54 protein-coding genes, 1 tRNA gene, 2 rRNA genes and 1 pseudogene (2 of these 58 cut by a window edge) are annotated in these 51,863 nt (G+C 68.4%); 18 read left to right on the top strand and 40 right to left on the bottom strand.

What is annotated here, in order from left to right; genetic code table 11:
* From BrevBR_RS03615 to BrevBR_RS03605, 3 genes are all read left to right on the top strand, one after another.
* A 23S ribosomal RNA gene (locus BrevBR_RS03615) occupies positions 1–1,782 on the top strand (it extends 1,007 nt beyond the left edge of the window).
* 81 nt (positions 1,783–1,863) lie between these two features.
* A 5S ribosomal RNA gene (gene rrf, locus BrevBR_RS03610) occupies positions 1,864–1,978 on the top strand.
* Positions 1,979–2,069: 91 nt separating this feature from the next.
* Positions 2,070–2,146 (top strand) — tRNA-Met (locus tag BrevBR_RS03605).
* Positions 2,147–2,387: 241 nt separating this feature from the next.
* Here the strand turns inward: BrevBR_RS03605 and BrevBR_RS03600 are convergent.
* The 9 genes and pseudogenes from BrevBR_RS03600 to BrevBR_RS03560 all read right to left on the bottom strand — a co-directional run bounded on the left by BrevBR_RS03600 (position 2,388) and on the right by BrevBR_RS03560 (position 13,197).
* A complete protein-coding gene (locus tag BrevBR_RS03600) occupies positions 2,388–3,077 on the bottom strand; it encodes a response regulator transcription factor (RefSeq protein WP_339999962.1) in 690 nt (229 codons plus the stop codon).
* Positions 3,078–3,083: 6 nt separating this feature from the next.
* Positions 3,084–5,762 carry a sensor histidine kinase KdpD gene (locus BrevBR_RS03595; RefSeq protein WP_339999961.1) on the bottom strand — a complete coding sequence of 893 codons (2,679 nt, stop codon included), beginning with the start codon at positions 5,760–5,762 and terminating at the stop codon, positions 3,084–3,086.
* 1 nt (position 5,763) lies between these two features.
* Positions 5,764–6,342, bottom strand: coding sequence for a potassium-transporting ATPase subunit KdpC (gene kdpC, locus BrevBR_RS03590; protein ID WP_339999960.1), 579 nt, complete (start codon positions 6,340–6,342; stop codon positions 5,764–5,766).
* 12 nt (positions 6,343–6,354) lie between these two features.
* On the bottom strand, positions 6,355–7,104 hold the full coding sequence (locus BrevBR_RS03585; RefSeq protein ID WP_339999959.1) for a TorF family putative porin: 750 nt from the start codon (positions 7,102–7,104) through the stop codon (positions 6,355–6,357).
* Between the two features lie 26 nt (positions 7,105–7,130).
* Positions 7,131–9,200 (bottom strand): potassium-transporting ATPase subunit KdpB, encoded by a 2,070-nt coding sequence (kdpB, locus tag BrevBR_RS03580; RefSeq protein WP_339999958.1) that lies wholly within the window; start codon positions 9,198–9,200, stop codon positions 7,131–7,133.
* Between the two features lie 15 nt (positions 9,201–9,215).
* Entirely contained in the window at positions 9,216–10,925 is a 1,710-nt protein-coding gene (gene kdpA / locus BrevBR_RS03575) for a potassium-transporting ATPase subunit KdpA (RefSeq protein ID WP_339999957.1), read from the bottom strand.
* A gap of 12 nt (positions 10,926–10,937) precedes the next feature.
* Entirely contained in the window at positions 10,938–11,024 is an 87-nt protein-coding gene (locus BrevBR_RS03570) for a potassium-transporting ATPase subunit F (protein ID WP_340000753.1), read from the bottom strand.
* Positions 11,025–11,243: 219 nt separating this feature from the next.
* The gene (locus tag BrevBR_RS03565) at positions 11,244–11,915 is read right to left on the bottom strand and encodes a potassium channel family protein (protein WP_339999956.1); all 672 of its coding nucleotides are present in this window, start codon (positions 11,913–11,915) and stop codon (positions 11,244–11,246) included.
* A pseudogene (locus tag BrevBR_RS03560) lies at positions 11,908–13,197 on the bottom strand (TrkH family potassium uptake protein). Before BrevBR_RS03560 ends, BrevBR_RS03565 begins: the two are co-directional and overlap by 8 nt.
* 181 nt (positions 13,198–13,378) lie before the next feature.
* On the opposite strand from BrevBR_RS03560, the gene BrevBR_RS03555 reads away from it, so the two are divergent.
* From BrevBR_RS03555 to BrevBR_RS03545, 3 genes are read left to right on the top strand one after another with little or no spacing between them, the layout of a single operon-like run.
* Positions 13,379–13,768, top strand: a complete 390-nt coding sequence (locus tag BrevBR_RS03555) for a DUF2589 domain-containing protein (RefSeq protein ID WP_339999955.1) — start codon at positions 13,379–13,381, stop codon at positions 13,766–13,768.
* A 23-nt stretch (positions 13,769–13,791) separates the two neighbouring features.
* Positions 13,792–14,058, top strand: coding sequence for a hypothetical protein (locus tag BrevBR_RS03550; RefSeq protein ID WP_339999954.1), 267 nt, complete (start codon positions 13,792–13,794; stop codon positions 14,056–14,058).
* Positions 14,046–14,363: a hypothetical protein gene (locus tag BrevBR_RS03545; protein WP_339999953.1), complete on the top strand. Its 318-nt coding sequence runs from the start codon at positions 14,046–14,048 to the stop codon at positions 14,361–14,363. Before BrevBR_RS03550 ends, BrevBR_RS03545 begins: the two co-directional genes overlap by 13 nt.
* Positions 14,364–14,645: 282 nt before the next feature.
* Here the strand turns inward: BrevBR_RS03545 and ileS are convergent, their stop codons facing one another.
* Positions 14,646–17,594 carry an isoleucine--tRNA ligase gene (gene ileS, locus BrevBR_RS03540; RefSeq protein ID WP_339999952.1) on the bottom strand — a complete coding sequence of 983 codons (2,949 nt, stop codon included), beginning with the start codon at positions 17,592–17,594 and terminating at the stop codon, positions 14,646–14,648.
* Between the two features lie 262 nt (positions 17,595–17,856).
* On the opposite strand from ileS, the gene BrevBR_RS03535 reads away from it, so the two are divergent.
* Complete coding sequence (locus BrevBR_RS03535) at positions 17,857–18,405, top strand: DUF3828 domain-containing protein (protein ID WP_339999951.1); 549 nt, start codon at positions 17,857–17,859, stop codon at positions 18,403–18,405.
* Between the two features lie 2 nt (positions 18,406–18,407).
* Positions 18,408–18,944, top strand: a complete 537-nt coding sequence (locus tag BrevBR_RS03530; protein WP_332639888.1) for a DUF3828 domain-containing protein — start codon at positions 18,408–18,410, stop codon at positions 18,942–18,944.
* On the opposite strand, the gene BrevBR_RS03525 is transcribed toward BrevBR_RS03530, so the two are convergent.
* From BrevBR_RS03525 to BrevBR_RS03515, 3 genes are read right to left on the bottom strand one after another with little or no spacing between them, the layout of a single operon-like run.
* Positions 18,937–19,866 carry a bifunctional riboflavin kinase/FAD synthetase gene (locus BrevBR_RS03525; RefSeq protein WP_339999950.1) on the bottom strand — a complete coding sequence of 310 codons (930 nt, stop codon included), beginning with the start codon at positions 19,864–19,866 and terminating at the stop codon, positions 18,937–18,939. The two genes, BrevBR_RS03530 and BrevBR_RS03525, sit on opposite strands and share 8 nt — an antisense overlap.
* A gap of 1 nt (position 19,867) precedes the next feature.
* Entirely contained in the window at positions 19,868–20,329 is a 462-nt protein-coding gene (locus BrevBR_RS03520; RefSeq protein WP_332639886.1) for a MaoC family dehydratase, read from the bottom strand.
* A 29-nt stretch (positions 20,330–20,358) separates the two neighbouring features.
* Positions 20,359–21,228, bottom strand: a complete 870-nt coding sequence (locus BrevBR_RS03515; RefSeq protein ID WP_339999949.1) for a TIGR01459 family HAD-type hydrolase — start codon at positions 21,226–21,228, stop codon at positions 20,359–20,361.
* Positions 21,229–21,466: 238 nt separating this feature from the next.
* Between BrevBR_RS03515 and BrevBR_RS03510 the strand changes: the two genes are divergently transcribed.
* Positions 21,467–21,820 (top strand): YMGG-like glycine zipper-containing protein, encoded by a 354-nt coding sequence (locus BrevBR_RS03510; RefSeq protein ID WP_339999948.1) that lies wholly within the window; start codon positions 21,467–21,469, stop codon positions 21,818–21,820.
* On the opposite strand, the gene BrevBR_RS03505 is transcribed toward BrevBR_RS03510, so the two are convergent.
* From BrevBR_RS03505 to tipF, 3 genes are all read right to left on the bottom strand, one after another.
* A complete protein-coding gene (locus BrevBR_RS03505; RefSeq protein WP_332639880.1) occupies positions 21,817–22,509 on the bottom strand; it encodes a 2OG-Fe(II) oxygenase in 693 nt (230 codons plus the stop codon). The genes BrevBR_RS03510 and BrevBR_RS03505 overlap by 4 nt on opposite strands.
* Before the next feature lie 58 nt (positions 22,510–22,567).
* A complete protein-coding gene (locus BrevBR_RS03500) occupies positions 22,568–22,834 on the bottom strand; it encodes a hypothetical protein (RefSeq protein WP_332639879.1) in 267 nt (88 codons plus the stop codon).
* A 62-nt stretch (positions 22,835–22,896) separates the two neighbouring features.
* Entirely contained in the window at positions 22,897–24,165 is a 1,269-nt protein-coding gene (tipF, locus tag BrevBR_RS03495) for a flagella assembly cyclic-di-GMP phosphodiesterase TipF (RefSeq protein ID WP_332639878.1), read from the bottom strand.
* 108 nt (positions 24,166–24,273) lie between these two features.
* On the opposite strand from tipF, the gene BrevBR_RS03490 reads away from it, so the two are divergent.
* Together BrevBR_RS03490 and BrevBR_RS03485 are read left to right on the top strand one after the other, a co-directional pair.
* Positions 24,274–25,044 (top strand): SDR family NAD(P)-dependent oxidoreductase, encoded by a 771-nt coding sequence (locus tag BrevBR_RS03490; RefSeq protein ID WP_339999947.1) that lies wholly within the window; start codon positions 24,274–24,276, stop codon positions 25,042–25,044.
* A 70-nt stretch (positions 25,045–25,114) separates the two neighbouring features.
* Complete coding sequence (locus BrevBR_RS03485; protein WP_332639905.1) at positions 25,115–26,008, top strand: lysophospholipid acyltransferase family protein; 894 nt, start codon at positions 25,115–25,117, stop codon at positions 26,006–26,008.
* Here BrevBR_RS03485 and BrevBR_RS03480 read toward each other — a convergent pair.
* The 4 genes from BrevBR_RS03480 to xseA all read right to left on the bottom strand — a co-directional run bounded on the left by BrevBR_RS03480 (position 25,975) and on the right by xseA (position 29,291).
* Entirely contained in the window at positions 25,975–26,490 is a 516-nt protein-coding gene (locus BrevBR_RS03480; RefSeq protein ID WP_339999946.1) for a response regulator, read from the bottom strand. The genes BrevBR_RS03485 and BrevBR_RS03480 overlap by 34 nt on opposite strands.
* A 102-nt stretch (positions 26,491–26,592) precedes the next feature.
* Positions 26,593–27,435, bottom strand: coding sequence for a M23 family metallopeptidase (locus BrevBR_RS03475; RefSeq protein WP_339999945.1), 843 nt, complete (start codon positions 27,433–27,435; stop codon positions 26,593–26,595).
* Complete coding sequence (locus BrevBR_RS03470) at positions 27,432–27,635, bottom strand: DUF2093 domain-containing protein (protein WP_332639874.1); 204 nt, start codon at positions 27,633–27,635, stop codon at positions 27,432–27,434. Before BrevBR_RS03470 ends, BrevBR_RS03475 begins: the two co-directional genes overlap by 4 nt.
* Positions 27,636–27,683: 48 nt before the next feature.
* Positions 27,684–29,291 (bottom strand): exodeoxyribonuclease VII large subunit, encoded by a 1,608-nt coding sequence (gene xseA, locus BrevBR_RS03465; protein WP_339999944.1) that lies wholly within the window; start codon positions 29,289–29,291, stop codon positions 27,684–27,686.
* A 120-nt stretch (positions 29,292–29,411) separates the two neighbouring features.
* On the opposite strand from xseA, the gene BrevBR_RS03460 reads away from it, so the two are divergent.
* Positions 29,412–30,371, top strand: a complete 960-nt coding sequence (locus BrevBR_RS03460; RefSeq protein ID WP_339999943.1) for a dihydrodipicolinate synthase family protein — start codon at positions 29,412–29,414, stop codon at positions 30,369–30,371.
* Here the strand turns inward: BrevBR_RS03460 and BrevBR_RS03455 are convergent.
* The gene (locus tag BrevBR_RS03455) at positions 30,319–30,711 is read right to left on the bottom strand and encodes a GFA family protein (protein ID WP_339999942.1); all 393 of its coding nucleotides are present in this window, start codon (positions 30,709–30,711) and stop codon (positions 30,319–30,321) included. The two genes, BrevBR_RS03460 and BrevBR_RS03455, sit on opposite strands and share 53 nt — an antisense overlap.
* Before the next feature lie 84 nt (positions 30,712–30,795).
* On the opposite strand from BrevBR_RS03455, the gene BrevBR_RS03450 reads away from it, so the two are divergent.
* The 3 genes from BrevBR_RS03450 to trhA are packed head-to-tail and all read left to right on the top strand — an operon-like array spanning position 30,796 to position 32,960.
* A complete protein-coding gene (locus BrevBR_RS03450; RefSeq protein ID WP_339999941.1) occupies positions 30,796–30,984 on the top strand; it encodes a hypothetical protein in 189 nt (62 codons plus the stop codon).
* Between the two features lie 46 nt (positions 30,985–31,030).
* A complete protein-coding gene (gene purD, locus BrevBR_RS03445) occupies positions 31,031–32,308 on the top strand; it encodes a phosphoribosylamine--glycine ligase (protein ID WP_339999940.1) in 1,278 nt (425 codons plus the stop codon).
* Positions 32,301–32,960 carry a PAQR family membrane homeostasis protein TrhA gene (gene trhA / locus BrevBR_RS03440; protein ID WP_339999939.1) on the top strand — a complete coding sequence of 220 codons (660 nt, stop codon included), beginning with the start codon at positions 32,301–32,303 and terminating at the stop codon, positions 32,958–32,960. The genes purD and trhA overlap by 8 nt, the downstream gene beginning before the upstream one ends.
* Before the next feature lies 1 nt (position 32,961).
* Here the strand turns inward: trhA and BrevBR_RS03435 are convergent, their stop codons facing one another.
* Positions 32,962–33,675, bottom strand: coding sequence for a murein L,D-transpeptidase catalytic domain-containing protein (locus tag BrevBR_RS03435; protein WP_332639924.1), 714 nt, complete (start codon positions 33,673–33,675; stop codon positions 32,962–32,964).
* A 130-nt stretch (positions 33,676–33,805) separates the two neighbouring features.
* Between BrevBR_RS03435 and BrevBR_RS03430 the strand changes: the two genes are divergently transcribed.
* Positions 33,806–35,113, top strand: coding sequence for an amidohydrolase family protein (locus BrevBR_RS03430; protein ID WP_442881316.1), 1,308 nt, complete (start codon positions 33,806–33,808; stop codon positions 35,111–35,113).
* Here the strand turns inward: BrevBR_RS03430 and lpxK are convergent.
* From lpxK to BrevBR_RS03410, 4 genes are read right to left on the bottom strand one after another with little or no spacing between them, the layout of a single operon-like run.
* Positions 35,098–36,120 carry a tetraacyldisaccharide 4'-kinase gene (gene lpxK / locus BrevBR_RS03425; RefSeq protein WP_339999938.1) on the bottom strand — a complete coding sequence of 341 codons (1,023 nt, stop codon included), beginning with the start codon at positions 36,118–36,120 and terminating at the stop codon, positions 35,098–35,100. The genes BrevBR_RS03430 and lpxK overlap by 16 nt on opposite strands.
* Positions 36,117–37,412 (bottom strand): 3-deoxy-D-manno-octulosonic acid transferase, encoded by a 1,296-nt coding sequence (locus BrevBR_RS03420; RefSeq protein WP_339999937.1) that lies wholly within the window; start codon positions 37,410–37,412, stop codon positions 36,117–36,119. The genes lpxK and BrevBR_RS03420 overlap by 4 nt, the downstream gene beginning before the upstream one ends.
* 1 nt (position 37,413) lies before the next feature.
* Complete coding sequence (locus tag BrevBR_RS03415) at positions 37,414–38,100, bottom strand: lysophospholipid acyltransferase family protein (protein WP_339999936.1); 687 nt, start codon at positions 38,098–38,100, stop codon at positions 37,414–37,416.
* Positions 38,097–39,944, bottom strand: coding sequence for an ABC transporter ATP-binding protein (locus BrevBR_RS03410; protein ID WP_339999935.1), 1,848 nt, complete (start codon positions 39,942–39,944; stop codon positions 38,097–38,099). Before BrevBR_RS03410 ends, BrevBR_RS03415 begins: the two co-directional genes overlap by 4 nt.
* 157 nt (positions 39,945–40,101) lie before the next feature.
* Between BrevBR_RS03410 and BrevBR_RS03405 the strand changes: the two genes are divergently transcribed.
* Positions 40,102–40,767 (top strand): fused DSP-PTPase phosphatase/NAD kinase-like protein, encoded by a 666-nt coding sequence (locus BrevBR_RS03405; protein WP_340000752.1) that lies wholly within the window; start codon positions 40,102–40,104, stop codon positions 40,765–40,767.
* Positions 40,768–40,771: 4 nt separating this feature from the next.
* Here the strand turns inward: BrevBR_RS03405 and BrevBR_RS03400 are convergent, their stop codons facing one another.
* The 11 genes from BrevBR_RS03400 to BrevBR_RS03350 form a co-directional block, all read right to left on the bottom strand.
* Complete coding sequence (locus tag BrevBR_RS03400) at positions 40,772–41,002, bottom strand: hypothetical protein (RefSeq protein WP_332639918.1); 231 nt, start codon at positions 41,000–41,002, stop codon at positions 40,772–40,774.
* On the bottom strand, positions 40,999–41,178 hold the full coding sequence (locus BrevBR_RS03395; protein WP_339999934.1) for a hypothetical protein: 180 nt from the start codon (positions 41,176–41,178) through the stop codon (positions 40,999–41,001). Before BrevBR_RS03395 ends, BrevBR_RS03400 begins: the two co-directional genes overlap by 4 nt.
* A 70-nt stretch (positions 41,179–41,248) precedes the next feature.
* Positions 41,249–41,509, bottom strand: coding sequence for a DUF4170 domain-containing protein (locus BrevBR_RS03390; protein ID WP_332639916.1), 261 nt, complete (start codon positions 41,507–41,509; stop codon positions 41,249–41,251).
* Positions 41,509–42,336, bottom strand: coding sequence for an inositol monophosphatase family protein (locus tag BrevBR_RS03385; protein WP_339999933.1), 828 nt, complete (start codon positions 42,334–42,336; stop codon positions 41,509–41,511). The genes BrevBR_RS03390 and BrevBR_RS03385 overlap by 1 nt, the downstream gene beginning before the upstream one ends.
* Positions 42,333–43,685 (bottom strand): TldD/PmbA family protein, encoded by a 1,353-nt coding sequence (locus tag BrevBR_RS03380; protein ID WP_339999932.1) that lies wholly within the window; start codon positions 43,683–43,685, stop codon positions 42,333–42,335. The genes BrevBR_RS03385 and BrevBR_RS03380 overlap by 4 nt, the downstream gene beginning before the upstream one ends.
* Before the next feature lie 68 nt (positions 43,686–43,753).
* Complete coding sequence (locus tag BrevBR_RS03375; RefSeq protein ID WP_339999931.1) at positions 43,754–44,176, bottom strand: MAPEG family protein; 423 nt, start codon at positions 44,174–44,176, stop codon at positions 43,754–43,756.
* A 3-nt stretch (positions 44,177–44,179) separates the two neighbouring features.
* The gene (locus tag BrevBR_RS03370) at positions 44,180–46,015 is read right to left on the bottom strand and encodes a M14 family metallopeptidase (protein ID WP_339999930.1); all 1,836 of its coding nucleotides are present in this window, start codon (positions 46,013–46,015) and stop codon (positions 44,180–44,182) included.
* Positions 46,016–46,060: 45 nt separating this feature from the next.
* On the bottom strand, positions 46,061–46,678 hold the full coding sequence (locus BrevBR_RS03365) for a hypothetical protein (RefSeq protein ID WP_339999929.1): 618 nt from the start codon (positions 46,676–46,678) through the stop codon (positions 46,061–46,063).
* A complete protein-coding gene (locus BrevBR_RS03360) occupies positions 46,675–47,298 on the bottom strand; it encodes a hypothetical protein (protein ID WP_339999928.1) in 624 nt (207 codons plus the stop codon). The genes BrevBR_RS03365 and BrevBR_RS03360 overlap by 4 nt, the downstream gene beginning before the upstream one ends.
* Positions 47,299–47,366: 68 nt before the next feature.
* Positions 47,367–48,074, bottom strand: a complete 708-nt coding sequence (locus tag BrevBR_RS03355) for an NIPSNAP family protein (protein WP_339999927.1) — start codon at positions 48,072–48,074, stop codon at positions 47,367–47,369.
* Entirely contained in the window at positions 48,071–48,559 is a 489-nt protein-coding gene (locus tag BrevBR_RS03350; protein ID WP_339999926.1) for a DUF1579 domain-containing protein, read from the bottom strand. Before BrevBR_RS03350 ends, BrevBR_RS03355 begins: the two co-directional genes overlap by 4 nt.
* Positions 48,560–48,644: 85 nt before the next feature.
* Here BrevBR_RS03350 and BrevBR_RS03345 point away from each other — a divergent pair, with 85 nt between their 5' ends.
* Complete coding sequence (locus BrevBR_RS03345) at positions 48,645–49,619, top strand: helix-turn-helix transcriptional regulator (protein ID WP_339999925.1); 975 nt, start codon at positions 48,645–48,647, stop codon at positions 49,617–49,619.
* Positions 49,620–49,628: 9 nt separating this feature from the next.
* On the opposite strand, the gene BrevBR_RS03340 is transcribed toward BrevBR_RS03345, so the two are convergent.
* The 3 genes from BrevBR_RS03340 to BrevBR_RS03330 all read right to left on the bottom strand — a co-directional run.
* Positions 49,629–49,973: a hypothetical protein gene (locus BrevBR_RS03340; protein WP_339999924.1), complete on the bottom strand. Its 345-nt coding sequence runs from the start codon at positions 49,971–49,973 to the stop codon at positions 49,629–49,631.
* A gap of 117 nt (positions 49,974–50,090) precedes the next feature.
* Complete coding sequence (locus BrevBR_RS03335) at positions 50,091–51,620, bottom strand: UbiD family decarboxylase (protein ID WP_339999923.1); 1,530 nt, start codon at positions 51,618–51,620, stop codon at positions 50,091–50,093.
* A gap of 74 nt (positions 51,621–51,694) precedes the next feature.
* Positions 51,695–51,863: the 3' portion of a helix-turn-helix domain-containing protein gene (locus BrevBR_RS03330; RefSeq protein WP_332638511.1), read on the bottom strand. The gene runs 80 nt beyond the window's last position; 169 of the gene's 249 nt are visible here — the last part of the coding sequence; its start codon lies off the right edge, out of view; it ends in the stop codon at positions 51,695–51,697.

Raw genomic sequence — 51,863 nt, 5'->3', positions numbered from 1 at the left:
AAAAGGGAAACAACCCTAACCATCATCTAAGGCCCCCAAGTACTGGCTAAGTGGGAAACGATGTGGGATTGCTTTGACAATCAGGAGGTTGGCTTAGAAGCAGCCATCCTTTAAAGAAAGCGTAACAGCTCACTGATCAAGCGATCCTGCGCGGAAAATGTAACGGGGCTCAAGCCAGTCGCCGAAGATATGGGTGTGCACTTATGTGCATGCGGTAGCGGAGCGTTCCGTAAGCCGGTGAAGGTCAGGCGTGAGCCTGGCTGGAGGTATCGGAAGTGAGAATGCTGACATGAGTAACGATAAACAGTGTGAGAAACACTGTCGCCGAAAGACCAAGGGTTCCTGCGTAAAGCTAATCTGCGCAGGGTTAGTCGGCCCCTAAGGCGAGGCTGAAAAGCGTAGTCGATGGGAAGCAGGTAAATATTCCTGCACCAGCTGGAAGTGACGGATGGTGTAAGTTGTCAGGGCTTATTGGATTGTCCTGGCAGCGAAGCTGTCCCTGGAAATAACTCCAGCAGAGACCGTACCCGAAACCGACACAGGTGGTCAGGTAGAGTATACCAAGGCGCTTGAGAGAACTGTGCTGAAGGAACTCGGCAAATTGCACGCGTAACTTCGGAATAAGCGTGACTCACCTAGCGCAAGCTAGACTGAGTGGCACAAGCCAGGGGGTAGCGACTGTTTAGCAAAAACACAGGGCTCTGCGAAGCAGCAATGCGACGTATAGGGTCTGACGCCTGCCCGGTGCCTGAAGGTTAAAGGGAGTTGTGAAAGCGACGAACTGAAGCCCAGGTAAACGGCGGCCGTAACTATAACGGTCCTAAGGTAGCGAAATTCCTTGTCGGGTAAGTTCCGACCTGCACGAATGGCGTAACGACTTCCCCACTGTCTCCAGCACAGGCTCAGTGAAATTGAATTCCCCGTGAAGATGCGGGGTTCCCGCGGTCAGACGGAAAGACCCTATGAACCTTTACTATAGCTTCGCCTTGGCGTTAGCGACCGTATGTGTAGGATAGGTGGGAGACTATGAAGCCGGGGCGCCAGCTCTGGTGGAGTCATCCTTGAAATACCACCCTTACTGTCGTTGACGTCTAACCGAGGGCCGTTATCCGGTCCCGGGACATGGCGTGGTGGGTAGTTTGACTGGGGCGGTCGCCTCCCAAAGTGTAACGGAGGCGCGCGATGGTGAGCTCAGAGCGGTCGGAAATCGCTCGTCGAGTGCAATGGCATAAGCTCGCCTGACTGCGAGACTGACAAGTCGAGCAGAGACGAAAGTCGGCCATAGTGATCCGGTGGTCCCGCGTGGAAGGGCCATCGCTCAACGGATAAAAGGTACTCTAGGGATAACAGGCTGATTTTGCCCAAGAGTCCATATCGACGGCAAAGTTTGGCACCTCGATGTCGGCTCATCACATCCTGGGGCTGGAGCAGGTCCCAAGGGTATGGCTGTTCGCCATTTAAAGTGGTACGTGAGCTGGGTTCAGAACGTCGTGAGACAGTTTGGTCCCTATCTGCCGTGGGTGTTCGAAGCTTGAGAGGATCTGTCCCTAGTACGAGAGGACCGGGATGGACATACCTCTGGTGGACCTGTCGTGGCGCCAGCCGCGCAGCAGGGTAGCTATGTATGGAATAGATAACCGCTGAAAGCATCTAAGCGGGAAACTAACCTCAAAACAAGGCTTCGCTGAGGATCGTGGAAGACTACCACGTTGATAGGCCAGGTGTGGAAGTGGGGCGACCCATGAAGCTTACTGGTACTAATAATCCGATCGGCTTGATCGTTTCTCAGCAAAACTCATTCGATTTTTTCAGCTAAAGCTGAACTGACAATGTCTTCTCACAATCGTCTATCCGCCTGGTTGACCTGGTGGCTATGTCGGAGGTTCCCCACCCGATCCCATTCCGAACTCGGTCGTTAAGCCCTCCAGAGCCGATGGTACTTCGTCTTAAGGCGCGGGAGAGTAGGTCGCCGCCGGGTCTACCAGACGGATAGATGATTGTATTATGGCCCCTCATTCGTTGGATTGGGTCCATCTCTCGAACTGCTCTTCCCTTACACTACCGTTTGCCGCGGGATGGAGCAGCCCGGTAGCTCGTCAGGCTCATAACCTGAAGGTCGCAGGTTCAAATCCTGCTCCCGCACCCAAGAAAAGCCTGTTCAATCAGGCGGTTAGCCCCCTCTTCGGAGGGGGCTTTTCCAATTCCCGGCCCACCCCGGCCGTTCAGGCGATTTGTCAAAGATTCCTGCCGGCTACGGACTGTTTCCGTGGGGTTCCCAGCCGTTCCGACGGCTCCAAGGCGCAACGGCGGCACATTTCGAGGCGGTCTCTCGGGACGCCGCGCCGGTGTGGTGCCGGCGCAGGCTTTGAGGGCAGGAGCGTCGAGAACTAGCCGTTCAGCCGGTAGCCAACCCCGGGCTCTGTCTCGATCAGGTGCGGATGGGCCGGATCGACCTCCAGCTTTTGCCGCAACTGGCCGATCAGCACCCTCAGATACTGGGTGTCGTTCTTGTGCGCGGCGCCCCAGACGGCAGTCAGCAGGGCACCGTGGCCGATCACCTTGCCCGCGTCACGGGCGAGATGGGCCAAAACCTCATATTCCTTGGGCGTCAGGCGGATGGCGGCGTCGCCGCGTGTCACCAAGCGGCGGTCAAGGTCGATGACCACGTCGCCGATCTTCAGTGGCCCGGCGGGCTCGTGGCGACCGACAGCCTGGCGTAGATGGGCACGCAGCCGGGCCAGCAGTTCGCCGACCCCGAAAGGCTTCTCGACATAATCGTCGGCGCCAAGGTCCAGCGCCTCGATCTTCTCGGCCTCGCGATCGCGGGCTGACAGGATGATGATCGGCCTGGCGTAGAATTCGCGGGCGCGAATGAGCACGTCCTTGCCGTCCATGTCGGGAAGGCCGAGGTCGAGCACGACGGCGTCGGGGCCCCACAACGCGATGCCACGCAGCCCCTCTTGGCCGCCGTCCGCACGCTTGGGCTCATAGCCGGCCGCGTCGAGGGCTGGCGACAGGAAGCGGTGGATCTGCGGTTCGTCGTCGATGACGAGGATGCGGGGTCTGGCGGCAGACATGGGGCCCTATAGCAGGTCGCGATGGGTGGCGATGGACTTGGGCAGGCTGATCAGGATGCGGGTGCCGTGGTCACCCACGATCGGGCTGGCGGCGGCGATGCGGCCGTTCATCGCCTCGACGAATCCCTTGGCGATGGCCAGGCCGAGGCCCGCCCCCTTGGAGCGATCCGGCTGTTCCTCCATGCGGCGGAATTTGTCGAACACCAGTTCCAGTTCGGCGGTGGGGATGCCCTTGCCCTCGTCCTCGATGCTGATGACCACCGAGCCCCGGTCCTCATAGGCCGCCAGCTCGATGGTGGAGCCGTCGGGGCTGAAGGCGATGGCGTTCTCCAGAATATTGACCAGCGCCTGCTCCAGCAGGCCATGGTCCAAGCTGACCATGCTGAGCTGGGCTGGAAAGTCGCGGGTCAGTCGGCGCGCGCCGAGCCGGCGCGAGACCCGCTCGGCCGCCGCGTTGAGGACGTCGCGAACATCGGTCCAGTCGGCCTTGATGTTGAGCGCCCCGCCTTCGAGCCGGGTCATGTCCAACAGGTCGCCGACATAGCGGCTGAGACGTTCGGCTTCCTCGCGAATGCTGAGCAGCAGGTCCTTATGGACCTCGGGCTTCAGGGTCGGGCCATAGTCGATCAGGGTGGTGGCGGCGCCGAGCACGGTCGAGAGCGGGGTGCGCAGGTCGTGACTGACCGAGTTCATCAGGGCGCCGCGGAAGCGGTCGGTGCGGCGCAGGGTCTCGGTCTCGACTGCGTCACCGGCCAACTGCGCCCGTTCCAGCGCGACGGCGCCCTGTTCCAGCAAGGCCAGGGCCAGCCGTTCCTCGTCCGAGCCGGGCGCGAGGGCGTCCGCCTCGATCCCCGCCACGCCGGACCGGGAGCGGACGCCTTGCAGGGGCCGGAACGTCCAACTGGTCTGCGGCAGCGTCCCGGTGCCGTGCCCGGCAGGCTCGCCGCGCTCCCATGCCCATCGGGCGGCGGCCATGGCGGCGGCCCCCAGCTTCTCCAGCTCTGGCGCGCCGGCGACCGGCGCGATATCGCCGTCTTGGGGCAACAGGACGATCGCCTTGGCGCCGGCGGCGGCGGCGGTCTGCTCGGCCAGCACCTTGGCGGTTTCGAATCGATCGTCGGCGCCCGCCAGCGCCTGGCTGGCAGCGAGAAGCGCCGACACCGCCGAGGCCCGGCGCTGGGCGTTCCTCGCCTGGTCCCGGACCCGGCCCGCGAGCCCGCCGGTCACCGACGCGACCGCCCAGAAGACGATCAGGGTGAGGACGTCGGTCGGAGAGCCGATGATGAAGGTGTAGCGCGGTTCCAGAAACAGGAAGTTGTAGGTCAGGAAAGCGACCGTCGCGGCCGCGAGCGCCGGTCTGAGCCCGTAGAGAACACCTGCGGCGAGCACGGCGGACAGATAGACGACGCCCAGATCAACCCGCTCGAAGGCGCGATCCAGTCCGAGCGCCACGGCCGTGGCCGCCGCGATGAACGCCGCTCCGACGGCATAGCCCCGCCAATGGCCGGGTCGAGTGAGGTCAGGGACCTTCAAGACCCTTTCGGGCGCGGCGCCGCCTTGCTCCGTTACCACATGCAGGGCTGCGCCCTTGGCTGCACGCAGTAGTTCGGCCGCCAGAGAACGGCCGAGTAGTTCGCTGATGCGGCTGTCGCGGCCCTTGCCGATGACGATCTGGGTGACGTTGTTTCGATCGGCGTAGTCCATCACCGTGCCGACGACGTCGTCACCGGTCAGGACGACCGTGCGCCCGCCCAGTTGCTCGGCCAGCGCGAAGGCCTCGCTGACCCTCGCGCGGCCTTGGGGCTTCGACACCGGCTGATTGGGGCGTTCGACATGGGCGACGGTCCACGGGGCGTCCATGGTCATGTCGGAAAGCCGTCGACCGACGCGAACCAGAGACGAAGCGATCGGATCGCCGCCGACCAGGACCAGGATGCGCTCGCCCGCCGCCCAGGGTCCTTCAACGCCGCGCTCCCGCAGGGTCGCCAGAAGCTGATCGTCGATGGTCTGGGCCGCGCGCCGCAGGGCCATCTCGCGCAGGGCGGTCAGGTTCTCGACCTTGAAGAAATTCTCCGAGGCCAGGCGCGCGGTCTCGGGCACATAGACCTTGCCCTCGGACAGCCGCTTGCGCAGTTCGTCGGGGGTGATGTCGACGACCTCGATGTCGTCGGCCCGGCTCAGGGCGCTGTCGGGCACGGCCTCGCGCTGGCGCACCCCGGTGATGCGCAGCACCACGTCGGACAGGCTTTCCAGATGCTGGACGTTCAGCGTCGTCCAGACGTCGATGCCGGCGGAGAGGATCTCCTCGACATCCTGCCAGCGCTTGGGGTGGCGAGAACCGGGGACGTTGGAATGGGCATATTCGTCGACCAGCAGCAGGTCGGGCTTTCGCTCTAGCGCGGCGTCGATGTCGAACTCCATCAGGGCGCGGCCCTTGTAGTCGATCGGTCGGCGCGGCATCACCTCCATGCCGCGCAGGAGGCTTTCGGTCTCGCGCCGGCCATGGGTCTCGACCACCCCGACAACGACGTCGCCGCCCTCGGCCTTTCGGCGTCGGGCGGCCCGCAGCATCTCATAGGTCTTGCCGACCCCCGGCGACATGCCGAGGAACACCTTCAGCCGACCGCGTTTCGGTCGCGTCAGATCGACCGGCGAGGCCTCGGGACCTGGCGGGGCGTCTGGCAAGTCAGGTCGCGGCGGGGAAGCGGGCGTCGAGCGCCCGATTGGTCAGCAGCACATTGACGCGCGGCTGGCCGATGAAGCCAAGGAAGGCGCCCTCGGTGTTCGCGTCGATCACCTGCTGCACCACGTCCACATCCACACCTCTCGCCCGCGCCACCCGCGCCGCCTGCAGCCGAGCGTAGGCCGGGGAGATGTGGGGGTCGAGGCCCGAGGCGGAAGTCGTCACGGCATCGGCGGGGATGACCGTCGCGCCCGTGTCGGCCCGGATGGCGTCAGCGTCGGTCTGGATGCGTTCGGCCAGGTCGGTGTTGAGCGGGCCCAGGTTCGAGCCCGAGGAGGCCGAGGCGTCATAGCCGTCGCCGGCGGCCGAAGGACGGGGGTGCAGATAGCGCGCCTCGGCGAACGGCTGGCCGATCAGGGCCGAGCCGACCACCTGACCCTGGGCGTCGCGGATCAGGCTGCCGTCGGCCTGTGACGGGAAGGCGACCTGGGCGACGCCGGTGACGCCCAACGGATAGGCCACGCCGAGCAGAAGGGTGAAAAGGGCGATCATGACGATCGCGGGGCGGAGTTGGCGGAGCATGGGCGTGGTCCTCTAGAAGGCCGCCTTCAGCGAGGCCACGGCGCGGCCGCCGTAGATCTCGCCGAATTCGTGCGCTTCGGTGTCGTGATAGCGGAGGTCGAGAGCGAGGTTGTCGGCCAGTTGCCGGGCCACGCCCAGGTTCCAGGTCGTGTAGTCGAAGTCCGAGGACAGGAACTGGCGTCCGATGGCGCCCGAGATCGTCCATCTGTCGGCCGGCGAGACGGCGGCGTTGGCCTCGACGTATGTAGCCTCGTCCTCGGCGGCGCCGAAGAAGTCGGGCGACCAGTAGACGGCGGCGCCGAGGGTGGCCGGGCCGATGGCGCGCGAGGCCGCGACCTTCGCTTCTACATAGTCGTAGTCCGCGCCGTTTGGCTGGCCGGTGTAGAAGTATCCGACGGCGCCGATGTCCCAGACCCAGCCCGCGAACTCGGGACGCACGCCGGTGTAGAGGTCGATCTCGGCGTTGGTGTCGGGATCGCCGGGGAAGGCGACGTTGGAGGCCCAGGCGCCGGCGTAGAAGGTTCCGCTGGTCAGATCGACGCCGCCCGAGATCGCGGCGTCCTCCTCAGTCTGGCTGACGCCCCGGAAGACGTAGTCGGAACCGACGGCGACGTTCCAGGCGATGTCGGGGCCAGAGGGTTCGGCGACGGCCTGGGCGTCGGCGTGCGAGGCGATGCCCCAGACGACCAGGGCGACCAGACAGGCGCCGGCGAACCAGAGGTCGTTGCGGCCGGCGGCCTTGAAGCGGGATTTGCGGGCCATGGAAATCACTCTGTGATTGTAAAAGGTCACGCCAGGCCGAGGCCGGAGATGACGATGTCGATCAGCTTGATGCCGACGAACGGGGCGACGAGGCCGCCGAGGCCGTAGATCAGCAGGTTGCGGGACAGCAGCGCGCCCGCCCCGATGGCGCGATATTTGACCCCGCGCAGGGCCAGCGGGATCAGGGCGACGATCACCAGGGCGTTGAAGATGACCGCCGACAGGATGGCGCTCTGCGGGCTGTGCAGCCCCATGACGTTGAGCGCGCCCAGCGCCGGCAGGGCGACCACGAACATCGCCGGGATGATGGCGAAATATTTGGCCACGTCGTTGGCGATCGAGAAGGTGGTCAGGGCGCCGCGGGTGATCAACAACTGCTTTCCGACCTCGACGATCTCGATGACCTTGGTCGGGTCGCTGTCGAGGTCGACCATGTTGCCGGCCTCGCGCGCGGCCTGGGCGCCGGTCTGCATGGCCACGCCGACATCGGCCTGGGCGAGCGCTGGCGCATCGTTGGCCCCGTCGCCGCACATGGCGACCAGCCGGCCCTTGGCCTGCTCGGCCTTGATGAGGCGCATCTTGTCCTCGGGCGTGGCCTCGGCGAGGTAATCGTCGACCCCGGCTTCCGAGGCGATGGCGGCGGCGGTGACCGGATTGTCGCCGGTGATCATCACGGTGCGCAGGCCCATGCGGCGCAGGTCGGCGAACCGCTCCTTCATGCCGGGCTTGATCACGTCCTTCAGGTGGATGATGCCGACGAGGACTCCGTCCTCGACCACCGCCAGGGGCGTGCCGCCCGAACGGGCGATCCGGTCGACCGCCTGGCGGAACTCGACCGGGGCGTCGGCCTCGGCCAGATTCAACGACTTGAGCACGGCGTCGACGGCGCCCTTCCGCCAGGACTTGCCGTCCGCATCCACACCCGACTGCCGGGTCGTGGCAGAGAACGGGATGGTCCTGGCTCCGGCGGGCAGGTTGACGGCCAGACCGGCGTTGCGGCCCAGTTCGATGATCGAGCGGCCCTCGGGCGTCTCGTCGGCGAGGGACGCCATGACGGCGGCGCGCATCGCCGCTTCCGGCCGGACTCCCGGCACATGGATCACCTCGGTGGCCATGCGGTTGCCGAAGGTGATGGTGCCGGTCTTGTCGAGCAGCAGGGTGTCGACGTCGCCCGCCGCCTCGACCGCGCGGCCCGAGGTGGCCAGCACATTGACCTTCAGCAGCCGGTCCATCCCGGCGATGCCGACGGCGGACAGCAGGCCGCCGATCGTGGTCGGAATCAGGGTGATGAACAGGGCCCCGAGGACGATGGGATCCAGCGTGATTCCGGAATAGGCCCCCAGACCCAGCAGCGTCACCACCGCGATCAGGAACACCAGGGTCAGGCCCGCCAGCAGCACGGACAAGGCCAGTTCGTTCGGCGTCTTCCGGCGGTTGGCCCCCTCGACCATGGCGATCATGCGATCGAGGAAGGTCGAGCCTGGAGCCGAGGTGATGCGCACCTTGATCCAGTCGGACACCACGGTGGTGCCGCCGGTGACGGCCGAACGGTCGCCGCCGCTTTCGCGGATCACCGGCGCGCTCTCGCCGGTGATGGCGGCCTCGTTGACCGAGGCGATGCCTTCGACGATCTCGCCGTCCGAAGGGATAAGATCGCCCGCCTCGATCAGCACGATCGAACCGATTTCCAGTTCGTGGGCGGGCGTCGGCACCGTCAGGCCGCTCTTCGGATCGACGATCAGCTTGGCCTTGGTGGTGACGCGCGTCGCCCGCAGCGAGTCCGCCGCCGCCTTGCCCCGCCCTTCGGCGACGCTCTCGGCGACGTTGGCGAACAGCACGGTGGCCCACAGCCAGACCGCCAGCTGGATGGCGAAGCCGGCGGCCTCGCCGGCGACGACGGCTGCGATGGCCGACACCGTCGCCAGCAGGGCCACGATCCAGGTGGTGAAGATCACCGGGTTCCGCAGCAGCTTGCGCGGGTCCAGCTTGACGAAGGCGTCGCCGACCGCCCGGCCCAGCATCGGGCCGGACAGGCCGCCGGCCAGGGGAACGGCCCGGCGGGTTTCGCCCAGGTGCTCGGGATTTGCGAAGGTCATGTCAGGGGTCCCGGATCAAAGCCCGGCCACCACGCCCAGCACCTGGAAGTGCTCGACGAGGGGGCCAAGGGCGAGGGCGGGGAAGAACTGCAACCCGCCGAGGATGAGGATGACGCCGATCAGCAGGCCTATGAACAGCGGCCCATGGGTCGGCAGCGTGCCGGGGCTGGGGGCCAGCCTGGGCTTGACGACCAGGCTGCCGGCGATGGCCAGGACGGCGACGGCGGGCACGAACCGGCCCATCAGCATGCCCAGACCCTGGGTCGTGTTCCACCACGGCGAGTTGGCGGTCAGGCCGGCGAAGGCCGAGCCGTTGTTCGCTGCGGCCGAGGTATAGCCGTAGAGAATCTCGGACAGGCCGTGCGGTCCATCGTTCAACAATCCTTCCAGCGCGGCCGGAAGCACCGCCGCCACGGCCGCGAAGCCGAGAATGGCCAGAGGCAGGACCAGCACCGCCACCATGGCGTACTGAACCTCCCGCGCCTCGACCTTCTTGCCGAGATATTCGGGCGTGCGACCGACCATCAGCCCGGCGATGAAGACCGCGAGCAGGGCCATGACCACCATGACGGCGATGCCGGAGCCCACACCGCCGGGCAGGATTTCCCCCAGCTGCATCAGGAACATCTGCAGCCCGCCGCCCAGAGGCATGTAGCTGGCGTGCATGGAGTTCACGGAGCCGTTCGAGGCGCCGGTGGTCATGGTCGCCCAGGCGACAGAGGCCGGAACGCCGAAGCGGACTTCCTTGCCTTCCATATTGGCCGAGGCGTCGACACCGGCGGCGACGAGCGCCGGCGCCGGTTGGGTCTCGATGGCATACATCGCCGCGGCCGAGAGGCTGAGCAGGACCAGAGCCGCGACGGCGAGCGCCCGCATATCCTTCTTCGCCAGCACGCTGCGGCCGAAGGCGACGAAGGCGGCCCAGCCGAGCACATTGATGGAGATGGCTGTGATCAGATTGGTCAACGGCGTCGGGTTCTCGAACGGATGCGCCGAGTTGACGTTGAAGACGCCGCCGCCATTGATGCCGAGTTGTTTGATCGCCAGCTGGCTGGCGGTGGGAGCCAGCGAAAGCGTCTGCGATCCGCCCTCCAGGCCGGTCGCGGTCGCGGAGGCGTCCAGCGTCTGGGTCACCCCCAGCGCGACCAGAACGATCGCGAGGACCACTGACAGGGGCAGAAGCACCCAGAGCGTCGTCCGCGTCATGTCGGCCCAGAAATTGCCGATCCCCTCCCCGCGATTTGCGACGAAGGCGCGCGCCAGGGCCGCCGCGATGGTCGCGCCGGTCGCGGCCGACAGGAAGTTCTGCACCGTCAGTCCCGCCATCTGGCTGAAGTGCGACATCGTCGTCTCGCCGCCGTAGGACTGCCAGTTGGTGTTGGTGACGAAGCTCACGGCGACGTTGAAGGCCAGGTCAGGCGACAGGCCGGCGAACCCCTGCGGATTGATCGGCAGGACGTTCTGGAAACGCAGCAAGGCGTAAAGCAAAAGGAAGCCGGCCGCGTTGAAGGCCAGCAAGGCGCCCGCATAGCCGAGCCAGCCCTGGCTATGCGCCGGGTTCACGCCGGCGGCGCGGTAGAATAGGCCTTCGACCGGCTTCAGCACCGGATCGAGCCAGGTCCGCTCCCCGTTCCAGACGCGGGACATATAGATGCCGAGGGGCCAGCCGATCAGAATGGCAAGGCCGAGGGTCAGGGCGATCTCCGCCCATCCTTGAATGGTCATGACGGCGGCTCCCTAGAACCGCTCGGGGCGCAGCAGAGCCGCCATCATGTAGACGGCGACGACGACCGCGCCGACGCCCCAGAGTGTGGCGACCAGCATCGTCACACCCTCTTCAGGACAGCGGCGAGAACGGCGAAGACGACAAACGCCCCGCCGCCGATCGCCAGAAAAATCAGATCGGCCATGCCGACGCCTCCAGCTCAGTTCAGAGCGGCAGAAGACGCCTCAAACACGTAAGCGGGCCATTCGAATTGGGGCGCTTGGCATAAGGGAAGCGTAAGGATCGATGCGGAGGACCCAGCTTCATCATAACGGCCCCTATGGGAGGGCGGCGAAGCGTTCCACTTTTTGCGTTGGGCCTGAGATGATCAGAAGGTCACCCTCGACCACGAGAGTATCAGGCTTCGTATAGGTGAAATCCTCACGCGGACGCTTCACACCCACGACGGTGATGCCGTGCCGTGTGCGTAGTGCGGACTCTCCCAAGGTCTTCCCCAAAGCTTCTTGGGGCGGGCGCGCTTTCACGATGGCGAAATCGTCGTCGAACTCGATGAAGTCGATCATCTTGCCAGTGACCAGATGCGCCACCCGCTCGCCCATGGCGGCCTCGGGGTAAACCACATGATGGGCACCGGTCTTCTCAAGGATCATTCCGTGGTTCCGACTGATCGCCTTGGCCCAAATGTCGGGCACGCCGAGTTCGCTAAGCGCGAGGACGGTCAACACACTGGCTTCAATGTCGCTGCCGATGCCGACGACGGCGTGCTGGAAGTCCGCAACGCCGAGCCGGCGCAAGGCATCGATGTTGCTAGCGTCCGCCTGCACGACGTGGGTCAGTCGATCGGACCACGACTGCACGAGCGCCAGACTTTCCTCGATTGCTAGAACCTCGTGGCCCAGGAGGCTCAGGCTCTGGGCCACGGCGCCGCCGAAACGGCCCAGGCCCACCACAACGACATTGTTCGAAGTCTGCTTGTTTGATCTAGCCAACGATGGGGCGCTCCTGCGGGTAACGATAGGGGACGTGTCGGGCGCGTAACGCCAGCGCTGCGGCCACGGTTATTGTTCCGACGCGTCCGACGAACATGAGGCCGATGAGGATCAACTGCGCGGACGCCGGAAGCGACGCCGTAATGCCGGTGCTCATGCCCACGGTCGCGAAGGCTGAGATGACTTCGAACAACACCTTGTCCAAAGGCTGCGTTGAGAGCGACAGGATCGCGAGAGTCGAGACGCCGACCAGACCGACCGCCAGCAGCACGACCGCCAGTGCCTGCCTTTGGACATCCGGGCATATGCGGCGCCGGAATACCGTGACGTCGGAACGGCCCCGGACTTCCGCCCAGACGACAATGCCCAGAAGCAGAAAGGTCGTAACTTTGATTACGCCGGCCGTGCCGGCGCTGCCGCCGCCGATCAGCATCAGGCCGTCCGTCAGGAAAAGCGTCTCAGGGCGCATCTGGCCGACATCCACGGTGTTGAAGCCGGCCGTGCGGCTCATCACGGAGTGGGTGAAAGCGTTCAACGTCTTCCCGGCGCCCGACATCTCGCCGATCGTGCCGACGTTGTTCCATTCCGCCACCGCGACCCCCAGGAACCCAAGGAGCAGCAGGCCGACCGTGCCGAGCAGCGTCAGTTTGGCATGGATCGACCAACGCCCTGGCACCCGCCGTTCCGTCAGCAACTCATTGATCACCGGGAAGCCCAATCCGCTGACGATGATCGCCGCACACAGCGGCAGCAGGACCAGTGGATCGAGCGCGAACCCCATCAAGCTGTCGGTGAAGGTGGAGAAGCCCGCGTTGTTGAAGGCTGAGACCGAATGGAACACTCCGTTCCAGGCCGCGACGCCCCAAGGTTCGCCTTAGCCGAAGTGAAGCCGCAAGGTGAGGGCCACCGCTACAGCCAACTCGAAGGCCAGCGTCACCCCCAGAATGGTGAGCAGGACGCTCTTCACATCCTCCAGTTCGAGGCACTTGGTCTCGGCCTGCACGACAAGACGACGACCCAGCCTCATGCGCCTCGAGACCAGCATCCCAAGCAGGGTGGCGCCAGCCATGATTCCGAACCCTCCCACCTGGAAGAGAGTGAGGATCACCACCTGCCCGAAGGGGGACCAGTAGGTGGCAGTATCAACCGTGATCAATCCCGTCACGCAGGCGGCGGACGTGGCGGTAAACAACGCGGTGAGGAGCGGCGCCGGACTGCCTGTCGTGGTAGCCCATGGCAGCGACAGCAGAACCGTGCCAGCCAGGAACGCCAGAGGCACCATGCGCGCCGGATGATCGAGAATCGGTCTTCGCAAGGCGTCACCTTCGGCAACAGGGCGGCCCTTATAGCCGATCTGCTAGCGCGAGATAGGACCCCACCCAGGTGTTGGGGTCGCCGTCCCTGGTCAGGTCGACTGCGGAACGAGAAGATCAGCGGCAGGGATTTGATTCACCCGGTCGAGGATGAAGGACGGCGGCACCGGCACGGAGGACGAGGACGTCGTCATGGACGTGCCCCTGCTGGCCATCGTCAAGGTGCCGTCCCTGTTCATCGACACGGTCGACATCACCTTCGACATGGAGGTGAAGTCCTCGAGCTCGCAGAAGGAGTCCGAGGACAAGGCGGGCAAATTCTCCGCCGACATGGAGGCCGGCTGGGGCTGCTTCAGCATCAAGGTCCATGTCGAGGGCTCGGTGGCGACCCACAAGGAGAACACCCGTTCATCCGACAACTCGGCCAAATACCATGTCGAGGTTCACGCCTCGGACAAGGGGATGCCCGAAGGGCTGGCGCGGGTCATGGACATCATGAACTCGGCGATCGTGCCCAAGGCCCTACCGAAGGCGGCCTGATCCTGAACTGAGGAGGCTTCGCCTTGGCCGACGACCGGTTCCAGCTCCCTGACATGCGGTTCGTCAAACGGATCGTCGTGGGCAGCCAGAATCCGTCGCCGATCAAGTCGGAGGAGGAGATCGAGCAGGCGATGGGGCTGTTGAATCGTTGCCTGACCGACCTTCCCAAGGGGGTGATCGTAGGGCTGGAGAAGAGCTTCTCCCTGCTCAACATCGGCGAGCATCAGGTCGTGCTGCAGTACACGGTCTACCACGTCGGCTTCTCGCGGAAGCCGCCGTGGCTGGAGTGAGCGGACCCGACAGCGTCTGGGCCGGGCGGGTCACGCCCGGCCTGGTCGCGGCGTTCAAGGCCGGACGCGCGCGGCTGGCGCCGGCGGGATTGACCGTCGCCCTGGTTCAGGTGCGATGGCGCGAGCCGGTCGGGACGCCATGGATCGAGCCGGCCTGTTTCCGCTGGCTGGTCCGCCTGCTGGGCGCGAACCGGCGGTCGCAACTGCCGCCGACAGTGCGGGTGACGCTGCGGGTCACGGAGGGACCGGACGGCCGGGCCGCGGTCGGCGTCGTCACGCGGCCGGGCAAGAGTTCACGCACCTGACTGCGGGTTTGGCGCTCCTGGCGCGGACGGCGGAAAACATGGTCCGGATAGTCCGGATGGTCCGGACGGCCAGAGCTTCACCACCCGGCGTCGTCAGGCGGCCCGGGAGGAGCCGGAGCATCGGACGGCGGTTTTGGCGCGAACGGCGGAAAACACGGTCCGGATCGTCCGGATAGTCCGGATAGCGACGCCTTCATTCGCATAATTCGATTGTCAAAGACCGGACCCCGAAGGGCCCGGTCAATGAAGCATGCGCCTGCGTCAATTCCGGACGCAGGCGCGTCAGGCGTTCCGGGAATCCCACCAGCGCACGGCGTCCGCGTCGCGGGCGCTGAGGTCCGGGTAGGCGGGGTCGGAGCCGACGTCGGGCACGCGCCGCCACGAGCGGGCGCATTTGGGGTAGTCCGCCAGGTTGACCTCAACAGAGATGGGGCCGTCTGCGACCTCAACTTCTGCTCCTGACGTGCGGAACACTTCAGCCGGATCCACAGCGTCCAACTTACTTCCGTCGGCAAGCTGTCCTTTGAAAAGGTCGTCGAGCATCGGCGCGAGCTTCACCGTCGGCCAAGCATCAAGTGCGCTGCCGATGCGCTTGTCGCGGCGCGCGGCCTCCAAGGCGTCGTTGACCGCCGTCAGAACTGTATCGATGTTCCGCCAGCGTTGTAGCTCATTGACGCTCTCCCACTCCGCCGGCGTGTCCGGGATCACCCGGGCGCAGTTGGAGCCGCCGTCGGGGAAGCGGGTGCCCCACGCCTCTTCCATGGTGAAGGGCGTCAACGGGGCCAGCCAGGCGGTCAGGCGCATGAAGACCGCGTCCATCACCGTGCGGGCCGCGCGGCGGCGGATCGCGTCGGGGCGGTCGCAGTAGAGGCTGTCCTTGCGGATGTCGAAATACAGGGCCGACAGGTCGTTGGAGCAGAACTCCAGCACCGGCCGGACGACGTCCTGGAAGCGGTAGTCGGCGTAGGCGGCGCGCACGTCGCGATCCAGTTCCCACAGCCGGTGCAGGATGAACCGCTCGAGCGGCGGCATCTGGTCCAGCGGCAGCCGCTCTTCCTCGTCGAAGCCGACGAGGGCGCCCAGCAGGTAGCGGACGGTGTTGCGCAGCTTGCGATAGGCGTCGACCGTGGTCTGCAGGATCTGTTTCCCGATCCGCTGGTCCTCGGCGTAGTCCACCAGCGAGACCCAGAGGCGCAGGATGTCGGCGCCGGATTCCTTGATGACGACGGCGGGGTCGGTGGTGTTGCCCCGCGACTTGGACATCTTCTCCCCGTTCTCGTCCTGGGTGAAGCCGTGGGTCAGGACGGCGTCATAGGGGGCGCGGCCGCGGGTGCCGGCGCCCTCCATCAGGTTGGACTGGAACCAGCCGCGGTGCTGGTCCGAGCCTTCGAGATACAGGTCCGCCGGCCAGTGCGACGGACGGTCGCCCGTGTAGCCGTGCGCCGGGTCGCGCGTTTCGAGCGTGAAGGCATGGGTGCAGCCGCTGTCGAACCAGACGTCGAGGATGTCCTCGATCTTCTCATAGCGGGCCGGGTCGTGGTTCCCGAGGAAGTCGGCGTCGGGACGGGTGAACCAGGCGTCGGCGCCGCCTTCGGAAATGGCCGCGGTGATGCGGGCGTCGACCTCGGCGTCGATCAGGGGCTGGCCGGTCTGTTTGTCGACGAACATGGCCAGGGGCGTGCCCCAGGCGCGCTGGCGGCTGATCAGCCAGTCGGGACGGCCCTCGACCATGGAGCGGATGCGGTTGCGGCCCGCCTCGGGGTGGAAGTCGGTCTTGTCGATGGCCTCCAGCGCCCGTTCGCGCAGGGTTCCGTCGCCCTTCAGCGGCGCGTCCATGCGGATGAACCACTGGGGGGTGTTGCGGAAGATGATGGGGGCCTTGGAGCGCCAGCTGTGCGGATAGGAATGCTCCATCCGGCCGCGCGCCAGCAGGTTGCCGGCCTCGATCAGCTTTTCCATGACCGCGCCGTTGGCGGGGCCGAATTTGCCGGTCTTCTTGCCCTCGGTCTCCAGCACCTTGAGACCGGCGAACAGGGGGACGTGGTCGTAGTAGGCGCCGTCGGGATCGACCGTATCGGGCACCTCGTGGTGGCCGTGGGCCCTCCAGACCTCGAAGTCGTCGGCGCCATGGCCGGGGGCGGTGTGGACGAAGCCGGTGCCGGCGTCGTCGGTCACATGGTCGCCGGCCAGCAGGGGCACGGAGAAACCGTAGCCGGGCGACAGGGCCGCCAGCGGGTGGGCGCATTCGAGGCCCGACGGGTTCAGGTCGTCGATGCGGGTCCAGGCGGCGATCTTCGCGGCCTTGAAGACGTCTTCCGCCAGCTTGTCGGCCACGATCAGACGGTCGCCCGGCTTGGCCCAGGGCTGGAACTCCAACCCCTCTTCCATGGCCGTGACCTCATAGAGGCCGTAGGCGATCTCGGGGCCGTAGCTGATGGCGCGGTTGGCCGGGATGGTCCAGGGCGTGGTGGTCCAGATGACGATCGACGGATTGGCGTTGCGGAACGACAGCAGGTCGTCGGGGTGGTCGTCGGTCGCGCCGGTGACGGGGAATTTGACCCAGACCGTCGGGCTGACGTGGTCGTGGTATTCGATCTCGGCGTCGGCCAGGGCGGTACGCTCGACCGGCGACCACATGACGGGCTTGGAGCCGCGGTACAGCTGGCCCGAGTTCTTGAACTTGTGGAATTCGCCGACGATGGCCGCCTCGGTGGTGAAGTCCATCGTGGCGTAGCGGTGGTCCCAGTCGCCCAGGACGCCCAGCCGCTTGAATTGCTCGCGCTGCACGTCGATCCAGCCGGCGGCGTATTCGCGGCACGCCTGACGGAATTCGGCCTTGGAGACCTCGTCCTTGCGGCGGCCCCTGGCGCGGTACTGTTCCTCGATCTTCCACTCGATCGGCAGGCCGTGGCAGTCCCAGCCGGGCACGTAGTCGACGTCGTTGCCCAGCAGGAAGCGGCTGCGGACCACGAAATCCTTCAGCGTCTTGTTCAGGGCGTGGCCGATGTGGATGTCGCCGTTGGCGTAGGGCGGACCGTCATGCAGGACGTAGAGGGGCGCGCCTTCGGCCTGACGCTGCTTGCGCAGGGCGGAATAGAGATCGCCCCACGCCTCGATGATCGCCGGTTCCTTCTGCGGCAGGCCGCCGCGCATCGGGAAGGGCGTCTCGGGCAGGAAGACCGTTTCGCGGTAGTCGCGAGCGGTGGAGGGCGTGTCGGCGGCGTCGGCCATGAAGTCTCGTTTCGTCGTGGGTGATCGTTCGCGAAGATTTTACGCGCTATCGGCCGTAGGCCTGTCTGAGCGCATGTCGATATCCCGGCGAGCACGGGGCCAGAGCCCTGCGGCGCTACGCCGGGCGGCTAATCGAAATCGGGCGAAACACGCGGACGGTCATGGTGGGTACGGTCTAGCAGACGGCGAGGGCCCTGCGCCAGCGGGATTGCCACGCGAAGACAGGGGCTCGATAGTCGGATGTCCCGGGGAGGGGCGTTCCATGCGTCATGTTCTGATTGCCGCCGCCGTGCTGGCTCTTGCCGCCTGTACCCCGGCTCCGGCCGGGCCGGAGGGGGCCGACGCTCCGGCCGCCGCGACCACCGCCACGGCCGAGGCGTTCGTACGGTCCCTGTACGAGGAGGGCGACACCCCGCCCGGCGCCTCGGGACGCGTCGAGGAGCGCCCGATCTGGTCCGCGCGAACGCAGGCGTTGATCGCCGAGAGCGACAGGCTGACGCCCGAAGGCTACGTCGGCTTCTTCGAGGCCGACCCGATCTGCGACTGTCAGGACGGCACGCCGGTTCTGCAGTCCGCGACCGCGACCTCGACGGGGCCGGACCGGGCGGATGTGGCGGTGGTGCAAGGCTTCGCCGAGGCGGGCGGCCCGGTCCATCGCAAGACCTGGAATCTGGTCCGTGAGGACGGGCAGTGGCGCGTCGACGATCAGCATTACGAATCGATGGGTGAATTTCCGCAGGAGCCGATGCTCCAGCGTCTGACGGTGTGGATCGCCGGGGCGAAGGCTCCCGGGGCCTGGAAGGGAGACTGACGATGCGCGACTGGATCGTGATTGCCGCCGCCGCCCTGGCGCTGGCGGCGTGTTCGCCGGAGACGCCGGCGACCGAGCCCGCGGATGCGCCCGCCGCCCTGCCGCCCGGGCGCCCCGCCATCTATGAGGCCGCAAGGATCGGGCCCGAGGAGTTCGTCCGCGCCCTGTACGCCGTACACGCGACGCCGGGCGCGAGCATGGGCGAGCCATTGGCGCCCGGGCAGGATCCGATCTACGACCGCATGCTGAACGCCATGATCGGCGAGGACTTCCGCAAGGCGAACGGCGAGGTTCCGACGCTGAACCACGACCCGATCTGCGGCTGTCAGGACAGCGGCGACTTCACCCTGGACTCCGTCACGGTCATGCCCGGCGCGGATGCGCGCAAGGCCGACGTCGCGGTGGTGTTCACCAATATGGGCGAGACGAAGCGCCAGACGCTGAAGCTGGTGAAGGAGGGGCCGATGTGGAAGGTCAGCGACGTCCTCGTTCCCGGCGAAAAGCCGCTGACCGAGCAGCTGATGGCCGCGATCAGCTGAGGATGGCTCGCGCCGCGGCGGCGTCGGCGTCGATCTGGACCTTGAGGGCGTCGAGGCCGTCGAAGACCATTTCGCCGCGCAGGAAGGCGATCAGCTCCGTCTCGATCGTCTGGCCGTAGAGGTCCTCGTCGAAGTCGAAGAGCCAGACCTCGAGAAGGGGTTCGGCCAGCTGGTACATGGGGCGGACGCCGAGGCTGGCGACGCCGTCGAGCATCCGCCCGTCCGGCAGGCGGGTGCGGGTGGCGTAGACGCCATAGGCGGGGCGCATGTAGTCGCCCATGCCGATGTTGGCGGTCGGGACCCCGATGGTGCGGCCGCGCTTGTCGCCGTGCACGACCTGACCCTCGATGGCGAAGGGACGGCCCAGGATGGCGGCGGCGCGAGCCATGTCGCCGGCGTGGAGCGCCTCGCGGACGGCGGATGAGGACAGTTTCAGGCCGCCGGGATCGTCGACCCGGTCGGTGACGGAGACGGTGAAGCCGAGGGTTTCGCCATGGCGGCGCAGGCCTTCGGGCGAGCCGCTGCGGCCCTTGCCATAGGTGAAGTCGAAACCGACCGCGGCGTGAAGGATGCCAAGACCCCCGGAGAGGATTTCGCGGGCGAAGGCCTCGTCCGACATGGCGGCCATGCCGGCGTCGAAAGGCAGCAGATAGAGGATGTCGACGCCCAGCGGCTCCATGGCGCGAGCCATCTGGGCGGGGGTCATGAGGCGGAAGCGGGCCGCGTCGGGCTGGAACCAGCGACGGGGATGAGGGTCGAAGCTGACGACGGCGAGCGGGGCGCCGAGCCGTTGCGCAGCCTCGCGCGCGTCGGCGATCACGGCCTGATGGCCGCGGTGCACGCCGTCGAAGGCGCCGATGGCCACGGCGGCGCCCTTCAGCCCGTCGGGCAGGGCGCGCCAGTCGGTGACGATCGCGGTCAAGTCAGTCCTTCGCGGGACGCCGGCGGCGGGGCACGCGGACGGTGGCGACGCCGCCCATGATCAGCTTGCCGTCGACGAAGCCCTCGCAGTCCAGTTCGACGCGGGCGCTTTCCTGATCGACGGAGACGACGCTGATGCGGACCTCGACCTCGTCGCCGATGCGGACGGGGGCGTGGAACTGCAGGGTCTGGGAGATGTAGATGGCGCCGGCGCCGGGCAGGATGGTGCCGACCACGGCCGAGCCGAACGAGGCCGACAGCAGGCCGTGGGCAATGCGGCCGCGATAGGCGGTTTTCGCCGCGAACGCCTCATCCATATGGACCGGATTGAAATCGTCCGAGGCCTCGGCGAATTGCAGGATGCGCGCTTCGGTGACCGGGATAACCTTCACGGCGGTCATGCCGACGTGGAGCTCCTCCAGGATATAGCCGCCGGAGGGGTGTTTCGTGACGAGTTCAGTCATGGGGCGGGCTTAGCGTGATTTGCACCCGCTCACCACGTCAGATCCAACATGGCATGGCGGGCGTAGGTGGTTTCGGCCTTCAGCAGGTCCGCGGCGCGGGCCGGATCGAGGCGGCCCTCGGGGCCGCGGGCGGCGTCGCCGTGGATGCCCTGGGCAATGAACAGGCAGTCGAGCGCCTGTTTGTTGGCGCCGAGCACGTCGGTGATCACGCCGTCGCCGATGCACAGGACGCGGGAGCGGTCGACGGGGCGGCCCAGCAGGCCGGCGGCCTCCTTGAGGGCGAGGTCGTAGATCGGGCCGAACGGCTTTCCCGCCATGGTGACGCGGCCGCCGAGGCTTTCGTACAGGTCGGCCAGCGCGCCGCCGCACCAGATGAGCTTGTCGCCGCGCTGAACGACCCGATCGGGGTTGGCGCAGATCATCTCCAGATCGCGGGCGGCGCCGGCGGACAGGCGGTCGCGATAGTCGTCGGGGGTCTCGATCTCGTCGTCGATCATACCGGTGACGGAGATGAAGGCGGCGTCTCCGGCGCCCGTCGCCGTTTGAAGGCCGAGGCCGTCGTAGAGCGGATTGTCGCGTTCGGGCCCGATGATCCAGGCCGGGCCGGGGGCGCGCCGGGCCAGTTCCACGCGGGTTGCGTCGCCCGAGGTGACGACGGCGCCCCAGGCGCTGCGCGGCACGCCGAGGCCGTCCATCTGCAGGATCATGCCGGGCGCAGGCCGGGGCGAGTTGGAGATCAGCACGACCTTGCCGTGGTCGCGGTTAAAGCGGGTCAGGGCGTCGCAGGCGGCGGGCCAGCTTTCGCGGCCGTTGTGGACCACCCCCCAGACGTCGCAGAGCAGGATGTCATAGTCCGCGGCGATGTCGGACAGGCCGTTCAGGGCGTGGGGAAGGGTCATCGGGCGGAGATAGCGGGTTCGGGGGTGGGGGTGAAGGTCCACCTGTCGTCATACCGGGGCGCGGGGCTGCGTCCGGCATCGCCTTCGCTGCGCTTCGGCGCCGCTGGGTGCTGTAAGACCCCATCCGTCTGGCTGCGCGACCCACCTTCTCCCGTGAAGGGGAAGGGAGCGGAACTGGTGTTCCGGAACGCACACCGCCTCTCCGCCGTTGGAATACGGGGCTACGAGGAGAGACGGGATGCAAGGGATCTGGAAACCGGGGCTGATCGCGGCCTCCGCGCTGGCCCTGACGGGCTGCGCCACGACCGACAACTACGCGTCGGCCTGTCAGCGCGACTATGAACGGAACCGGCAGTATGCGACGGCCAGCGGGGCCCTGCTCGGCGCCGCGGTCGGGGCGGCGATCGCCGGCGAGAACGACCGCGAGCGCGGGGCGGCCATCGGCGCCGTCGCCGGAGGGCTGCTGGGCAACCAGCTGTCGGCGCGCGACGATCCGTGCGGCTATGGCTTCGGCGGCTACAACACCGACGGCCGGTACGGCTACACGCGGGTGCCGCGGCGCGGGGACTACGGCTATTATCCGTACGGCTAGGCCGCGTCGTGGAAGATCAGGCCGAGGGTCATGCGGGCGCCTGAGCGGACACGGCTGACGCCGTGGCGCATCTGGACGCGATAGTCGCCTCGCACGCCGGCGGCGGGCCGTTCGCGGACGGCGAAGACGACGCCATGGCCCTGTTGCAGCGGCACGACGTGGGCCCGGGACTGGCTGCGCGGCTTCTGTTCGACCAGCACCAGTTCCCCGCCGTCGAAGTCCCGGCCCGGATCGCTGAGCAGGACGGCGGCCTGGAGCGGGAAGACCAGCTCGCCGTACAGATCCTGATGCAGGCGGTTGTAGTCGCCGGGCCCGTATTTCAGCAGCAGTGAGGTCGGGCGGGTCTGGCCCGCGCCGTGGCAGCGGGCGGCGAAGGCGTCGAGATCGCCCGGGAAGTCGGCGGTCCGGCCGAGACGGGCGTTCCAGCCGTTGGCGATCGGCGCGAGGCCCGCATAGAGGCGGCGGCGCAGGGCCGGGAGCGGGTCGGGCAGGGGGTTGGCGAAATACTGGTATTCGCCCTCGCCGAAGCCGTGACGGCCCATGACCACGCGGCTGCGGAAGCGGTCGGGGTCGTCATAGAGGCCCTGCAGGGCGACGCAGGTCTGCGGCGTCAGCAGCGGGCCGGTCAGGGCCCAGCCCTGGGCATCGAGGTCGGCGGCGATACGGGAGACGTCGAGCGGGTCGGTCATGGGCGGCAAAAACCGCAGACCCGGCGCGTCGTCTGGCGGTTTCCGGCGGCGGCGCCGGTCAGTCGAACTTCAGGCCAACCTCATTGCCGGACTGCCACGCCGCCGCGCCGGTGCGCTCGCCCGTGGCGAGCCTCAGGACGACACGGCCCTGCACCGTCACGCCGACGGTGGAGGTCAGCCGGACCTTGGCGCCGCCTTCGGTGAGATTGCGGACCACGACGTCGATCACCTCGCCATGAAAGCCGTGGACGATCTGACCGCTCATGGCCGTGCGGGGGCGCGGTCGGCGGCGGAGGTCGGGGGGCGGGTCTTCGGCGGCGGACATGACGCGGCAGTCTACGCTCCGGGGTGAGAGCAAGGGTTAAGAACCCGCAGACAAGGGCGCCCTCAGCCGAACCGGCGGCGGTGGTCCGCGCTGCGCAGGGTCGAGCGGATGAAGTCGGCGGGCGGATCGGTCTCCGCCAGCACGGCTTCCTTGATGGCGCGGGGCTCGCCGAACAGATGGCCCTGGCCCATGGAGATGTCGAGCTCGAGAATGTCGACGATCTGGCGCTCGCTTTCGCATTTCTCGGCGATCAGCTCGATGCCGTAGCGGCGCGTCAGGCCGGCGAAGTCGGCGGCGGAGATGTCGCGCAGCGAGGGCAGGGCCGAGGCGCCGTCGGCGTCCAGCAGCTGTTCGATCAGCAGGTCGGCCGCCACCTTCATGAACTTGACGTCGGACCTCTGGAGGTCGGCGAAGTCGAGGTCCAGCGTCTGGACCTTGTCGATCGAGAAGCGGAAGCCGAGGTCGGCCAGCTTGGCCATGTTGCGGGCCTCGGCGGCGCCGCGGGCGTCGAAGGTGGCCTGGCCCAGTTCGAAGATCAGGGCCTGGTTCAGGTCGCGGTTCTCGGACAGGAACTCCAGGAACTGGGGGAAGAAGGTCTCGTCGCCCAGAGACGACAGGGCGACGTTGCAGAAGACGCCGACCTTGCGGTCCTGCCGCGCCAGGCGGCGAACGATCTGGGCGCAGCGGAACAGCAGCAGGTTGTCGATGGCGGGGACCAGACCCTCGCCCTCGGCGACCGACAGGTATTCGGACGGCATCATCACCCGGTCGTCGGCGGCGCGCAGGCGGGTGAAGCTTTCGTAGAAGATGGTCCGGCGCTGGGGCAGGGAGACGACCGGCTGGAGGTAGAGGTCGACGCGGTTCTCGGCCAGGGCCTCGTGGATGGTGGCCAGCAGGACATTGGCCTGGTCGCGGTGTCGGGCCTCGAAGGCGCTGGCGGGCGCGGGCTGGGCCATACGCTGGTCGAGCGACTCGCTCATCTGCGAGATCAGGGTCTCGAGCATGCGGACTTCGCCGGACAGGGCTTCGTTGGAGGTGACGGCGCCGGATTCGATGGCCTGGGCTAGTTCGGTGAGCGCGCCCTGCGTCGACTCCATGGCGTCGGCGAGCAGGCGGTGCGCCTCGCGGACGTTGTCGATTTCCTTCTTCAGCGCGGCCTTGTCGGCCTTGGCCGTGATCAGGGTGTGGGCGGCCAGAAACAGGCCGAGCACGCCAAAGCCCGCCGCCACGCCGGCGCCGGCGCCGAGATTGGAGCTCCACAGAAACGCCCCGGCCGTCATGGCCAGGAACAGATAGGTGAAGAACAGGAAGCCCTGGGTGAGTGCGCGCATTGGAAACGGATCGTCCGTCTTCCCGGATGGAATCGCCCGAGTATCGGGGTAACAGTGCGGATCGCCTATACCGGCGCACGGTTTCTCCCCACTTCTTCGAGGTTAACGATGGAATTGTTCGATCTGACCGGCAAGGTCGCGGTGATCACCGGTTCCTCGAAGGGGATCGGCAAGGCTATCGCCGAGCGGATGGCCGAGCACGGCGCGCGGGTGGTGATCTCGTCCCGCAAGGCCGGGCCGTGCCAGGAGGTCGCCGACGCGATCAATGCGAAGCACGGCGAGGGCCGGGCCATGGTCGTGCCGGCCAACATCGCCTCGAAGGAGGATCTGCAGCGGCTGGTCGACGAGACCAACGCCGCCTTCGGTCAGATCGACATCCTGGTCTGCAACGCGGCGACCAACCCCTATGCGGGGCCGATGGCGGGGATCAACGACGAGCAGTTCGGCAAGATCCTGCAGAACAACGTCGTATCGAACCACTGGCTGATCCAGATGGTCGCGCCGCAGATGCTGGAGCGGAGGGACGGATCGGTGATCATCGTCTCGTCAATCGGCGGGCTGAGGGGCAACGCGCTGATCGGCGCCTACAACATCTCCAAGGCGGCGGACATGCAGCTGGCGAGGAACCTTGCGGTCGAGTGGGGGCCGTCGAACGTGCGGGTGAACTGTATCGCGCCCGGCCTGGTGCAGACCGACTTCGCCCGGTACCTGTGGGAGAACCCGGACCTGCTGAAACAGGTCACGGACCCCGCGCCGCTGAAGCGCATCGGCCAGCCGGACGAGATCGCCGGGGCGGCGGTCTATCTGGCGGCGCCGGCCTCGGCATACATGACCGGCCAGACGCTGGTGGTGGACGGCGGGATCACCATTGCCTGGTGAGGACGCCCCGCGCTCAAGCCGCCCTCCGGGCGATAGCGCCCCGGGGAAGAGGGTGAGCTTCCGCCAGGACATGATCTGGCGGCTGGAGGCGGTGGCCTTCGCCGGCTTCGTGGGCTTTATGCGGCTGCTGGGGGTTGAGCGGGCGTCGGCTCTGGGCGGATGGCTGCTGCGGACCCTGGGACCGAGGACGGGGACCCAACGCACCGTCATGCGCAACCTGCGCATCGCCTTCCCCGACATGCCGCAGGCCGAGCGCGAGGCGCTGGCCGCAGCCCAATGGGAACAGACGGGCCGGTCGTTCGCCGAGACGGCGGTGATGGACATCCTGGTCAAACAGGACCGGATCGAGGTCGTGGGGCTGGAGCGGCTTCACGCGATCCGGGACTCGGGCAAGCCGGTGGTCTTCGTGGGCGGGCATTTCGCCAATATCGAGACGCTGGCGGCCACGATCACGGGCTCGGGCGTGCCGTGCCAGATCACCTATCGCGCGGCCAACAATCCCTATGTCGACGCCCAGATCATTGCGGCGCGGGCCCGTTACGGGGTGAAGCTGTTCGCACCCAAGGGCGGGGATGGAGCGCGGGAGCTGCTGGCCGGGATGGCGCGGGGCGAGTCCGTGGCCCTGATGAACGACCAGAAATTCTCGGAAGGGCCCGAGGTGACCTTCTTCGGCCAGCCGGTGAACGCGGCGCCGGGCCCCAGCCGGCTGGCGCTGCGGTTCGGGACGGTGCTGCAGCCGATGTCGGTGGTGCGGCTGCCCGGCGTGCGGTTCAGGCTGACGGTCTATGACCCGATCGAGATGACGCCGACCGGCGACCGGTCGGCGGACATCGCGCGCGGGGTGCAGGCCATCACGACCTTCATCGAGGAACGGGTGCGCGAAAGCCCCGTCGACTGGTTCTGGGTCCACAAGCGGTGGCCCGCCAAGGTCTATGCGGCGCTGGAATCCGGCGCGCCGGACTGATCGCGGGCGCGGCGCATCGGGCCCTTGTAGTTGGGCGACTGGGTGCGGCGACGGTCCGGGCCGAAATAGTCTTCGGTCTTCACGAACGGACGAGGGTGGAAGATCACCGCCTGGATGCGGTCGAGGATGGCCTTGGCCGTGATGGGCTTGACCACGAACTCGGTCACCCCGGCGTCGCGCGCCTCGACGATGCGGCTCTTCTCGGAATGGCCGGTCATCATGATGATCGGCAGATAGGGGTTGGCGGTGTCGGGGCTGTTGCGAACCAGGCGGGTGAACTCGACGCCGTCCAGCGGGAACATCTTGAAGTCCACGATCGCCAGATCGACCGGGTACTGGCGCAGGATTTCCAGGGCGGCTCCGCCATCGGCGGCCTCCCGAACCAGACGTATGCCGGCTGACTGAAGCACCGCCGACGTGATCGTCCGCATATGGGCGTTGTCGTCGACGAGCAGAATTTTGAGGGCGCTGAGAGAGGCCATGGGTCGATCACTACAGCCCAGCTTGCGCGGGGAATAACGTGGCTCTACGAGCCGATTCGTTACTCGTCCATCACTGAACAGCGATTACCTTGTCGTAAACGGTTACGATGGCGCCGTTTCAACCATGAGTGACGGATCGAGGTTCCTGTCGCGCCACTTCATGCGCCAGCACAGGTGCGGTCCCGTCGCCCGTCCGGTCATGCCGACCCGCCCGATCGAATCGCCGCGCAGGATGTCCTGACCTTCGCGGACATCGAGCCGGGACTGGTGCAGATAGGCGGTGATCAGGCCCTGGCCGTGGTCGATCAGGACAAGGCCGCCTTCGAAATGCAGGGCGGGCCGGGCCAGGGTCACACGGCCGCCGGCGGGCGCCCGGATCGGCGCGCCCTGCGGCGCGGCCAGATCGATGCCGTAGTGCGGCCGCGCGGGCGTGCCGTTCAGAATGCGCTGGCTGCCCCAGCGGCTGGTGACGCGGAAGCTCTCGAGCGGCCAGATGAAGCCGTCGCTGAAATGGTCGGCGTCGATCCGGCTGGCGAACCCCTCGGTCTTGAGCGCGACTTCCCGCTGGATGCGGGCCAGGAGGGCCGGGTCGCTCGGCTCGACGGTCGCAGGCGGCAGACCGTCGATGCGGGTCTCGGAAAACCGGCCGGGCGTGATGGCCAGGGTCCGCATGGCGGAGCGGCCGTCGAGGCGGGCCTCGATCTGGACGCTGGCCGGCGCGTCACGGTCGAAGCCGACGATGAAGCCGCCGTCCGCCGAGGCGGTGGTCAGGGATTCGCCGTCGACGAAGATCAGGGCCCGGGGCCATGTCCGGCCGATGGCGTGGCCGCCCTGGACGAGGCGGCCCGAAAGGACGAGGTCGCCGGACGAGGGCGCCCATGCGGTCTGTGGCGCGAGTCCCGCGAACGCGCCGCCGATCAGAAGCTGCCGGCGGGCCAGGATCAAGGCTGCTGGCCCAGGCCCTGGAAGGCCTCGGTCGGGCCGGCGTAGGCTTCCTGCCTGCTGACCGACCAGTAGCGCAGGGTCTCCAGCGGGATGGGCTTGCCGGAAACGGCGCAGATCACGGCGCGGCCCGGCTTCAGCACGGCGAATTCGCCGTCGCCATAGTGGAGGGTCGCGATCTCGGAAGAGGAAGGTTTGGCCATGCCGTCAGGCTAGCGCGGCGTTTGCGGCCGCGCCACGGATTTCCCGCCTCAGAAGAGGTCGCCCTGACCGGGCGGCGGGGTCCTGGGCTTCGGGGCCGGCGAAGGCTTGGGGCGGGCGGGCGGCGACGCCCCGTCGCCGTCAATGTGCGCGCCCTTCGAGCCGTCGGCGAAGACCAGGCGGACGGCCTGACCGTCATGCAGGGCGCCGGCGGCGGCGATCATGACGCCGTCCTCGCTCTCGACGCGGGCGAAGCCGGGCTTGGGCGTCTTCGGATTGAGGCCGGACAGGGCGCGGGCGAGGGCGGCGAGACGCGCCTCGTCGCGTTCGAGGCGGCGGGGCAGGGCGACGAGGCGGCCTCCGACGGCCTCCAGCCGGGCCGCACGCTGGTCGAGGCGGCGATGCAGGGGCTCGGGCGACAGCCGGGCCAGGGCGCGGAGCAGACGGTGTTCGTGAGCCTTCACATTGGCGATCAGGCCGGAGCCGAGGCGGGTGGAGACAGACTCAAGACGGTCACGGCGCCGCTCCATGGCGCGGTCGAGCAGGGCAGGCGAGAGGCGGCCCGTGACGCCGACCAGTTTGCGCTCGTGCAGGGCCACGTTTTTCGTCAGTCCCGAGGCCAGCCGGCTGCCGGCGTGGTCGAGCCGTTGTTGCGGCAGGGCCAGGACGTCCTCGGGCCGGGCGGGCAGGCCGCGGGCGGCGGCGCGCAGGCGGGTGCGGCGGTCCTCGAGGATGCGGCCGCCCGCGCGGGCGAGGCGGCGGTCCAGATCGGCGACGGCGTAGCGCAGGTCGGCCAGCACGGGCGTAGCGATCTCGGCGGCGCCGGTCGGGGTCGGCGCGCGGCGGTCGGAGACGAAATCGATCAGGGTGGTGTCGGTCTCGTGCCCGACGGCCGAGATGATGGGGATGGAGGCGGCGGCGACGGTGCGCGCCAGCCCCTCGTCATTGAAGCACCACAGGTCCTCGACCGAGCCACCGCCGCGGGCGACGATCAGGATGTCGGGCCGGGGGACGGGGCCGTCCCGGGTCATGGCGTCGAAGCCGCGGATGGCGGCGGACACCTGTCCGCAGGCCGCGTCGCCCTGAACCACCACCGGCCAGACGATGACACGGCAGGGCCAGCGCTCGGCGATGCGGTGCAGGATGTCGCGGATCACGGCGCCGGTCGGGCTGGTGATGACGCCGACCACGGCGGGGAAGGTCGGGATGGGCTTCTTGCGGCCCGGTTCGAACAGGCCCTCGCCGGCCAGTTTCGCCTTCAGCCGCTCCAGCTGGGCCAGCAGGGCGCCGGCGCCGGCGGCCTCCATGGTCTCGATGACGATCTGATAGGAGGAGCGTGCGGGGTAGGAGGTGATCTTGCCGGTGACGATGACCTCGAGGCCCGACTCGGGCCGGACGCCGAGGCCGCGGACCGAGCCCTTCCAGATCACCCCGTCGATGGCGGCCTTGTCGTCCTTGAGCGTCAGATAGACGTGGCCCGAGGCGTGGTGATTGACCTTGGATATCTCGCCGCGCAGCCGGACATGGCCGAAGCGGTCCTCGAGCGTGCGCTTGAGGGCGAACGACAGTTCCGAGACCGTCTGCGGAGGATTGTTGTCCCGCGCGGGCGGCGGCGGTTCGTCGGCCGGGCCCTCGAAGACGTAGGAGTCGTCGCTCATGCGGGCAGGGTAGCGGGGGAAGGGGGCGGCGGGAATGGGGGCGGGAGAGATGGGCGCGCGGACATAAATGGAAGGAAATGATGATTTGAGCCGTCACGGCTCCAATGCTTCCCCCATCCCATGAACATTTTCTCGGGCCTGTCAGCCTTCCCCATCACGCCCATGACCCCCGACGGTCAGGTCATCACCAGCGATCTGGCCAGACTGGTTCGTCGCATCGAGGAGGGAGGAGCCGACAGCGTCGGACTTCTCGGCAGCACGGGAACCTACATGTTCCTGAGCCGCGAGGAACGGAGGCGGGCTGTGGTCGCCGCGGTCGGGAGCGTCAGCTCGATTCCCGTGATCGTCGGCGTCGGGGCGATGCGGACAGACGGGGCCCAGGCCCTGGCCCGCGACGCGGCGGAGAGCGGCGCCGCCGGCCTGTTGCTGGCTCCAGTGAGCTACACGCCGCTCACGGAGCAGGAGGTCTATCGGCATTTCGAAGCCGTCGCCGCCGCCACCGACCTGCCGCTCTGCATCTACAGCAACCCGGGCACGACCAAATTCACGTTCAGCCCTGCGCTCGTCGCCCGGCTGGCGGAAATTCCGACCGTCGCCGCCATCAAGCTGCCCTTGCCCATCGGCGATCTGCCCGCCGATCTGGCTGCGTTCCGGACGGCTGCGCCCGGGCTGTCCGTCGGTTACAGCGGGGACTGGGGCTGCAAGGAGGCGCTGCTCGCCGGGGCCGACTGCTGGTTCAGCGTCGTGGGCGGTCTGTTCCCTGAAGCAGCCGCCGCTCTCACCAGGGCCGCAATGGCCGGTGACCGGATCGCGGCGGACCAAGCCGACGCAACGTTCGCCGGCCTGTGGGCCCTGTTCCGGGAGCATGGCAGCCTGCGGCTCGTCCATGAGGCGGCGAGACTCATGGGCCTGACAGATGCGGGTCTTCCACCGCCCCTGCTCGGGATCGATGACGATCTGCGCCGCGAGTTGACGTCCGCACTGCCGCGTCAGACGGTCCCGTTGTCCGCGTCGGGTGTGCGGACGATCAGTCCTCAAACCGGCCCGGGCTTTCACGATCCCGCGCGTACCGGCGCCTGACCGGAAACGGCGGCAGCCAAGCCTCGCGGCGGACGGTCCAGTTTTCATAGGTCGGCGTCAATTGGTCGGGGGCGTCGAGGGAGCCCAGGCTCACCTCGATCTCGTCGGCGCTGCGGGCGAAGACGGACGAGCCGCAGCGGGGACAGAAATGCCGCCCGAGGTAGTCGCCTGTCTGGCCTTCCACGGTCACGGCGTCCTGCGGGAAGATGGCGGTCGGCTGGAACAGCCCCCCGCCGTGCTTGCGACAGTCCGTGCAGTGGCAGAGGCCGACCCGGTACGGGCGGCCCGTCGCCACGATGCGGACGGCGCCGCACAGGCAACCCCCGGTGAATGGGTCCATGCCGGGCCTCCTGAATCCACCAACAGACAGTGCAAGGCGCGATCCATGCGCAGGTTCCCCGATCTCACGAGAGGCGCGGGAACAGTGAAGCTGGTCGCCCGTTGGGCTGTCATGGCCGATCCGCGCAACACCGATCCCGAAGACAAGGATCCGCGCGAACGCGACCTTGGACGGCGCAGCGACGGGCCGGCGATCAGTCCGTGGCTGGTCATCGGGGTTCTGCTTCTGCTGGGTGCGGCGGTCTATGTGATCTCGGCAATGGTGGTGCGGTAACCATCCGCGACTTGACCGGCCCCGCGGCTCCGGTCATTGCGCGGGCATGAATATCCTGCTGGTCGGATCAGGCGGGCGAGAGCACGCCCTGGCGTGGAAGATCGCCCAGTCGCCGCTGCTGCGGCGTCTGGTCATCGCGCCCGGCAATCCGGGCATGGAAAAGCTGGGCGAGCTGGCGCCGATCAAGGTGACGGACGCCGACGCCCTGTGCGCCCTGGCGCGGGAGATGAAGGCCGATCTGGTGGTGGTCGGGCCCGAGACTGCGCTGGAGGCCGGGCTGGCCGACCGGCTGGCCACCGCGGGCATTCCCTGTTTCGGACCGACGAAGAAGGCGGCGCAGCTGGAAACCTCCAAGGCCTTCTCCAAGGCCTTCATGGAGCGGCACGAGATCCCGACGGCGGGCTACGGCGTCTATGAGCGGCTGCACGAGGCGCGGCAGGCGCTGACGGTGTTCAAGCCGCCCTATGTGATCAAGGCCGATGGTCTGGCCGCCGGCAAGGGCGTGGCCATCTGCCCGGACAAGCGCGAGGCCGAGGCCGAGATCGAGCGGATGCTGGGCGGCCGGTTCGGCACGGCCGGGGCGCGGGTGGTGATCGAGGAGTTCATGGCCGGCGAGGAGGGCTCGCTGTTCGCCGTCTGCGACGGCCAGCGCGCCGTGCTGCTGGGCGGGGCCCAGGACCACAAGCGGGCCTATGACGGCGACCTGGGGCCGAACACCGGCGGGATGGGCAGCTATTCGCCGGCGCCGGTGTTCACGCCGGAACTGGTCGAGACGGCGGACCGGACGATCGTCCAGCCGGTGGTGGCGGCGATGGCGGCCGAGGGGGCGCCCTATCGCGGGGTGCTGTACGCCGGGCTGATGGCGACCGAGGACGGGCCCAGGGTGGTCGAGTTCAACGCCCGTTTCGGCGATCCGGAATGCCAGGTGCTGATGATGCGGCTGGACGGGGACATCGTGCCCCTGCTGCTGGCCTGCGCGCGGGGCGATCTGACCCGGGCGCCGATGCCCGCCTTCCGCGACGAGACGGTGATCTGCGTGGTGCTGGCGGCCTCGGGCTATCCCGACAGTCCGCTGGAGGGGTCGATCATCCGGGGAGCCGAACAGGATTTCGGACCGCATGTGCAGGTGTTCCACGCGGGCACCCGGCGGCGGGCCGACCGGCAGCTGGCGGCGGCGGGCGGCCGGGTGCTGAACGTCTGCGCCCGGGGCAAGGACATCGCCGAGGCGCGCGAGCGGGCCTATGCGGCGGTGAAGAAGATCGACTGGCCGGGCGGCTTCCATCGCACCGACATCGGCTGGCGGGCGCTGGAACCCCGTGACTGACGCCCTGCCGCCCGAGCCGCCGAGCCATTATCGCGACCGGGCGGAGCGTCTCGCCGACCTGATCGTGCATCTGACTGGCCTGGCCCTCGCCCTGATCGGCGGCGGCATGCTGCTGGGACTGGCGATCGGGTTCGGCGACGCCGGAAGCCTGACGGCGGCGGCGATCTACGCCGTCGGCCTGCTGACCATGCTGGGGTTGTCGACGGCCTATAATTTCGCCGCCGCGCGGTTTCAGCCGCTGCTGAGGCGGTTCGACCACGCCGGCATCTTCCTCATGATCGCCGGCTCGTACACGCCCTTCACGACCCAGCATCTGACGGGCGTCTGGGCCTGGGGGATGACGTCGGCGGTGTGGGGGATCGCGATCTTCGCCGCCCTGGCCAAGCTGTTTCTGCCGGGGCTGGGGAAGGGGTTCTGGATCGTGGTCTATCTGGCGCTGGGCTGGCTGATGGTGATCGCCATCCAGCCAATCCTGCAGAGCCTCGGCCTGGCGCCCTTGATTCTGATGGCGGTCGGGGGCGTGCTCTATTCGGTGGGCGTGATCTTCTACGCCAACAAGGCCATGCGTTTCCGGCGCGCGATCTGGCACGGCCATGTCGTGGTGGCGGCCGCCGTCCACTGGGTCGCCGTGCTGCTGGCCGTGCTGAAGTAGATCAGGCCCAGGCGAACAGCAGCCGGCCCTCGCCCATGCGCTCGCGCAGGCGCGGCAGGTCGGCGTGGGCGACCGAGAAGCAGCCGTACGAACGGCCCAACTTGCCCTCGCGGGCGAGGAAGGCCGGGTCGGCGTAGTCGGCGCCGTGGATGATGATGGCGCGCTCCCGGGCGCGGTCGTTGGAATATTCGAGGCCGTCCAGCAGGACGTTCGGGCCCTGCTGGGCGCCGAAGCCGGGGCCGGCGGTGGCGTAGGCGCCGACCGAGGACTTGTAGCTGTCGGGCGTATTGCCGAACTCGCGGGCGTAGCCGCTGTGGGCCGGGTCCGAGCCGCGGCCGTGGGCGGTGCGCATCAGGGTGACGGCGCCGCCGTGCAGGTCGACCTCGTACAGGCGTTCGTCGCCAGAGAATTTCTGGAAGTCGACCAGATACATGCGGTCGCGCTGGGTGATCCTGCCCTTGTGGATGTCGAGGGCGGCCATGGCGCGGTCCATCAGCTCCTGACGGATCTGGCCGCGAGGATCGAGCGGGCGGGTGGTGTTCAGCTCGGCCGTTATGACCTCGGGCGGCTGGGCGATGACGATGTTCGGAACCTGGGTCTGCGCCAGGCCGGGCAGGGGCCGGAAGGCCGCCGTCTGCGTGGCCGCAGATGCGGTCGCGCAGCCCGACAGCAGCGCAGCGCCGCCCAGTATGAATCCACGTCTCGCTAGCCGCATGCGACGCCCCTCGCACGTTTCTGAAGCACGGGTTGTTTCAGGTCGTTACGGCCGGATCAACCTGCGCCTTGGCGAAACCGCCCGGACGTCTAAGGTGCACGCCTGTTTCCGGGAGGGTTTCGTGAAGTCGATCACATCGTTGCTAGCGGCCGCGGCCGTATTGACGGCCACCAGCGTTGCGGCGCAAACGCCCGCTCTCGCGCCGGTTTCCCCTGATGAGGGAACGACGTTCGTACAGATCGGCCGGCTTCTGGCCGATCCGGCGACCGGCGTTGTGCAGCGCGATAAAACTCTCGTGATCAGAGGGAACCAGATCGTCGAGGTGCGCGACGGCCTTGTCGGAGAGGGTCGGATCGTCGACTTGCGGGACTCGTTCGTGCTGCCCGGACTGATCGACAGCCATGTGCATCTGACGGGCGAGCAGAACCCGAACGGGCGGCTGGAGGCGGTGACCCAGTCCAATGCGGAACAGGCCATGGTCGGGGCCCGTTACGCGCGGCGCACCCTGATGGCCGGGTTCACCACGGTCGCCGATCTGGGCGCGACGAACGAGTCCATCTTCGCCCTCAGGGACGCCGTGCGGCGCGGCGACGTGCCGGGCCCGCGGATCATCGCCTCGGGCTCGTCGGTGTCGGTCCACGGCGGTCATGGCGACATCAACGGCTATCGCGAAGACGTCATGCACCTGCTGTCGGACGAGAGCGTCTGCTCCGGGCCGGACGACTGCATGCGGGCGGTGCGGCTACAGGTGCGGGCCGGCGCAGACATCATCAAGATCACCGCGACGGGCGGGGTGCTGTCCAATACGGCGGCGGGCCTGGGCCAGCAGTTCTCGGACGGGGAACTGGCCGGCATCGTCGGCGCGGCGCACCGGATGGGACGGCAGGTCACGGCCCACGCCCACGGCGCGGACGGGATCAACAGCTTCCTGCGGGCCGGCGGCGACTCCATCGAGCACGGGACATATCTGGACGACGAGTCGATCCGGCTGATGCGGCGTGACGGCGTCTATCTGGTGCCGACCCTGATGGCCGGGGATTTCGTGGCGCGGATCGCGTCCGGCCCGAGCAATTTCTTCACCCCCGCCCAGACGGCCAAGGCGCTGGAGGCGGGTCCGAAGATGCTGGACATGGCGCGGCGGGCGCATGAGGGCGGGGTTCGCATCGCCTTCGGCACCGACAGCGGCGTTTCGGCCCACGGCGACAACGCCGGCGAGTTCGCCCTGCTGGTCCGGGCCGGGATGACGCCGCTGGAATCGATCCAGGCGGCGACCGTCAACGCGGCGGCGCATCTGCGCATTTCGAACGAGGCCGGGCGGATCACGCCGGGCATGCCGGCGGACCTGATCGCGGTGACGGGCGATCCGCTGACCGACGTCACCGAGCTGGAGCGCGTGCGGTTCGTGATGAAGGGCGGAGTGGTCTACCGGGCGGAATAGGTCCGGACGGCCGTCAGCAGCCGGTGCTGGAAGGCGGCCTCGTCCTCGAAGGTCGCCTTGACCGGCCACGACAGCACCCGCTTGCGCCACTCGGGCGACAGGCGGAACCAGTCCTTCTCAGTGGTGACCAGACGGGCGTGATGGCATTCGGCGCGGTGGGCGAGGAACTCCAGATCGCTCTCGCGGAAGGCGGCGTGGTCCGGGAAGGGGGCGAAGTCCACCAGGTCCGCGCCGGCGGCGTCGAGGGCGCGTTCGACCTTCCACGGCTTGGCGATGCCGGCGAAGGCGAGGATCGGTCCCCTGGGCGGCGGCGCGGCGGGCGTCAGCCGGGCGACATGAACCGGCAGGTCGCCGAAGGCCTCCATCAGTTCAGGATCGACCCCCGGGGCGTCGGCCGGCAGCAGGACGACGACGGCGTCGGCGCGGGCCAGGCCATGCCGGAGTTTCTCGCGCATCGGGCCTGACGGAAACACCGAACCGTCGCCGAAGGGCCATTCGTCGCCGCGCGTCTCGCCATCGACGACCACGAGGCTGAGCGTCTTGGCGAGCGTGGGGTTCTGGTGAGCGTCGTCGAGGACCAGGACCTCGGCGCCGGCCTCCGCGGCGGCCCGGGCGCCGGCGACCCGGTCATGGGCGATCCAGGTCGGGCCGCCCAGCGCCAGCATCAGGGGTTCGTCGCCGACATCGGCGGCGGTGTGGATCGCGGCGTCGACGCGGGTCGGTTCGCGCAGCGATCCGCCATAGCCGCGCGACAGGCCATGGGCGTTGACTCCGGCTTCGTGCAGCAGGCGGATGGCCTCGCGGGTCACAGGCGTCTTGCCCGAGCCGCCGACGGTCAGATTGCCGACCGAGATGATCGGCATGCCGGGATCGACCGGGGTGGCGCGGGCGATGCGGCGGGCGGTGGCGGCGGCCCAGACCCAGGAAAGGGGTTTGAGCACGAAGCGCAGCACCGAGGCGTGGCGCGGCTCGCGAACGTACCACCAACGGGGGGTGTTCAACTTCATCGGCGGCCTCGTGGCGCGGCCCGGGGCAGCAGCGGTTCGACCGCGTCCCACAGCCGGTCGAGGCCCGAGCCGGCTTCGGCGGCGGCGCGGCGGCCGCGCTCGCCCATACGCTTGGCTTCGGCGTCGTCGGCCAGCAGGGGCGCGATGACGGCCGGCAGGTCCCAGGGCGCCTGAACGATGGACAGGCCGCCGGCGTTCACCAGGGCGTCGGCGACGGCGGCCCAGTTGGTCATGTCGGGGCCGGTCACGGCGGGCTTGCCGAGACGGGCGGGCTCCAGTGGATTGTGGCCGCCCACCGGGGGTTTCTCCAGCGCGGCGGAGAAGGAACCGCCCATGACGACCACGTCGGCGAGGCGAAGGAACAGCCCCATCTCGCCGAGCGTGTCGGCGACATACAGGTCCGTGTCGCGGTCGAGGTCGCGGCCCTGCGAGCGGACGGCGAAGCCGTAGCCGTCCCGGGTCAGGGCGGCGGCGATATCCGGGCTGCGGTCGGGATGGCGCGGAACGATGATCAGACATAGCCGGTCGGCCAGTTTGTCGAGGGCCCGGACGATGGCGATCTCCTCACCGTCATGGGTGCTGGCGGCGACGACCACGGGCCGGTCGCCGATGGCGGCGCTGAGGCGGGTGAAGGCGGCGGGATCGTGGGGCGGGGCCTCACCCGAGAGCTTCAGGTTCACATGGCCGTCGATGCGCGCGCCGAGGCTTTCCAGCCGGGCGGCCGAGGTTTCGTCCTGCGGCAGGATGCGGTCGAAGGCGGACAGGATCCGACGCACCGCGCCGGGGAAACGGCGCCAGCCCTCGACGGTTCTTTCGGTGATGCGGGCGCTGGCCAGCACCAGTTTCACGCCGCGGTCGCGGGCCGCGAGGATCAGGTTGGGCCACAGCTCGCTCTCGACGAAGACGGCCAGAGACGGCTTCCAGTGGTCGAGGAAGGCGGCGACCGCGCCCGGCGCGTCGACCGGGGCGAACTGGTGGATGACGCCGGCCGGCAGGCGGCGCGCGAGCAGGGCGGCCGAGGTGACGGTGCCAGAGGTGACCAGCACCGTCAGATCGGGTCTGGCTTTGCGCAGGCGGTCGACGACCGGCAGCAGGGACAGGGTCTCGCCGACGCTGACGCCGTGCAGCCAGATCAGGTCGCCTGCGGGTCGGGCGACAGAGGCGAGGCCGAGGCGTTCGTCGACCCGGGCCGGGTCCTCCTTGCCCTGTTTGGCGCGGGCGTCCAGCAGGCGCGGGGCCAGGGGCTCCAGCATCCGCGTCAGCAGGCGGTAGGCGATCAGGGCCGGGCTCACGTCAGACGCGCTCCAGACCGGTCAGGGCGTCGGCGGCGGCCTCGACGGCGGTCAGCCGCGCGGTCCAGTCGCGCGCGACATCGGTCAATTCGGCGCCTTCGGGGTAGCAGTCGATGTCCCAGACGATGGCCCCTCGCCCGAACGGCAGGGGCAGGACGGCCCGGTCCCAGCTGTTCAGCCGGATCGCCGGATTGCAGGACATGCCGATGAACAGGACCGGCGCCCCGGAGAGTTTGGCCAGCAAAGGCATGCCTTCGGCCATTTCCCGCATGGGGCCGCGCGGACCGTCCGGGGTGATGGCCAGGCCGCCGGTCTTGAGCTGACGCAGGCCGTCGCGCAGGGCCTGGGAGCCGCCCTTGGCCCGGTCGGTCTTGTCCTTGTTGGACGACGAGCCGCGGATGGCGGGGAATCCCTGCCGGGCGACGGCCTTGGCGATGAACTGGCCGTCGGGGCTGAGCGAGATCAGGGCCTTGGCCGGCTGGGCGCGGTCCAGCGGCCAGCAGGCCGGCGACAGGCCGATGCGCGAATGCCAGAAGGCGCACAGCACGCCGCCGCCCTCTGCCCAGACCTTTTCGGCCACCGCCTCATTCCGATGGGTCCAGCGGATGGTGGCGAAGCAGAACCGCATCCAGTGGGCCAGCGCCCAGGCGAGCGCCGCCTGGATGACGGGATTGCGCAGGGGTCTCATGAGACCGTCGCGACGGTGATCGGGTCGCCGTCCAGCGACTGCTGTTTCGCGAGCCGGGCGTAGAGGCCGCCCTTCTTCACCAGCGCCGCATGCGACCCGGTTTCGACGACGCGGCCGGCCTCGATCACATGGATCCGGTCGGCGTTGCGCACGGTCGACAGGCGGTGGGCGATCATCAGGGTGGCGCGGCCCTGCATCAGCCGCTCGAGGGCGGCCTGGACGAGGGCTTCGCTCCCGGTGTCGAGGGCCGAGGTGGCTTCGTCCAGCAACAGGATGGGCGCGTCCTTGAGGAAGGCGCGGGCGATGGCGATGCGCTGGCGCTGGCCGCCCGACAGGCGCAGGCCCGCTTCGCCGGCGCGGGTGGCGTAGCCTTCGGGCAGGGCGGTGATGAACTCGTGCGCGGCGGCGGCCTGCGCCGCGGCGACGATGTCTTCCGCCGTAGCGCCCGGGCGGCCGTAGGCGATGTTGGCGGCGATGGTGTCGTCGAACAGGAAGGGCTCCTGCGTCACCAGGGCGATGGCGGCGCGCAGATCGTGCAGCTTCAGCTCGCGGATGTCGCGGCCGTTCAGGGTCACGGCGCCGCCGGTGACGTCATAGAAGCGCGGCAGCAGGCTGAGGATGGTGCTCTTGCCGCCGCCCGAGGGGCCGACCAGTGCGACGGTCTCCCCGGGCGCGACGGTCAGGCTGACGTCTGACAGGGTCGGGGCCGCGCCCTCGGAGGCGGGACCGTAGGCGAAGGAAACGCGGTCGAAGGCGACGGTGGTCGGGCCGGGTTCGAACGGCGCGGCGTCGGGCGTCTCGCGAATCTCGGGCTGAATGTCGAGGGCGGCGAACAGGCGCCGCGCTGCGGTCAGGCCCTCGGTCATCACGGTCTGGAGATTGGTCACCTGCCGCAGCGACTGGCCGGCGGCCATCAGCAGGCCGATGAAGGCGGCGAAGGCGCCGACGCTCATTTCGCCGTCCTGCGCCCGCCAGCCGGCGTAGGCCATGACGGCGGCGACCACGATCATGGCGACCAGGTTGGAGAAGGGGCCGGCGAAGGCGCGGCTGTCGGCGGATTTGATCACGTGGCGCTGGCGGCGGCTGACGACCTCGCCGACGCGGGCTTCCTCGGCGGCCTCGCGGTTCTCGATCTTGATCAGGCGGACGCCGTCGAGATTCTCCATCAGGGCGGTGGAGAGGTTCTCGGTCTCCTTCATCGCCCCCGTGGTCGCCTTGCGCGTGCGCCGGGAGAAACGGCGCAGCACGACAGTGATCAGCGGCACGCCCAGCAGGACGATGGCGGTCAGCTGCCAGTCGATGAAGGCCATCGCCACGATGACGGCGAACAGGGTGATGCTGTGCTGGGTGTAGTTGACGACGCCGTTGGTGAAGGCCTCGCGCACCAGGTTGGCGTCGAACAGGACCGAGGAGACGAAGCTGCCGCTGTGCTGGCTGCGCAGCCGGGCCAGGTCGGCGCGGATCATGGCGCCGAACAGCCGCACCTGGATGTCGCCGACGATGCCGTGGCCGAGCCGGTTGACCAGGGCGGCCTGCCCGAGGGAGGCGATGGTCCAGACGATGGCGACGATGACGATGGCGGCGGGGATGTAATAGAGGGCCTGCCCCGGCGGGATGTCGATCAGGCCCCACAGCTTGATGGGCGTGTCGGTCTGCAGGAACAGGCCGTTCACGGCGGGCTCGAGCAGTTTCAGGGTCAGGGCCGACAGGCCGCCGGCCACGGCCGCACACAGCATCGACAGGAACAGCGCCGCCTTGTGATGCGAGAGATAGTCGCGCCAGATCCGCGCCAGCAGGGGGCGGAGGGACTCCTTCTCGTCGGCGGCGGGCGCGGGCGTCGTCATCGGTCCGAGGTCGGACGACGCGGGGGGGAAGTCAAGCGGTGTCGACCTTGTCGCGCTTGTCGAGGTTGTGGCCGGGCGAGTGTCGATCATGTGTCGCACCCATTGTCTCGCCCGGCTGACGGTGGCGTCGGGACGCGACGGAGGCTATCTCCCCTTCATGGCGCGTTACGATCTCAGCACTCCCGCAGGCCGGTTCAAGGCCCGGTGGGACTATGTCTGGAAGGACCACGCCTTCCTGCGCCGGTGGTTCATGAACGCCCACTGGCTGGGGCCCGATCTGGTGCGGACCAATCAGCCGTCGCCGCGCCAGCTGGCGTACTGGAAGTCGCAGGGGATCAGGACGGTCATCAACCTGCGCGGCGCGCGGGACGAGGCCTATTATGCGCTGGAGAAGGAGGCGTGCGAGCGGCTGGACCTGACCCTGATCGACGCGCCGCTGGACAGCCGCGATCCGCCGCAGAGGGACCGGGTGCACCGGGCGCGGGACCTGTTCCGGACGATCGAGTATCCGGTGCTGATCCACTGCAAGTCGGGAGCGGACCGGGCGGGGATGATGGCGGTCTTCTATCGCCACTTCCATCTGGGCGAGCCGATCAGCGTGGCCATCGACCAGCTGTCAAAGAAATACCTGCACCACCGCGAGGGGCTGACCGGGGTGCTGGACTATACGCTGGAGAAATACCTGCGCGAGGTCGAGCCGACGGGGGTCAGCTTCATCGACTGGGTCGACGGCGACGCCTACGATCCGAAAGCGATCCGGGCCGAGTTCAAGGCCGGCTGGTGGGGCACGGTGCTGACCGAAAAACTGCTGAAGCGGGAGTAGGCGCTCAGCCCCAGGGACCGCGCGGGGCGCCGGGGGGAGAGCGGCTCGCAGCGCCGCCCTCTTCGGCCGCGCGCTCGGCGTCGCGGCGTTCCTTGCGGCCGGCTTCCCAGTCCCTGAACCAGCGGGTCCAGTTGCGGTCCTGCCGCCAGGCGCCGACCCACAGGACCAGCACCATCAGCAGGAAGACCAGGGAGGCGATTTCCTCAGGCCCGAGGGTGCGTCCGAACAGGGTCATGGCTGTGGATCGCGCGACGTCGGGCGGGCCGGCTCGTCGGGGGTGACGGGGTCGTTCCAGGCGGTGTCCCCGTCCTGCGGACCGACGTTGGGCGTGTTCGACTTGCGGCGCGTGGCCCAGACCACGATGGCGACGCCGATGGCCAGAAGGGCCAGGATGATCAGGGCTGGAGTCATGGGAGCTCTCCGCTTTCAGGCGCAGCAGTATACGCCTGAAAGCGCCCCAGACCGAGGGGGAGTTCCCCGGTCAGTGTCCGTGCCCGGACTCGCTCGTGTCGCCGCGCGGATCAATCATCCTGTGCGCGTGCAGGATGAAATAGCGCATGTGGGCGTTGTCGACCGTCGCCTGGGCCCGCGCCTTCCAGGCCTTGCGGGCCTCCTCATAGTTGGGGAAGGCGCCGACGAACTCGACCTGGGACAGGTCGCGGAACACCGGAGCGTCGAGGTGGCGCAGTTCGCCGCCGATGACGAGATGCAGCAGCTGGGGGGCTTCGGTTTCGGTGGTCATCATCGGGTCCGGTCGGGCTGGCGGGGCGCCAGCGGAATAGGCGCTGTGCGGCGCACGATCAACGGGTGAAGCGCCGGGGCGCTGCAGATCAGGCTGTTCTGCCGCGGATCGGGCTGATTGAAGCGCCAGGGATGGCCGTGATGGTCGCTGACGCGGCCCCCCGCCTCCTCGACGATCAGGGCGCCGGCGCAGACGTCCCAGTCCCATTTGGGCGTCAGGGCGATGGCGGCGTCGAAGGCGCCGGCGGCGACCAGGGCCATGCGGTAGGCGATGGCGTTGCGCTTCTCGAACCTCATGGCGGGCCATGGCTCGAGCCAATGGGGACCCTCCATCAGCCGGGCGTCGGCCAGCACGGAAGCGTCGTCCAGATCGGCGGTGTCGGAGGCGGTGATCGGTTGTCCGTTCAGGAAGGCGCCGCCGCCGCGCACCGCGGTGAAGGTCTCGCCCAGGGCCGGCGCGTGGATGACGGCGGCGACCGGCTGCCCGTCCTCGACGATGGCGATGGGAATGCACCACCACGGCTTGCCCTTCATATAGGCCACCGTGCCGTCGATAGGGTCGACCACGATCAGGCGGCGCTGCGAGATGCGGTCGCCGGTGTCGGCCGTCTCCTCGGACAGCCAGCCATGGTCGGGGCGGGCGGGGAGGAGGGCGTCCTTGAGCAACTGGTCCACGGCCATGTCGGCCGAGGTGACGGGCGATCCGCCGGATTTGGACCAGATCTTCAACCCGGCCTCGCGTTCCGACAGCGCCAGTTCGCCGGCGGCGAGGGCCGCGTCGCGGATCAGGGCGAGATCGCCTGTCAGGTCACGGGGAAGATCGGTCATTTGCCCGCGATGGCGACGCCGTCGAACAGCAGGGACGGACTGTTGAACGAACTGCGGAACTCCAGGTCCGCGCCGCGCTGCATGCGGCCGTAGAGGTCCAGCAGCTTGCCGGCGACGGTGACCTCGCTGACCGGGTACGCGATTTCGCCGTTCTCGAACCAGAAACCGGAGACGCCGGCGGACCAGTCCCCGGTGTTGGCGTTCAGCGACGGGCCGAACATGGAGGTGACCAGCAGACCCGTCTTCGCCGCGCCCATCAGGCCGGCCAGATCAAGCTCGCCGGGCTCCAGATGCAGGTTGTGGGTCGAGACCCCCGGCGGGCCGGCGAGACCGCGCGAGGCGTGGCCGGTCGAGGCCATGCCCAGCTGTTTCGCGGCGGCGCTGTTCAGCAACCAGGTCGTCAGGACGCCGTCATCAATGATTGATTTGCGAGTGACGGCGACACCCTCGTCGTCGAACGGGGTCGAGCCGAGTCCGCGCGGGCGGAAGGGATCGTCGATCAGGTCGACCCCGGCGGGCAGGACCCGCTGGCCCAGCCGGTCCTTGAGGAAGGAGGTGCCGCGGGCGACCGACGGGCCCGAGATGGCGCCCAGAAGGGGGGACAGGACCTGACCGGCGATGCGGTTCTCGAAGATCACCGGGGCGGTGGTCGAGGCGATCTTGCGGGGGCCGGTGCGGGCGACGGCGCGGCGGCCGGCCTCGGCGCCGATGACGTCGGCGGCGGGCAGGTCGGACAGGTGGCGGACGGCGCGGCTCTCTCCGCCGCGCTCCATGGCCCCGTCCTTCTCGGCGATGACGCCGACGCCCAGCGAAAAGGCCGAGCCGTGATAGGCGCCGTCGAAGCCGTGCGAGGTCACCAGCCGCCAGCGGCTGGACGAGGCCGAGGCGTGGCCGCCTTCGGACTTCGCCACGCCGGGCACGGCGAGGGCGGACGCCTCGGCTTCCGCTGCGACGGCTTCCAGTTCGGCGGCGCTGCGTTCAGTCGGATCGTAGAGATCCAGATCCGCGAAGGGGCCCCGGGCCAGCCGGTCCTGCGGCGCGAAACCGGCGTACGGGTCTTCCGGCGCGAGGCGGGCCATGGCGACGGCGCGCTCGATCAGCCGGGCCCGCGTGGCCTCGGACAGGTCGGAGGCCGAGACGGTCGCCTGTCGCGAGCCGATGAAGACGCGCAGGCCGAGGTCGCGGCTTTCCTCGCGCTCGACGTCCTCGAGGGCGCCGTTGCGGACGCCGATGGACAGGGAGGCGCGCTCGGCCGAGACGGCTTCGGCGGCGTCGGCGCCGGCCCTCAGCGCGGCGGCGACCAGGTCGGGCAGGATGTCGGGGGAGGCGGACGCGGTACGGTCAGGCATGCCCCGATATGGCCGGGCCGGCTGCGTCGCGCAACCGGCTCAGCGCCCTGACCGGGTCAAGGCCGCAGTCAGCCGTGCGGCGGCCCGACGAAGGCGTGAACGATCAGCATCAGGCCGGCGAGGAGCAGGGCGAGCCAGGTCAGGCTCATTCCGACGACCCGGCCCGTCGTCGGGCGCGTGTCGCTGAGGGTCAGGGCGTGGACCAGACGGCCGAGGAACAACACGCCGCCCAGACCGTGCAGCACCCAGGCGGGCATGCCGAGCAGGACCAGAATGGCCAGGGCGGCGATTCCGGCCGGGATGTATTCGGCGGCGTTGCCGAAGATCCGCGATGCGAGCAGGACGTTGGCGTTGCCTCCGTCGCCCAGCACGACCTTGTTGCCCCGCCGGGTCATCGCCACCCGGGCCCCGAGCACGACCAGCAGCAGGATCATCAGGCCGCTCCACAGAGCGGCGGCCTGGGTGGGGGTTATGTCGGTCAGAGGGGTCATGGATCAGTTCTCGCGCCCCACCGGATAGAGCCGGTAGCGATCATCATAGAACGGGGTTCGCTCATAGAACCACTGCAAACGCGCGTCGCCGTCGGCGGCGAATTCCGGCTCGGCGGCCAGCTTCGCCTCGAAGGCGGCCTTCAGGGCGGGGTCGGCGGCCATCATGGCCTCGGCCAGCGGAGCGATGGCGTAGCCTTCGATATATTCCACGCGGCTGAGCACCTCGGGGAACATGCCCCAGGCGAAGAAGCTTTCGCTCGATTGCGGTTCCAGCAACAGAACGACGACGTCGCCCAGCGGCTGGTCGGTCGGCACCCGAACAGAGCCGGCGGGGAAGGTCCAGTCGCGGCGGCGCGGCGTGACGGCGGTGACCGTGACGGGCACATGGCCCTCGTTCGGGCGGGCGGCGGGTTTCGGATCGTCCAGGCTGAGCATCTCGACCGGCACGGTCCGCGGCGCGTCCAGCGTCTCCATCGACACCCCGTGGATGCGCAGGCGTTCGATGATGTCGGACCGGTACGACGGCACCCAATAGGCCTCGGGGCGGGCGAGCGTCAGAGTCGGCTTCGAGCCGAAGAAGGGCAGGGCCCACGGCTCGGGATCGGCCTGACCCAGCCAGCGGATTTCCCGCCGGCCTGAGGCGGGGCTGTCATACATCTCGTAGCGGATGCCCTTGAACGAGCGGGTGTAGGCCGGGGTGGGATTGGCCTGGAAATTGGCGGGAATGGCGGCCGGACGCAGGGCGCTGTCGGCGGCGATGGCGGCGCGCAGGGCGCGGCCATCGCGGGCCAGCAGGCGCATGGCGTCCTCAAGGAAGACATAGGTGCCCAGCACGCGCTGCTCGAAGGGCTTGAGGCTGTGGTTCTCGATCAGGATGGTCGGCACGTGCGCCGCCGTCCCCCAGCCGTTGGAGAAGCGTTCGCCGAGGCCGCCATCGGACAGGCCGGCGCGGGGATTGCTGTCGTCGACGCCGAAAACCAGTTCGCCGGGGATATGGCCCCGGGCTTCAAGCCCCGCGTTGATGGCCGGCTTGAAGACGTCGTTGAGCCACTGCGACGTGGCCGGCGAGCGCGAATACGCCCCGTTCTCGCCATTGAAGCCGTAGGTGATGTCGTACTGGTAATCCATGCCGTCGGTGACGTGGATGTCGACGTAGAGGTCGGGCCGGTATTTGAGGATCAGGCCGCGCACGGCTCGCATCTCGGGCTGGTCCAGCTTGAGGTAGTCGCGGTTGAGATTCTGGTTGGTCGCCGTATTCCGCCAGCCCTGGATGCGGGGACCGCGCTGGTTGGGGCGGGAATAGGCCGAGGCGCGCTCATGCCCGTCGACCGACAGAATGGGGATCAGGATCAGATTGACCCGGTCCAGCAGTTCGGCCTTGCCGTTGAAGGCGATGTCGCGGAGCAGCATCATGCCCGCATCCTTGCCGTCGATCTCGCCCGGATGGATGCCGGCCTGGGCCAGCAGGACGGGCTTGGACGGATCGAACGTTGCCCCGTCCCTCGAGGCGATGACCGCATAGATGGGCCGGCCCTCTGGCGAGATCCCGAACTGTTCGATGCGGATCAGGTCGGAGGCGGCGTCCAGCCGGTCGAACCAGGCGCGGGTGTCGGCATAGGCGGGGCTGAAGTCGTGGTCCGGATCGGTCTCGAAGGCCGTGACCCATGGATCGGAGGCATCGCGCAGCAGGGACCGGCTGGCGCCGTTCCATGCGGGCGCGGGCGGCAGGAAGGGCTGATCCCAAGGCGCGGCGTTGGGGACGGACGGCGGAACGGACTGGGACATGACGGGACTCGATACGAGGGCGGCGAACGCGGCGATGATCAGGGCGGGGCGCATGGCGTCTTCCTCGGCCAAATGTGAACGTCCGACAAGGGGACGGCGTCAGCCGGGCGGGGGCCAGCCGCCCGCCGCGAAAAGGCTGGCCGCCGATCTCGCCACGTTCCAGGCGCTGTAGAACAGAACCACCAGCAGGGCGGTCACAGCGACCCGGCGCCAAGGCGCGAAGGCGGCGGTGGCCGTGCCCACGACGAAGATGGCCATGCCAATCCAGAGGCGAGGCGTCGCCAATTCGGCGAAGCCGGTGTTCACCGCGACAAGACCCGTGAACACGAGGGCGACGATGGCGTTGGCGGCCATCACACAGGTGAAGACCAGTCGCCGGTGAGCCCAGAAATGCTCGTCGAGATCGATCCGGTCGCTGACGCCTTCCGCCGTCACGCGCGGGAAGGTGACGCTGGCGGCGACATAGAAGGTGGCCGCGACCACCAGTCCGAGGAACAGAAGCGACAGGTTGAAGGGCGCGCCGCGGAAGATGATCCAGGCCTGGGACCAGAAGGTCGCGACATCCATGGCCACGAAGACGGCCAGCAGCGGCGTCAGCCAGCCGAACCGGATCCGGTGGCGCTCGTGCAGAACCCGCGCGAAACCGCCGACCAGCTCCGCCACCGACAGGCCGAGCAGCAGTCCGTAGAAGCTGAAGAAGAACTCGAACGCGCTCATCGGGGCGCTTCCGCGGCGGGTTCCCCATAGGCGTTGGCGAACATATTGTTCGGCGCGACGGCGGAAAGTCCGGCAATGACCAGATAGACGGCGATGTGGAACCCGATCAGAATCGCGAACAGGCGGCTTCGGCGGGCGAAGGCGGCCGGCGCGACGAGGAGGACGTAGAACGCCAGGTTCATCAGGTAGCCGTTGATGATCGTCACCCCCCCGTCGCGTCCGATATTGGCGATCGCCATCACGGCGACGCCGATCACATTGGCCGCGATCGTCAGCAGCAGGACCACCTTCTTGTTGGCCCAGAAATGGTCGTCCAGCGACTGGCCGTCGTCGAGGTCATGCGGGAAGACCAGCGAGGCGGCGATGAAATAGACCAGGGCGATCGCCAGGCCGGCGATCAGCATGCCGTAGCTGAACGGCAGATGGCGGAAATTGACCCAGGCTGAGTCCCAGAAACTCGCGATGTCGAGGCCGACGAACAGGGCCAGCAGCGGGGTCAGCCAGCCAATGCGGATCTTCTTGCGGTGCTGGATGGCGGTCGCCAGCCCCGTGGCGATCACGGCGACCGACAGACCGAGCAGCAGGCCGTAGAAGCTGAAGAAGAATTCGAACGCGCTCATGCGGCCCCCACCGATTCCGCAGGAACACTAGGGACCGAAAGGGGCGCGCGTCACCTGCAATCGTCGCGTCAGCCGTGCAATCGCGACCGGACCGTCGGCTGCAGGCGCATCAACTGGAGCGGGGCGGCGAACAGGGCGGCCAGCGCGGGATCGGACCGGCCCGACGACAGGGCGGCGTCGGCCGCTGTCTGGTCGGGCTGGACGGAGACCCAGACCAGCACCCTCTCCCCCTCCCTCACGGGGAGGCCGGGGAAGGTGTTGGCGGCGGGCTCGGTGACAAGGACGGCGGCGGGAGCCAGGCCGGCGGCGGTCAGGCGCGGCGCCAGGTCCGTCATGAACCGGCCGGGCAGGCCGGGGTCGGGGCTGGCGTCAGGGCCGTCGATGCGGTGGACGCCGATGACGACCGCGCCCGGTCCCGGACCTGAAGCGCCGACCGGCCCGCGTTCTCCCGAGGGGAACGCAGGCGCGCCGTCGAGCGGACGCAGCAGCAGCACGTCGTCTGAATCGATCATGGTCGCATTGGCGGCCTCGCGGTGGGCGCGCCAGACCGGGCCGGAATAGAAGCTTTCCAGCGCCGCCCTGCGCATCTCCATGTCGGCGAAACCGCGCAACCAGACGAAGCGGTCGGGATCATCCAGATCGCGGAACTGGCCGATGAGGGCCATGCCCACGGCTTCCTGACTCTCCACAAACTCGCGCTCGAACAGGGCGATCAGCTCATCGCGGCGGCCCGGACGGAGGGCGTACTGGCGCAATTCGATGACGGCGGGGCTCATGCCGCCGCCCGGGTGAAGTCCATGACCCAGTTGGTCTCCCAGGTCGCCCCGTCGTCGTATGAGAACTGCTGGCTCCAGCGGGCGCTGTCGGTCCGGATGTCGGACCAGATGTAGCGGGCGATGACCGGGCGGCCGTCGTCGGCGTCCGGTCCCTCCAGCACGCAGCCGTCGGCGTTAAAGCGGCCCCTTACCGGCGCGCCGAGGCGGCCGTCCCGGTCGCTGATCCACCAGATGGACCATTCGCGGGCGGTCAGATCGAAGCTGCGCACCGCCATGCCCATCCAGCCGCGTTCGGGGCAATCCATCTCCTCCACATTGGCCATGCCGCCGAGGCGCGGCTCGCAGTTGGCGGTCGCGCGGAATTCGTCCCAGTCGTCCGAGCCGACGCCCCGCTGTTTCAGGCGGCGATGGGCGACCGTCCAGCGGCCGTGGATGAAGTCGAAGTCGTGGATTTCAGGCAGGGCGTCGACGGGTTGGGCGGACATGGCTTCCTCTCCTCTGTTGAAGCGAGAGGCATAGGCCCCATAATCTGACATCTGTTGTCAGGATTTAGGGGCTAGAGTCGAAAAAATGCGCGCCAGCCGACTTCTGTCCATTCTTCTGCTGCTCCAGACCCGGGGGCGGATGACGGCCGACGCCCTGGCGGCCGAGCTCGAGGTGTCGGTGCGCACCATCTACCGCGACATCGACCAGCTCAGCGCCGCGGGCGCGCCGGTCTATGCCGACCGCGGCCGGGCCGGCGGCTTCCAGCTGATGGACGGATATCGCACCCGGTTGACGGGCCTGACCGACGCCGAGGCCGAGACGCTGTTCCTGGGCGGCCTGTCGGGGCCGGCGGCGCAGATGGGGTTTTCCGGGGCCGTCACGACCATGCAGCTGAAGCTGCTGGCAGCCCTGCCGCCCGAGCGGCAGGCGGCGGCCGAGCGGCTGGCGGGCCGGTTCCATCTCGATCCGGTCGGGTGGTACCAGAGCGCCGACGAGGCCGCGCGCCTGCCCGCCATCGCCCAGGCGGTCTGGACCTGCCGGCGCATCGCCGTGCGCTATGAGAGCTGGAAGGGCGAGGTGGCGCGCGAGCTGGAGCCGCTGGGCCTGATCCTCAAGGCCGGACTCTGGTATCTGGCCGCCCGTCCGGTGGAAGGAAAACAGCGGGAGCCGCGGACCTATCGCGTCTCCAACATCCTCGACCTGACCGTGGGCGAGGCGATGTTCGAGCGGCCGGCCGGCTTCGATCTGGCCGGCTGGTGGGCGGAGACCTCGCGCCGGTTCGAAGCGGAAATCTTCACCGGTGCGGCGACCCTGCGGCTGTCGCGGGAAGGCCGTCGGCGGCTGGCGCGGCTGGGCGTGGAACAGGCGCGGATCGCCGCTCAGGCCGATGCGACGGCCGGAGACGGCGTGGCCGAGGTCACCGTGCCGATCGAATCGGTCGCGCACGCGGCCATGGATTTCCAGCGGCTGGGCGCCGAGGCGGAGGTGCTGGCTCCCGCGGCCTTGCGGGCGCGGATGCGAGACGCCGCCCTGCGTCTGGCGGCGCTCTATCGGGACTGAGCGCCGCGATCAGCGGTTCTTCTTGGCCTCGAGTCTGGTGATGACGGCTTCAAGCTCGGCGCGGCGCGCAGCCTGTGCGTCCAGATACGCCTGCTGCTCGGGGGTCAGGCTGCCCTGGGTTTCGCCGGCGGCCCGGACGTCGGCGATCTGTCCGTCGATGGTGTCGACCTCGCTCTGGGCGTCCCACAACTGGTTCTCTTCGGCCTCGGTCAGGCGCGGCGGAGCCGGGCGGGCGCGACGGGCGGGCGCTGAGCGGCCGCGGCCGATGAGCACCTGGGCGTCGGCGACGCTGGGGACCGAGACGACGGGCATGGCCATGACAATGGCGGCGGCAAGCACGATAGCGGATTTCATCGGGACGGTTCCATGGGAGATAAAGCCGAACCGTGACGTTAGATTACAGCTTCGTCATCTGCCTAGCGCTTTTTGGACACAATCCAACGCGGCGGCGGCCATCGTCGCTTTGGCGCATCACTTCCAGATCGGCGTAGCGTCACCCGGCAGGCCCAGCCTGCCCCAGAGTTCCGACACGCGCGAGACGACGGCGTCGTCCATGCGGATCTCCTGACCCCACTCCCGCTTCGTCTCGGGCGGCCATTTGTCGGTGGCGTCGAGGCCGATCTTGGAGCCCAGGCCGCTCTCGGGGCTGGCGAAGTCGAGGTAGTCGATCGGGGTGTTCTCGATCAGGGTGATGTCGCGCGCTGGGTCCATCTTGGTCGAGATGGCCCACATGACCTGTTTCCAGTCGCGGGCGTCGATGTCGTCGTCCACGACGATGACCCACTTGGTGTACATGAACTGGCGCAGATAGCTCCAGACGCCCAGCATCACGCGCTTGGCGTGGCCGGGGTAGGCCTTCTTCATCGACACAACGGCGATGCGGTAGGAACAGCCCTCAGGCGGCAGCCAGAAGTCGGTGATCTCGGGGAACTGCTGGCGCAGCAAGGGGATGAAGACCTCGTTCAGCGCCTCGCCCAGCACCGAGGGCTCGTCCGGCGGGCGGCCGGTGAAGGTGGTCAGATAGACGGGGTCGCGGCGCATGGTGACGGCGCTGATCTGGAAAACGGGGAAGGTCTCGACCGAATTGTAATACCCGGTGTGGTCGCCATAAGGGCCCTCGGGGGCGTGCTCGTCGAACAGGACGTGGCCTTCCAGCACGATCTCGGCGTGGGCGGGGACCATCAGCGGTATGGTCTTGCACGGGACCAGCTCGGCCTTCTGGCCGCGCAGCAGGCCGGCGAACTGGTACTCCGACAGGGTGTCGGGCACCGGCGTCACCGCCGCCAGGATCGTGCCCGGATCAGCGCCCAGAACGACGGCGCAGGGCAGGGGCCCCTTCTTCCCGGCCTTCCTGTGCCGCGCATAGTGCTGGGCCCCGCCGCGGTGGGCCAGCCAGCGCATGATGGCCCTGTCCTTGCCCAGCACCTGCATGCGGTAGATGCCGAGGTTGAAATCGTCCTCGCGCTCCTCCGAGGGCCCCTTGGTGACGACGAGGCCCCAGGTGATCAGGGGGGCGGGCTCGCCGGGCCAGCAGCCCTGGACGGGAAGCGAGGTCAGGTCGATCTGTTCACCCTTGAGCACGACCTGCTGGACCGGGGCCGACTTCACGATCTTCGGCCGCATCGACATGACCGTCTGCGCCAACGGCAACATCTCCATGGCGTCGCCGAGGCCGCGCGGCGGCGTCGGGTTGCGCAGGAAGGCCAGCAGTTCGCCGACCTCGCGCAGCTCGGCGGCGGTGGTGCGGGTCTTCTTCTCCATGGTCACGCCCATGGCCACGCGCTTCACCGTGCCGAACAGATTGGCGAGGCAGGGGATGGGGCTGATCGAACCGTCGGGCATGACGGGCTTTTCAAACAGGACCGCCGGCCCGCCGTTGCGCAGCAGCCGGGTCTGGATCTCGGTCATCTCCAGATGGGTGGAGACCGGCTCGGAGACGCGGACCAGTTCGCCCTCGGCCTCAAGCATGGCCATGAAGTCGCGCAGGGATTTGTAGGCCAAGGGGGACGCTCCGTGAGAGCGTCATGGATTAGGCGGACACGGCCGTCCTGTCACCCGTCACGCGGTGCGGCCTTTCAGTAGGCCCGGGTATCCGACACCAGCGCCCATAGCGGCAGGTGCAGGGCGCTGGTGGCGGCGCCGATCTGGGCGGTGTTCAGATGGGCGCGGCCAGCCTCGGCGCGGCGGGCCTGTTCAGCCGACATCTGCAGGGCGGCGGCCACGTCCTCGATGGCCATACCGCGC

This window comes from Brevundimonas sp. BR2-1, assembly GCF_037626195.1.
In the GTDB taxonomy this organism is placed as follows: domain Bacteria; phylum Pseudomonadota; class Alphaproteobacteria; order Caulobacterales; family Caulobacteraceae; genus Brevundimonas.
Note: the sequence above shows the minus strand (reverse complement) of the source record. Positions and strands in the feature narration are given on the sequence as shown.

Excerpts from the sequence above, each read along its gene's own strand:
- BrevBR_RS03600 (WP_339999962.1), bottom strand. The coding sequence starts at position 3,077 with ATGTCTGCCGCCAGACCCCGCATCCTCGTCATCGACGACGAACCGCAG.
- kdpC (WP_339999960.1), bottom strand. The coding sequence starts at position 6,342 with ATGCTCCGCCAACTCCGCCCCGCGATCGTCATGATCGCCCTTTTCACC.
- BrevBR_RS03585 (WP_339999959.1), bottom strand. The coding sequence starts at position 7,104 with ATGGCCCGCAAATCCCGCTTCAAGGCCGCCGGCCGCAACGACCTCTGG.
- kdpB (WP_339999958.1), bottom strand. The coding sequence starts at position 9,200 with ATGACCTTCGCAAATCCCGAGCACCTGGGCGAAACCCGCCGGGCCGTT.
- kdpA (WP_339999957.1), bottom strand. The coding sequence starts at position 10,925 with ATGACCATTCAAGGATGGGCGGAGATCGCCCTGACCCTCGGCCTTGCC.
- BrevBR_RS03570 (WP_340000753.1), bottom strand. The coding sequence starts at position 11,024 with ATGCTGGTCGCCACACTCTGGGGCGTCGGCGCGGTCGTCGTCGCCGTC.
- BrevBR_RS03555 (WP_339999955.1), top strand. The coding sequence starts at position 13,379 with ATGAAGGACGGCGGCACCGGCACGGAGGACGAGGACGTCGTCATGGAC.
- ileS (WP_339999952.1), bottom strand. The coding sequence starts at position 17,594 with ATGGCCGACGCCGCCGACACGCCCTCCACCGCTCGCGACTACCGCGAA.
- BrevBR_RS03535 (WP_339999951.1), top strand. The coding sequence starts at position 17,857 with ATGCGTCATGTTCTGATTGCCGCCGCCGTGCTGGCTCTTGCCGCCTGT.
- BrevBR_RS03530 (WP_332639888.1), top strand. The coding sequence starts at position 18,408 with ATGCGCGACTGGATCGTGATTGCCGCCGCCGCCCTGGCGCTGGCGGCG.
- BrevBR_RS03520 (WP_332639886.1), bottom strand. The coding sequence starts at position 20,329 with ATGACTGAACTCGTCACGAAACACCCCTCCGGCGGCTATATCCTGGAG.
- BrevBR_RS03515 (WP_339999949.1), bottom strand. The coding sequence starts at position 21,228 with ATGACCCTTCCCCACGCCCTGAACGGCCTGTCCGACATCGCCGCGGAC.
- BrevBR_RS03510 (WP_339999948.1), top strand. The coding sequence starts at position 21,467 with ATGCAAGGGATCTGGAAACCGGGGCTGATCGCGGCCTCCGCGCTGGCC.
- BrevBR_RS03505 (WP_332639880.1), bottom strand. The coding sequence starts at position 22,509 with ATGACCGACCCGCTCGACGTCTCCCGTATCGCCGCCGACCTCGATGCC.
- BrevBR_RS03500 (WP_332639879.1), bottom strand. The coding sequence starts at position 22,834 with ATGTCCGCCGCCGAAGACCCGCCCCCCGACCTCCGCCGCCGACCGCGC.
- tipF (WP_332639878.1), bottom strand. The coding sequence starts at position 24,165 with ATGCGCGCACTCACCCAGGGCTTCCTGTTCTTCACCTATCTGTTCCTG.
- BrevBR_RS03490 (WP_339999947.1), top strand. The coding sequence starts at position 24,274 with ATGGAATTGTTCGATCTGACCGGCAAGGTCGCGGTGATCACCGGTTCC.
- BrevBR_RS03485 (WP_332639905.1), top strand. The coding sequence starts at position 25,115 with ATGATCTGGCGGCTGGAGGCGGTGGCCTTCGCCGGCTTCGTGGGCTTT.
- BrevBR_RS03480 (WP_339999946.1), bottom strand. The coding sequence starts at position 26,490 with ATGGCCTCTCTCAGCGCCCTCAAAATTCTGCTCGTCGACGACAACGCC.
- BrevBR_RS03470 (WP_332639874.1), bottom strand. The coding sequence starts at position 27,635 with ATGGCCAAACCTTCCTCTTCCGAGATCGCGACCCTCCACTATGGCGAC.
- xseA (WP_339999944.1), bottom strand. The coding sequence starts at position 29,291 with ATGAGCGACGACTCCTACGTCTTCGAGGGCCCGGCCGACGAACCGCCG.
- BrevBR_RS03460 (WP_339999943.1), top strand. The coding sequence starts at position 29,412 with ATGAACATTTTCTCGGGCCTGTCAGCCTTCCCCATCACGCCCATGACC.
- BrevBR_RS03455 (WP_339999942.1), bottom strand. The coding sequence starts at position 30,711 with ATGGACCCATTCACCGGGGGTTGCCTGTGCGGCGCCGTCCGCATCGTG.
- purD (WP_339999940.1), top strand. The coding sequence starts at position 31,031 with ATGAATATCCTGCTGGTCGGATCAGGCGGGCGAGAGCACGCCCTGGCG.
- BrevBR_RS03435 (WP_332639924.1), bottom strand. The coding sequence starts at position 33,675 with ATGCGGCTAGCGAGACGTGGATTCATACTGGGCGGCGCTGCGCTGCTG.
- lpxK (WP_339999938.1), bottom strand. The coding sequence starts at position 36,120 with ATGAAGTTGAACACCCCCCGTTGGTGGTACGTTCGCGAGCCGCGCCAC.
- BrevBR_RS03415 (WP_339999936.1), bottom strand. The coding sequence starts at position 38,100 with ATGAGACCCCTGCGCAATCCCGTCATCCAGGCGGCGCTCGCCTGGGCG.
- BrevBR_RS03410 (WP_339999935.1), bottom strand. The coding sequence starts at position 39,944 with ATGACGACGCCCGCGCCCGCCGCCGACGAGAAGGAGTCCCTCCGCCCC.
- BrevBR_RS03405 (WP_340000752.1), top strand. The coding sequence starts at position 40,102 with ATGGCGCGTTACGATCTCAGCACTCCCGCAGGCCGGTTCAAGGCCCGG.
- BrevBR_RS03400 (WP_332639918.1), bottom strand. The coding sequence starts at position 41,002 with ATGACCCTGTTCGGACGCACCCTCGGGCCTGAGGAAATCGCCTCCCTG.
- BrevBR_RS03395 (WP_339999934.1), bottom strand. The coding sequence starts at position 41,178 with ATGACTCCAGCCCTGATCATCCTGGCCCTTCTGGCCATCGGCGTCGCC.
- BrevBR_RS03390 (WP_332639916.1), bottom strand. The coding sequence starts at position 41,509 with ATGACCACCGAAACCGAAGCCCCCCAGCTGCTGCATCTCGTCATCGGC.
- BrevBR_RS03385 (WP_339999933.1), bottom strand. The coding sequence starts at position 42,336 with ATGACCGATCTTCCCCGTGACCTGACAGGCGATCTCGCCCTGATCCGC.
- BrevBR_RS03380 (WP_339999932.1), bottom strand. The coding sequence starts at position 43,685 with ATGCCTGACCGTACCGCGTCCGCCTCCCCCGACATCCTGCCCGACCTG.
- BrevBR_RS03375 (WP_339999931.1), bottom strand. The coding sequence starts at position 44,176 with ATGACCCCTCTGACCGACATAACCCCCACCCAGGCCGCCGCTCTGTGG.
- BrevBR_RS03370 (WP_339999930.1), bottom strand. The coding sequence starts at position 46,015 with ATGCGCCCCGCCCTGATCATCGCCGCGTTCGCCGCCCTCGTATCGAGT.
- BrevBR_RS03365 (WP_339999929.1), bottom strand. The coding sequence starts at position 46,678 with ATGAGCGCGTTCGAGTTCTTCTTCAGCTTCTACGGACTGCTGCTCGGC.
- BrevBR_RS03360 (WP_339999928.1), bottom strand. The coding sequence starts at position 47,298 with ATGAGCGCGTTCGAATTCTTCTTCAGCTTCTACGGCCTGCTGCTCGGT.
- BrevBR_RS03355 (WP_339999927.1), bottom strand. The coding sequence starts at position 48,074 with ATGAGCCCCGCCGTCATCGAATTGCGCCAGTACGCCCTCCGTCCGGGC.
- BrevBR_RS03350 (WP_339999926.1), bottom strand. The coding sequence starts at position 48,559 with ATGTCCGCCCAACCCGTCGACGCCCTGCCTGAAATCCACGACTTCGAC.
- BrevBR_RS03345 (WP_339999925.1), top strand. The coding sequence starts at position 48,645 with ATGCGCGCCAGCCGACTTCTGTCCATTCTTCTGCTGCTCCAGACCCGG.
- BrevBR_RS03340 (WP_339999924.1), bottom strand. The coding sequence starts at position 49,973 with ATGAAATCCGCTATCGTGCTTGCCGCCGCCATTGTCATGGCCATGCCC.